The following is a 57,247-nucleotide window of genomic DNA, read 5'->3' on the forward strand; positions in this document are numbered from 1 at the left end:
TGTAGTGTCATAATAAAACTGGACAGCAACTAAGAGGTTATACTAACTTAAAAAAGGAACTTAGTATGACCAAACAGCGTAGCAAATTCACCCGAGAATTCAAACTTGAAGCCATTAGTGCCGTTATTGACGAAAACCGTAAAATCAAAGAAGTGGCCAACTCTCTGAACATTGGTATCTCAACGCTTGATAACTGGGTGCGTAAGTATCGTCAAGAACAGCAGGGTATTGGACCAGTCAAAGGCAATGCTTTAACTGATGAACAAAGAGAACTTCAGCAACTACGTAAGGAGAATAAACGCTTACGGATGGAGCGTGATATATTAAAAAAGGCTTCCGCTCTGCTAGCATTGGACAACCTGAAAGACTATCGCTAATTACTAAGTTATCAGAGCAAGATAAACAAATTAGTAAAAGCCAACTGTGTAACTTACTTGGTATTGTCAGAAGCAGTTACTACTACAGCACTAAGATTAAGCCAATCGATATCGAAGCTATCAAGGTTAAAGCGTTAATTCGCCAGATATTTAATGACTCTAATGGCTCAGCAGGTACGCGCACTATCACAGCTATCTTATGGCATCAACACGGTGTTAGGTTGTCTCGTTATAAAGCAGGTAAGTTTATGAAGCGTATGGGGCTTATCAGCAGACAGCTTAAGCAACCTAAGTACAAACACTGCGATGAGGGTCACAAGATTCATGACAATACCTTAGAGCGCAAATTTAGTCCCATAGCACCTAATCAAGTTTGGACTGGGGATGTGACTTATATCCGTATCAAGGGTGGCTGGTGCTACTTAGCAATCGTTTTGGATTTATATGCTCGGCGCATTGTAGGCTTTGCTGTGTCAGATTCACCTAATAGCTTATTAACTGGATCAGCTTTAAAGATGGCTTATCACACTAGATTAAACCCTGCTGGGGTAATGTTCCACTCCGATCAGGGGAGTCATTATACCAGTCTTGAGTTCTCTATCTATGTGAGTGAGTGCAGTGATATGACTCACAGTATGAGTCGCCGTGGCAATTGTTGGGATAACGCTCCTACTGAGAGATTCTTCAGAAGTTTTAAGACTGAATGGATGCCAAAGGTTGGCTATGAGAATATTAAGGAAGCTAAGTGTGCTATTAATGAGTATATTTGGGGTTATTATCAAACCATCAGACCACATACTTTCAACAATTATCTGACCCCATTAGAGAAAGAGAAACGTTACTTCAATCGAAACCTCTTATCTGTTGTCTAAATTTAGTTGACCACTACATATATTGTTTTGCATGGTGATGTAACGAATATAAGCTTTATCGTAAATATAAACTTGTAGTATCGCGCCATCATGCGTGCCTCCAGAATTGATACGCAATTTGTTCATAATCCAGATAGGCGACTTAAAAGACGACTGCCCCAAAATATTTATAAAACTGCCCAATCCAAGCTATGCCCTGCGGTAAAATCAATCACTTGATGTCTGCCATAGGAAGCCTCAGTAATCATAAACTGAGCATAAGCCCTAGCATTTGCATCTGACACAACAGACCTGCCCGATAAAGTAGCAATGGTGTACCAGCCAGCTTCAGTAATATTTTGGTTTATTAACTTCGTTTCTGTGCTAGTACGAGGGTTAGTTAATGCTTTAATATCTCTACCCACAGCTTCAGCCAGTGATTTGATATTATCTACTAACGACATTTACGCTCCCTTAGCAGTGTTATAATCGCTCACAAAATCATGATCAGGATTGCCCACACCCAAATTAGCGCAACCCTGTTTTTTCTCACTTGCTGTAAAAGTCTGCACAGAATCAACACGCACCCGTTTTGCCAAATCATTAGCAACTGTAGTAGCAAAACTGGCATCATTACCAAGCGCATCACCCAACTCTTTTAGCGTGTCTAGCGCATCTCCCGCCCCTGCCGTCAACTCACCTTTTAAGGCGTTTTTCGCTTCTAAAATGGCATCATGCACTTTGTCAGCAGACCAAACTACAGTGGTTGCACCATCTGTAGCAGTATCATCTATCTGCGCACCATTTGGTGCATTAGCCAGTGTATAAATCTCATTAATTGCAGATACAATATCTGTTTTTGCCGTCGTGCTTAATGATGATAAATCACCATCATTGGCTTTCAGTGCTTTAACATCTGCACCAATGGCGGTAGCAAGGTTAATAATTCTTTGTTCTAAGGTCATGTGCTTGTCCTGTTAATTACTCTGTTAGTTACTGGCTAATGTGTAATGGGCTAAAAAATCAATATCAGGCGGCTGCGAAACCAGCTTGTCATCGCTACCTAAATGTAAATTGTTTGGTGTATCTGTACTAATAAGGTTTTGTGCGCTAATAGAAATAACAGAAGCAGTTAATTTACCATCACTGCCAACAAATAAGGCGTTGGGTGTATCTTTGCTGATTAACTCACTAGGCGGGATTTGTACAGGTGTAAAAATACCCATTTCCACGCTAATATTGGCAATATCATGAGCATACGTAGTAGATGGTGCATGCGTCATTATTGATATTTTGATTTCAGCCACGCCAGCCCCTTAATGAGTTTTATGGTTTAGTGATAGCAGGATGCACAACAATAGTAAAAGTTTGGCTAGATATTCGCTGACCTTGCTTAATAAACAATATATCCAGCTTGTGAGTGCCTGTAGGTAATTTTTCTAAAGTCGGTGATAAAGTAAATCGCCCCTGCTCAATATCATCAATTCTTACTGCCAATGTATCAACCAAGTGGCCCGACGGCCCGCGCATCTCAGACTTAATCTCAATATCTGCAATGCTTAAAGGCTGCTTATCATCATCAAGGTACTGACAAGCTATTGTTAATGTGTCATATTCTTTGATACTCGGCTTACGTGTACTACCAAACATAGATAATCCTCTTTAAAACTCTATTTTAAGGCAGTTATCACTAGCGGTTTTTGGCTGTTCCTACTCCAATTCCTCTGCCAATGCCTCCAAAACTTCCCATTCTTGGCCATCTTTACTATCCGTGTCTGTTAGCAATATACTATCAACAGGTGCATAACTAATACCCTCCATAAAACCAAAGGCAAGCGTGTCTACAATATCAGGGGACTTAATCCCCTTTAGAAGCATGTCTTTTTTACTCATCATTACCCATCGGGCTTTTTCATCAAAGAAGTATGGTAAACGGGTCATCTGCTCTTTAAGATTGGTTTTAATCTGATACATCTTTTGTACTTTTTTACTGATACTAAAACGCCCCATCTCCACAGATTTAGCCATGCTGACGTAAGCATGTGCCCGCTTATTAGAATAATAGCTTTTGAGAATATTATTAAAACAAGGCGCACCCCAGTGTACTTCTTCAAAATATAGCCCATCTGCTTTCATGGTCTGACAAAGCCCCATGCCTGCCCCTAATGGGTCAATAACCACAGTTGCCCCTGGATATTCAGCAACCGTATCATTAAGTTTGGCTTTGAGCGTATTAATATCGGCTCGATTGCTAAATAGTGGTATATCAACAATATGGACAAAACGCTCAATACGGCTTTTATATTCTTTATCTACCACTTGCATCACAGTAATAACACTACTATCACGTCCAACATTACCACCCACATCCATAGTAATAATATAGCCAAAGCGGTCCCCCTCTTTGATAACACACTCTGTCTCAAACATGGCGGTGATATCAGAACGAGTGAGTAGGTACTCCCCTTTTAGCTCTGGAAATTTACCGCGAATACGAATGAGATAACCAGGGTGATCGCGGCTGCCATATTGATAGACAGCTTCAACAATTTTAGATTTACTAACAAGGGGGGATAACTCACCATTAAATTCTAAGGCAATCCATATCCCACCATTTTTATGGCTTAGTTTGTGATGTGTATCAAAGAAAAAGCCAGTATTGGTAGCTGGTTGGCTGGTTAAAACTGCGCGGTTATTCTCATGAGTAAGTGCCCCTATCGCCACTTCCATCACAGCGTCATCAATACCACAGGCTTCGTCCGCCCAGACCATATAATGGTCACCATGTTGTCCTGCAATATTGGTCGGTTGATGTTTTGGAGCTGTTTTAGCAAAGACAAACCAAGTATCTTTAAAGCCCTTGATATAGATTTTTTCTGACAAGACGACAATATAATCAGCCAACCAACTTAATGCCTTGTTATTGCGTAGACGCTGAATACAAATATTAATTTCTTTCCAAACGACGGTACGCAACTGACCAATTTGTGGGGCAGTAAATAGCATTACTGATTCAGGGTAAAAAAGAAGATGCCATAGGGCAATGATACCCGCTGACCTTGATTTGCCGGTACCGTGACCAGATGCCACGGTAGTGCGACTGCCCGGTATCGCAATCGACTCAAATAGTATTTCTTGTTGCCATGTAACCGCTTGCCCTGCTTTAACAGTCATGTCTAAAGCTTCAACGGCAAAGCGAGTAATATCATAGCGATAGCGTTTACAGACCTCCTTCCACTCTGGTAGCGTCATTAAATCATCAAGCATGGCAACACCATTTATTTAGATGCTGAAGGGCATCATAGCGTCATCAAAAGCAATATCCTTTTCATCTTCATTGTTAGCATTATAAGTTTGTGGCTGCTGATTAATGATATAACCACCATGCGCCTTTCGCGCTGCCCAAATTGCCAACAGTATTGCCATGTGACCATTATTTAGTGTCGATGAGTCAAATTCTAACGCTGCACCACGCTCATCAAATTTACGCATTTGTATCACATTGGACGGCTCATAACGTCGCAAATCATCACTGATACTAAGCATATTGGCACGTTGCGCCTCTTTATATGCCATGAGCACCTGATCCATTTGCTCCTTTTCGTTAAACGCCAAACCCCAATGATTAAAAATGCTAGGTGTATCAGTAACTACGGTGGTATTATCTTTGACTTTAACAGGCTCACGCCACTGTGCCGTTTTTTTGATTAATATCTTGCCACTGGCGGTATCGGTCACAGCCAGCACACGTATGGGGTCACCGGCATAAGCAGCAGCGCGAGCATCTATAACAACAGCATTTTTACTACTCATGGCGTATCATCTCCCACTTGAGTTTGAGTGATGATGTGAGTATCAGGGTCAATACTAACCCTTGTCTCTCCTTGTAAGTCAGTATCTTTAATATCTGCCTCAATTACGTATTTACCTAGCACATCGGAAGGAGTTCGATGCCCTGGTAGCGGCTTAAATCCCGGCAATGGCTTACCTCCTCCTGTAGTATTGCCAGAACCACTACCTGCATTTGATGGCAAGCTGCTCTCTGGCTCACCTGTATCTGTCACATTATCCCACTCTGCACCCAGCCCAACTACTATCGGCTCAAGCCCAGTTATATTGCAATCAACTGTAATGATGTGCATATTTTTAAGCCCTGCATCCGCCTTATCTGGATATAAAGAGTTTTCAACAACTCGAAAATTCCATGCATCACGGATAATATGCTCACCAGCAAATCCAATCTCATAAAATACATCAAACTGACGCTTTGCTTCAAATTTAAAGAAGTTAACAAACTGATTGGATATGGCTGATACACTATGAGGGTCGGGGGCAAAAAAAGCGATTTGGCAGCGATAAGCGGCAGGTGTGGTGCGAAACTCAATGACTCGTTGTAATGGGTCAGATGGCACAACACCCGGCATCCATTGTGGTTGCGGGATAAGTTGGTCAAAATCAGGTGGTGTCTCTATGGCACTAATAGCAGTCATCATCACTGGCAAATAAACAGATGTACCAGATTCACTTGTGTCACCAGATGCCTTGTCATTTTGATTTTCTTGTAATGATTTCAGCATGGCTTCAACATCGTCCATCATCGAAGTACGAGCAACCACAATTGCACCTTCCAGTCTGCGTGACTTCCAATCAAACAATGCCTGTGTTGTTGGCTGACACCACTGTCGAAAATCTCTTAACTTTAAACCCCATGCCATTTGTATTGACTCAAGGGGTGTTAACAAACGCTTAGTTTTGCTCATAACACCTCCTTAATGACGGAATAAACGCGGGCGATTGTCTGCCTTCGCATATTCATCATCTGTCTTTTTGATAGAATCTATAGTTTGTAAGTCGTTGTCATCTGTACCCATTGAATCAAAACTATTCCACTCCTCCAGTGCTTTATCAAACGGTACAGATGGACAAATCATTGAGTCAAACACCTCAATCTTTCGCTTTTCAATACGTTGACGACGTTTAGCTTGATTTTCATGTGAGGAAATCAGGGCATCTTGTGCCGCCAATGCCTCACCTTGATAGTGTTGTACTAGCCCTTCAGCTTGTAGCGCGGTCTGTATGCTGTCATATTGACTGGCTATCACTAGATCCAAGGCTTCTTGTAAGATAATTTGCTCAGGCGTTAACTCTTCTGGATTCATAGCATCAAAGCACATAGATTCATCAAACATGCCAGCCCGCAAGCTATCAAACAACCCATGCCCCTTGTTGGTGTTGTAGTTAGGTTGGCGCACATAGTCATAGCCATAAAATCCTGTGACCTCATATAAGCCATTTTTGCCTCGTCTGCGATTGATAGCACTACTAAACCCACCAGCATTTGCCTTATATAGCTTGTGAGCATAGCGACCATCATTAGTATCAATAAACTCATGCTGTGTGGTGACATTACCATCACCATCAGCTGATAACTTGATAGTACGAATGGCTGGCTCAATATTGATAACTGTACCAGTAGTAGGATTGACGTATTTATCAGGGGGATTCATGCCAAAACGAGCACGTATTTCGTGTCCGTTGTATCCATAAAGGTCACCGCTTTCGACTAACTCTTGAGTGGCTGGGGAGTTGATTTGATTAACCATGGAGCGAATATCGAGGTCAGAACGGTCAACACCGTTATATTTACGCCCCCTATCAGCGAGGTTATAGGTAATAATTTTGGTTTTGTTGGACATGAAAAAACCCCTTATAAAGTAGGCACAATATTGATTATGCGCTCAGTGTAAGGGGTTTTTATTGAGTAGAAGCTGGGGTGTTCCTAGTTAGAATGTCTAAAACTTTAAACATCTTTCTCGCTACTACTTTTATCTTCCTCCTTAATTTTTGGGAAAAGCCACTTTGCGACAATTAATATAATACCTAAAATACTTATAGTAGTAGTAGTCATAAAAGCAATTAAAACACTATCTGCAAGATGAAATTCATAAAACTCTGAGAGATCTATTTGATAATATAGCAAATATGACCCTGGGATTGCACTAAAATTCAATTTTAATATATGAAGATTTAAACCTGACAAAAAAACAATAAATCCAACAAAAACAAGCCAATAACAAGTCAACCTAAATATATTATTAGCATATTTTAATCTAAGCTGATTTGTTTTCTTCAAATCTTCTATATCAGTTATTATTTTTTGAATTTCATAGCTTTCTCTTATTTTATCATAAGGTTGAGATAAGTCAGGTTGAGATAAGTTTACATTTCCATCTAGATTAACATCATCATCTATAGTATTTATTTCTAAATTTTCCTGTCTTTGTAGCTTCTCCAAAGTCTCTTCGACTTTTCCTTTAGGTTGACTCTCTAATTCTTGATCCTTATGTTCTGACATTACTACTCCGCTTTCTAGTTATGTAAGCTATTACATACCAACCCTCGGTAATAATCTTCAATTAATTGACGATCTATAATATCAAAGTTTTGTCTATCCCAAGTTATGCTCCATGGAGTATTAGCTTGATGTGTCATCCTTGATAACTGAAATGCTGTTAACCCCCCATATTTCGTCCAAACATAATTTATAACATCTTCCTCCAACTCATCTACACTATCATCAAGTGGATTGGTTGAAATATAATCTGTTACATATCCTGAACCATAATTCATTAAACTCTTATACAAAGGTTTAATTAGCGGACCATAAGTCCAAGCAAAAGTATCCTCATAATATAGTGGCTTACCTAATAAAGCTAAACTAAATCCATTAGCAATATATACAAGTTTTTGTAGTTGCATATTTGTTAACTCTCTATGCTCTTCTTTTGATTTTTTAATAAATTCATTCGCAATATTTTTAGCAGAAGTAGTCATTATCTTACCTTAAATTTATATTTATAACATAAAACACATATTAAATATTACTCAAAAGACTTTACATAAAATCTTCACTATATTTCTAATTACTCTAACTATTTATGATTGAAACGGTATTATATATAAGTATACTATACTATACGTACAGTACTAGCAATTTACTCCGCAAATAGGGATATTTTATAAGCAGAATAGAACAAAGTCTCTCTCCAACAAAAACCCCCAACCATTGCTGATTAGGGGTTTTTATGCTTACTGGTAAACTAAATCCTATCTATCAATCCCAATGAACTCATTCTCTAAGCTTTTAAACACACTACCGTTGGTGTGATTATGGGTTTGGATAACTTCAATGGCACAATCTAAGGCTTTTAAGGCATGTTCAAACTGGCACAATTGCTTTCTAGCAACGCCTACCGCATGATTAATGTCTTCAACTTTAGATAAACCCAGTAAACGTAGGCTGTTTTGGTAGTCTTGGTTGGTACCACCTTTCTGTCTTGCCAGTATCATGTCATAAACAAATGCTACTGCTTCGGGAAGAAGTGGTGTTGGTATATTAACTATCCCACCTGAGTAGCCAAAATGTTCGCCAACCAGGTTATAAACCTTTGATATACTCAAATCACTACCTGCTGATAGTTTGGTGCAGGCTGATACTAAGGTTTTGCGTTGGGTACTGTCTGTTCTAGTTTCTCTGTCTAGAATATCAAGCACCCACTTACGAAATTCTTTGGCTATTTTAGTGCGAGCAAACATTGCTAATAAATGGCAACCTCGTAGGCTGAAAATTCTTACTTTTGCTGTCAATCCCTTAATTTTAGACGAGGTCACTGATTCGATGACCTCGGTCATACCACTTGTAAATTCATCTGAATTAGCATTATAAAGGTTGGTTACAGATTTTGAGCTTTTGTAATCAAGAGCATTTGCAAGCTCACTTGCTGTTAGCCAAATCTGACCATCGTTACGATTTATGGGATTAAGATTTGTTTGGTTAAAAGTTAATGTATTCATAGCGGTTTCCTTAATCTAATTGAAAACCTGCCATCTATACGACCAAATATAGGGTGGCAGGACGTACAGGTTGGTCGACTGGCGAAAACCTAAACCAGCACACCCGCGAAGGTGTCCCATACGCCCCACCATAAGGTAGACATGTTTTTTCGTATAAACTCACAACACAGACACAAAAAAACCGCCTAACAGCGGAGTGTTAGATTTTCTAATTCAGGCGACCAAACCTGACTACAGATTTTGCTGTAGTGCAAATAGTATGCAATAAAAAACCCACTGAGGCAAGTGGGTTTTAACTTATATACTATTTGTAATTTAAACGGGTCTCAACTCTATCACCCAATCTTCACCAAACCTACTAGTCAAATACTGCTCAACTTCATTTTTCATTTTACTATAGAGACTTTCTGTCACTATTATTCCTGATTTTCCTGACAAAGCATACACATTATTACCGTCCAAAGCATCTTTCTGGGTTGTTTTATTTGCCAACAGTACCTCAGCTTTGCCATCATTATTAATATGAGGATTTTTTACCCCTTTGCATAGTTTGAGGTCTAATATCACAACTATGATAAAGTTTTTTGATTTCATTCTTAAAACTCCATGAGTGCTACTTTAACTTCTATATTATTATCGCACAAACTACTTCTTTCGAATCTGCTTAAAAAACTGTTTATCCATTACCAGTGTTTCTGTTTGTATTTTTTCCAAGCCAATTTCATGTTCAATCATTAAATCAAGTAAAGCCATTTGGTTAACTAGAATCAGACTATGACTATCTAATTCATCTGCATATTTTTGTGCATTACGAGTAAAATCACTAGTTGTAATAAAAATACCATGATGATGTTGATTTTTTGGAGGATAACCACCAACAAAATTACGTAACGCACTATTAGAGATATTATTACCCTCTTGATATTGTTTAGCTTGAATATAGTAAGTGTGTTCCTCTCCATCAGCACATTGTTGAGTAACTATACCATCAATCCCACCATCATTAGTTTGCCCAGTATGTTTTGATTTAATAATGCTATTGGGAGTATCACTACTATCATCTTCACGCTTTAACGAAGTTTCAACTACTTTCAAGCAAAGATATTCAAATTGTAATGGTGTTAATTGATATATTTCATGCAATATCATCTCTGGAGTGACTTTAACATGGTCATTTGCTGTAATAACATCCGCATAATTATTCATAAATACTGACGTACGTCGCATAGTCTCTTTAATCAGGTGATTAATTAATGAGTCACCTTCGACGCCATAACTTGCTTTATTTAGTGCTTTTAAAACTCTAAAGCTTTTAGCATCAAATCTATCTAAATTGGCTTCATAGGTAGAAGATGGCACATCAGCATGATGATAATGAAAAAAATTATCTCCCGCCATCCAAAAATATATCTTCCCAAAAGGATCTATCTCTATCAAGTTATCTGGAGTAATAGTTTTATCAAAAGGTATTAAATGAGCGAAAGTCTGACCTACATTAGGCTCAAGCTTAAACACCTCACTTTTTACTGCCCCTATCGCTACTAAACACAATACCAGTAGGTCAGTCAGACTACTATAGCATTCATCAAGCATTTCATCTTCTTCACCATCCGCATAAATAGCAAGCTCAGGATTGATAAAACACATTTCTTTTTGCTTATCAGTAATACTTAATAATTCATCTAGCTTTTTATGAAAAGCATGAGAAGTGATGCCATTACTTCGATTACATAGCTGCTTAACTGTCTGTATGCCTGCGTTGAAGATATCGCCAAATGGGGGCATTGTTGTTTGAGTCATTTAACTTCCATGTTTTAGTTCACTGTTTAATCTTCATAATTCCAAGTACAATAATCGGGCTGCTTTTGCAACTCAGCAATAGCCCTAGGATTGCCCTCTAACGCCTGTTTAGCAAGTTGCCCGCATTGAGACTCTGGTTTATGCACATAATAATCTGCAACATTACTTGAAAATGCAGAAGATAAATTCATATCCCAGTAGAAACGATTACGAGAATACTCATAGCTTCGTCCAGTTTCTGTACGCTCGTCTAATCCTAATGCTTCTCTAATACCCTCAACTTCAGAACGTCTAACATAGCCAGTATCAATCATCCATTCAATACTTGCTTCATCCCCCTTACACATATTACTAACTACATCTTCATGGTAACGATTAAAGTAGTTATCAGGAAGTCTCGCCTCTTTGGCAAGAATTTCCATATTATCACCATAACTTTCATTACCATCATACTTAACATCATCACAAGTTAGTACAGCATAGCTACTTATTGATATTGAAAACAAACCAATCCCAATACCGAGTCTGCCTAATAAAAAATTACTCATACAGCCTCCAACTATTGTTTAGAACAAAAATGTGCGGAAGCAGATTGATAACAGAAATAACTATATTCGTCGTTATCACCTGTACGGTGAAAAAAAGCATCTCTCACATAAGTCTCATAAGGCTCATTATTCAACCACTCTCCACCCTCTTCCTCAACTATCCAGTATTCCTTATCCTTGATTTGATAAATAAGGATATTTGAGCCTGCACCACCAGTATCTGTAGCAATACATGGTGTTCTATACGCCATACCATCCTGATTATTTACGCCATAACAAATAGTCATAGTATCTATCGCAGGTCTTGCATTGGCTGAAAAAATCAAACCAAAAATCAAACTAACCCCAATACCTATCTTGCCCAAGCCCGCCAGTAATCGCATGTGCTAATCCTCTATCAGATACATTTTGATTAATCGTATCACTATTTGCCTGTATAATGATAGGCTTTTGCCCACCACTGTCTAGCCTTTGACTGATTTTAGGCATAGATGGGAACTGTAAAACAGGCGTTTTAGGCATACTTGGTATAGGTTTGCTAATATTATGACTGGCAGGTAAAAACTGATTGCTACTTGTTAAATTACCTAAACTAAAACCTAAACTGCTGCTTGTTGCAGAAGGCTTTACTTTATTTGCAAGGCTTTTATTAATTGTATAGTTTTTATAAATTGACTCTGCTATTTTTGCCCGCTTCGCTTTTTCACCATCTTCATCTGCGGGTCGTTCATAATACTGGGATACAATCGCACCTGCTTGCTTTGCGGTTTTAGCGGTTTTGAGTTTGTAGCCTGCTGCTTTTTCCTTACCCTTACTAAGCTCATAATTAATAAAATCAAGCTGCTCTTCAAATGTTGAATTCCTAATATCTTTACCATATCTATTTTTAAAATCTTGCAGCCTACTATCTCTCCACTGAGCTAACCCATAGGCTTGATAGACTCCATTTTCTTTGTCACCTTTAACTGTATGATTAAACTGGCTCTCCTGTTGTATATTTGCAGCAATACCCGCCGCCTGTGCTTTTGTATAACCCTTATTTATAAAGTAATCCACCACTTGATCTCGTCTTGCACGCTGATCCTGTGGCAATGGCGTGACGGCTTTCTTCTCACCTTTCATTCTTACAATTGTTGGTTTAATTTGTCCTGACATAATTTCTTTTTCGTATTGATCGTTTGGCACAGACAACAATCTGTTATTATTTTGTTTAGTATCAGAATACCAGCCATCTTCTGTAAACATCTGTGCATGCCCATAGTTGTGCTTTGATTTACTATGTGATGGCATACTCAAAACATCACCAATCTGTGGAACATAGTTCTCATCATAGGGAATTATTTCAAACTTACCCTTGTTCCAGTTCATTAGATTTTTTGCAACATCTTTTCCATGTCCACCAGCTTTGAAACCTTGAGCTTGCCACGCATTATTCACATATTCAGCACATCTGCCTGCGTAGGTTGATAAAGCATGGTTCATAGCGTACTGAGCTGCATTTAACGCCTCTTTTGGCGGTTCACCATTCCCACCACCCCCTAACCCTAAGAAATCTTTAGCAGCATTAACCTTATCATCAATCCACGAAGTCATCTTACTACCAATATCACCAAGACGGCTAAAAAATGGTTTAATCCCATCTTCCCAAAACGACCTCATTTTATCTGGCAAATTATATGACGCTAACTTATCGGTCCATTCTTCAATATAAGGCGATGCTGTCTCACCCAACCATTCACCAGCTTCACTACCCAGCCAGCCACCAATGGCAGCACCCACAACCGTACCTACAGGCCCTAATACTGAACCTAATGTACCACCAATCAATGCACCAGCACCAGCACCAACCAATGAACCCACACCAGCAGACTTGCCTGCATGGTCAAGATTGCCCCAGTCCATAGCAAGGTCACCGATACCAAACATAGCTGCCAATGGTCCTAGAAACTTCATTTTAGCAAGTGGCTTTAACAGCTTACCCAATCCTTTACCACCTTTAAGCAGCCCACCGAATAAACCACCAATCAGACCACCACCCAATAATCCACGTCCACCATTCAATAGACTACCTAATAAACCACTACTGCTACCATGATTGCTTTGCAACTGGCGTAAGATTCGCTCTAATAAATCCTCATTTTCACGATTATGTCGCTCTTCAGCTCGAGGCAACGGCTCACGACGCTTCATGGCTTTAAACTTGCTCCATGTCCATTTCGCTGCACGACCTGCCATGCCTGCCCCATGAGCCAAAGGCGATAATAGTTGCCGAGTCTCGTTTATACTGTCTATTAAAGGATCAACACCCTCACTATCAACGCCATGTATATTAACGTTACGTCTAAGTGTATCAAGCAAGCTATCTGACTCTGAGTGACTGCCAGACGTAAACCGACCTCGCTCATCTCGATTAGATGATTGAGCATTACTATTAGATTGATTTGTAGAGGAATTATTCTGAGATGCTGAGTTATGGTTACTTGCAGTACGAGTAGCTCCTCTAAGTGCGCCATTGGTATTGGTATTAGAAGGAGAGGTGTTGTGATTGGTTCTATCCGTATCTCTACTATGCTCTGAACCATGTATAGGTGCTGTACGATTCAACAATCGTCCAGTAGTATTGCGTTGAGCGATACGCTCAGCATTACTTGCGATGCTTGCCAGCCTTGTATTGGCTATCTGATTTTGTGCCTTGAGAATCTGTATGATTTCTTGTGTATCATCATTGACAGCTTTAATTCCTCGCTCTAAACGCTGCGAACCGACAATAAAGCCTTGACTATCATAATTGAGTATTGTTGACATAAAGATGCCTTAATTTAGCGTATGTAGCGTAAATTATGGCATTGCTGAAGGTTTAGACTGGGTGAGTGTTCCTTATAAGCTAAAATGAAAAATATTTTAGACAATAAAAACCCCACAATTAATATCGTCACTCCTCATCAAAATCCACATCATCAATATCATCTGTATTAGTAAAAAAGTCTGGGTCATGCTCCATACGCTCGATACTCTCTAATCTGTTCATCAAGCTGCCATGCAATCTCGCCCGTGCTGCTCGCTCCTCTTCATCAATGCCAGCTAACGCCTCCAATGCCTCCAATCGCCTGTCTTGCTCGGACTGTGAAAAATCTTCAGCAGAGATACCGCAGATTGGGAACTCCATTTCAGCAATCATCTTTTGTGATGCAGTTAGCTTGCTCAGTGTCTGACTTAAAGTATCTGCCATCACCAGCTTTTTAGCGATAACATCCCCATCACCACCCTCTTTATCACAAGATGGTATAAAGTTAAAATCAACTTCTAATATTTCAGTCGCTAATTCTGTGAGTGTATCCTGCAATACTCCCAATCGCCTTAAACGTTTTCGATGAGTTACGATACGCTCTGCTCGTTGCTCAACACTCATAACCAGATTTTCTGCCACTCGTTCAGCTTTTTGTTCTGCCGTTCGATAGACCTCTAAGGCTTGCCCTTCCTCATCTTTATTGTTTTTATGTTCGGCAGATTGGACAGTTTTACCCATACGTTCGACGGTGTTTGATGAGCGTTCGCCTTCCGTTCGCTCTTTCTCCCCCTCTTTTTTGGAATTACTACCTTTTTTCAGGGTGCGTTTTTTAACCCACCCTTCTTTTTTAATGCGATTTGATATTGTCGATTTAGACTTAGGAGCCTCATCACCAAATACATCTTTTAATTGTTCAATAAGTTCAGAGTAAGATATTTTCGGTGTGGTTTCCCATATTAAGCGTGCCGCCGCCCACACATCTTTGGGCAAACTATCATGATTTGCCATCAATCTACCCCTTGTATATTCTCAGCCATAATAGGCTTTGGCAGGGGAAGACTATATTGATAGTGACCATCTATTTCGCTTAATAGCTTATGTCTATCTTGTTTGTCGATACGCTCCTTAATTTGCATCATCTGTGTATCTATTGCTAATTGCTGCCGTGCTTGCTTGACTTCGATATGCTTGATAACCTGCAACAAAGCATTGGCAGCATTAATTGACTCATCAATAGACTGCCCTTCTTTGACACTTTGACACAATACTTTTGCTTGATTGACCAAAGCTTCATGGTCATTCTGGCAAATAGTTTTTAGATGATTAACAACAACTTCTGATAATTCAGATGTCATCAATTCGATTAGATTTTTAGATTGATTAACAACATGATTGACTGTACCTGCCAGCATATCTACTTCTGGCTCAGTTGATAGTCCACAAATATAGTCAAGCGACTGCCCATACAGCTCTTGAAATATCAATAGGTCTAATAATGATAGGTCTTTTTTGCCATTCTCAATTTCGCTGATACGATTGCGATTGTTACTTACCCCCCAAACTGCTCTCATCACATCTGTTTGACTCATGCCAGCATTGCGTCTGGCAGCAGCCAAATTACTACCAATAGTTATCCTAATATCCTGCTTTTGTCTTTGTGTAAATCCTAGTCGCTTACCCATCTCACCCTCTATTGCCTTAGCTACCCATGACCGTTATAATCTCCTTTGTCTTTGGTTGTCAGTCATTTGATAACTAAGTAAAACGCTCATGTTGTCGCATGGGCGTTTTTATTACATCCTGCTTGATTCTATTGCCCCCATATCCCAATTGGTGCATAAGGCTTAATATCTTCTGGTAAAAAAAACATTTCAAGAACGGTCATAAGGTATAAGCCTATGCACAGCAACAGGCCTAAAACAAATGTCGCTATAAATGAACTTGAGGATTTATTTAATTTTTTCATACCTATTTTCACACTTACCTGCCTTTATTTATGAGTTAAAATTAACCACGTTACTATCACAATAGTTACACATATACAGAAAGTCACACCTACTATCCCATCTACACTAAATTCAAAATGACTATCATCTGCACCTTTGTCATTCTTGTTTTCCTTATCTTCTAGTTCATTATCTTCTGAGTATTCATGCTTACATTTTGGACAAATCATACTTCCACTACCTCAATTCCATGCACTGTTTTCATAAGACGTTTTTTAATCTGATAAACATGATTTTTCTTTGTTGCTACACTTTTAACATCCTCTATGATTACTGCTCCTTTACTGTCTTTGTATTTAAAATCAGCTGAATAAGTAATTTTACAATAAGTCTTGCCACCTATCTTTGTGGTTGGGATTAGGTCATATTTTGGTTGTAGCTCTAAATCTGTAATCTTGCCATTCCTTAGTAATGATTTGAGTTCACTATAACGTGTGGCTTCTTTTTTACTGTGGAACTTAATTCCATCGACTACTGTTTCTTCTGCACCATATTTATTAGATTTTTTATTGTCTTTATTTTTACTAAAGACCACTAAACTTGCTCGCCCACCTCTTCTAGCCATTTTTCACCACCCTTATCACCTGGTTATAAACCTCTCGACTCATCTCTTCACTGCTAAAATCCTCATAAATAACTTTGACTTTTTTACATGAGGTAATCTCAGATTTTTTGACAATCTTTTTGTTTACGATGTTGTGTTTCTTGCTCATCAATTAATCCTTGCTCATGATTCCAATACAAATAGCTGCATCTGTTACCCTATCAACTACACCATATACACACTCAGCACCATTAGTTCTTTGCTCTAAAAAATAAGAGATAATACCTCTCATTTCTTTTGCTAATTCAGCATCTGATAGAGATAGCATCTGCTCTATCGTGTATTCTTTATCCATGCTTTAATCCTTGTTTCTTAAAATCTCGTCAAAATGAGACGCTAGTTAATTTGTCTCTCAAAGTGAGAGACAACCCTGAGCAGTGCAACCACCAATGCGATCACTGGCAATATCAAAATACTTACAATCCTGCTCTATTCCGATAAAATCACGCTGCAGCTTTTTTGCTGCCAACCCAGTAGTACCGCTACCCATGCAAAAATCTAAAACTGTATCGCCCCGTGATATCTCATGATTGGTTTCATACCTGCTCCTATATCTGACACACAAAGCATAGTGATAATTGATTTTCATTATCTTTTTGATACCCACGCTTTGACGTAAACACACTTTTACCAAGTTCTTTTTCTACAACTCTGACTCTCTCTCTTTGCTCTCTACCAAAATCATCAAGATTAAAAGCGATGTCTTTAAACCCATCACCACCAGCCAAACAAGGAAAGCATCCAACGCGGTCAAATCCTTTTGAATACAAAGGATTTACCTTGTCACCAAGCTTTTCATAGACATCTCTTTCGTGCCAATCGCAAATCGGCAGCCTGAACATTACCCCCATTTTTTCCAAGTATTTTGGGTAATTGGCTAAAATGATATGTGGAGGATAAAGTTCATCATCTATCGTGTGCTCATAGCGTTTTGCCCTGCCATGGCTCTCTTTTCTACGCATTCCATACCAGACTTCAAACCCATCTCCCTGATTTTTAGCCAACCATGCGCAAAAGTTTTTAGTCACTCTGATTTTTAGATGATTCGTGCAAAATCTGACGTTATCAGACGGAAACCTTTTTCTTTTTCTGCACTCACTCAACACATCACCATCTGACCTAGTGATAATTTCAACGCCATACATACCCTTCATTTTTTCGATATGTTCGTATGTCAAAGGGTGTTCAAATTGTGTGTCGCAAAATAACCCTATGACGCTATCTGAACCAAACTTTTCAATAGCCAATTCAAGACATACTTGGCTGTCCTTGCCGCCGCTTACGGGCACTAAACACTTCACAATCTTGCTCATGATGCTGCCTCCTGCAATTCATCAAACAACCGCTTATAAGCCTCATCGCTACACTCACCAGCGTCTTGATGTTTGTCGATATACTCATAGGTCTCTTTGACAGACATGTTTGGTAGCGGATCAAACCATAATCCGTTAAACATCACTGATGTTCTCGGATCTGCCTTGGCTTGCTGTTGAGTTGGTCGGCTGTGGCTAGGGTGGAATACATCTGGTAAATCACTGCCATAGTCACCATCAGTAGGTCTTTGCCCTACACGCCAGTCCACAATAGTGGCAGATTGTTTGGCTTGGTTGATTTTTTGGTTAGCTGCTGCACGTTGTAACCACTGACGTAACTTACACTTGCGGTTATCGTCGCTGATAATTGGCTTGCCAAGATGTGCCTGCTCTGCGTAGTGAGCTTTAAAATCCCCAACATGAACTGCGTATTGGTCATCGGTTAACTGCATCATCACGCCAGCTCGCATTAACTCACCTCGCATGGTATCTACCGATGGAGGCGACCAATGCTTAATATCATTGCTGTGCTGTTCACGGATTTGTTCAGCCTTGGTTATCTGTGCTGGTGTGTCAGTTGGCTGAGAGTTGGTTTGAGTTTCCAAGTTTTCCACAGGCTCGGTAATTTTTTTCTCGCGCGCATTTTGTGTGTGTGAGTCTTTTACACTTGGTTCTTGGTTTACGGTTCTTGGTTTACGGTTAATGGTTATAGCGTCATTTTTGCCGTTACTCTCGTTACTAGGTTCGTTACGGCTGTCGTTACTCTCGTTACTTGGCGTTACGTTATTTGATGTGGTTGTAATATGTTGCTCATGTAACGACCTAAGCTCGGTAATACCAATAGCACTGTCAATATCAACGCCAACACTATTTAAATCATCTATTAGTTGTTGACGCTCTTGTCTAAACTTACGTTGACGTTCAGCGTTACTCATTGGTGTGTTATCGTTATATAGTTCATTATAGTTTGCGTCACTCTCGTTACTAGGTTCGTTACGGCTGTCGTTACTCTCGTTACCTGCATTATTACTATTGGTGTTACCTTTATCACGATTACCCCATTTATAGTCTTTAAGTATCTTGTCCCAAGATGAGCGCTTAAAGTACTTGCCAACTTTTTTAAACTTATCCTTGAGTACAAAGGCTAAAGCCTTTTTTTCATCTTCACTGCTACAAGATAGGCGGCGCTCTAGCAATGACATATCGCTACCATCAATGGGTTTTTCATTTAGCAGATACATTGAGTAGAGGTCAAAGAAAATGGTCTTTTCAATTCGGGTCATGTATTTAGTTTCATAATCCCAGTCTCGAAGGTTGTGATATACGCTATGCATTACGCCACCCCTTCAACTTGTGTCTGCTTTTTTAGTAGCTTTGCAATATGAGCAATGCCAGCAGGTGTAAATCTGACTTTGGGTGCGATACGGTCACGACCATCACCACCTACAAAACTGCTAATCTTTTGGGTCATAAAACCCTGACTGATACGGTGTTGATAAGCGTAAAGCGCCCCGCTTTGGTCACGATACATAAAACGGCTGGTCTTTGGCTTTTTGTCATCAATACACCAAGCGACAAATTCGTTTTGTCCTATGCCAACAATTTTAGCGGTCTCACGTATGCCCATTTGCCCTTTTGCGTGGGTGATGGTATCCAATGCTTGTGCCTTTGGTTCAACTTCAGCAAGCCTGGCTTGTTGCTGTGCGTTTTGCTCGGCTAAGTCGGCAGCTAATCTCAAAGCTTCTGGCAATGTTTGTGGTACTTGTAACTGTTGTCCCTCTAACTCTTGCCATCGTCTATTAATACGGATACGCACATCTGCACGATAGCCAGTGATTAAATCTAAACACTGTTCGTATGTAAGCAAGAACTGGCGGTGTTGTTGATTGCCTGTGTTTGGGTGGGTGTAATACCCCTCCCCAACTTTGGGGAAGCCCATGGATAGGTAGGTTTGATTGAGGTTGTCTATATCACGGCAAACATGATCGTGTCGTTTTTCGCATAGATCTGCAATCTCACGACTGGTCATACGCATTGCCTTATTGTTGGGTTGCATTATTAATGGATTCATGGTTTAATTTCCTTATCCGATTAAGTTTGATTTAAAGAAACACCTAAACCCCATCTGCTCCAACAGATGGGGTTTTACTATTTATGAATTTCCGTTTTTTCCGTTCACGTTTCGTTCATTTGCATTCATTTTGCGTTCACGCTCTTTTATTTCTATTTGTTTGCAACAATCAATGAATGCCCGTGCCCAATCGCTCATTGGTTCATCATCTTTAGCGATGGTTGCAGTGCATGACTGTTTTAGATGTTGCAATTGTTTATTTCTATGTTCATGCGTCACAATTCTTCCTCCCAAACTTCGCAACCATCATTCGATTTTTCTCAATCAGTTTTTTCTTAACTTTGTTGCTGTAATGCCCACAAGTCAGACCTGTATTTACCGCAGGATTTGCCCCACCGTTGTCTTGTAGCCACTCTTCAACGGCTGAGCTTGTCTGTTGCTTTGGGTAATGGGATGCTGGTCCGTAGTGGATTTCTTGTGTGCTCATTTCATTAACTCAATAAACTTCTGCATTTCTGTGATAACACTGTGAGCCCTCTCAGTCAGCACTGCCATATCATTCTTACAAAGCTCACCATCTGCTTTTCTTGCCAGCAATTCAGCGCAGGTTTCACCCTGAGCTGACATAGCACACATAAACAAATCTGTTAATGTTTCAATACAGCGCTCATTCTCAATTTCACAGTCAGGCAGTTTGATAAATACACCGCCTAGCCGAAATGCTATCGCTTGAGCTATACGGTCATCATTGGTAAATGTCATCATTTTTATAGCTTCATCTAGTCGTAGATGATGACTATCCATATTCGGGTTAACTTTGTTTCGTAGCACTGCTGATGACATACCCATACGTGGTGCTAATGACTCGCAACCACCCGCATAATCATGAGCTGTGCTATAGATTGCATCTTGAATATTCATAGGCATCGTGCGTTACTCCATGATTTGCACGTTTTTTTTAAAATAACTAGCCAATAAGATTTATACATAGATAGTTATAGTTCCTAGGCAGGTTCTTGGTTGTGGGCTTGGAGAGGTGTAATTTCCTCTAATGATTGAGGCATGAAGATATCAGGATAATCCACCTTTATTGCTTTGGGGATTCCACGCTTTTTCCAGTTAAACACTCGTTGATAATCCATTCCGAAGTAACTGGAAATGGCTGAAACACCTCCTAACCTCTCAATAATTTCATTGTCATTCATTAGAACCACCCATAAACAATTTGTTTAATCAATAGTAAACAAAATATTTATACAAGTCAATTTTGTGTTTAACAATTATTGGTAAATCTTTGATTTAATACTCACAAGTCAACAAGGTGTTTAAGTTATGTCAGACAACCATCCAACTATGCAGCGCATTTTTGATCAAACAGGTAAAAGCCCTTCTGAGGTTGCCAGTGATTTGAATACATCACCTCAAAATATTACTAATTGGTCAAAAAGAGGTATATCAAAAGCAGGTGCTATAGAGGCTTCAAAAAAATACAACTTAAGCCTAGATTGGCTATTAACAGGCAAAGGCAAACCAACAGAAGAAAAGCCGTCCATTGCAGATTTGCAGGCTAAGATTAATCAAATACAGAGTGATAATGGACAGGCAGATAACAACATACCAAGCGATACTAATCGTGTTGCTATGACGAATCTAGGTGAAGTGCCTATTATTAGTTGGGTAGCAGCAGGAAGTTGGTCAAATGTAGAACCTGTAACCATGGAGGACGCTTTGGGCTTTGCACCTCGTCCTGCTCATCTATCAAAGAATGGTTTTGCGCTGCGGGTACGTGGACGTAGTATGTTGCCAGAGTTTAAGCCAGAAGAGATTATCTATGTTGAACCTGAAGCAGGATTGTTTACCCTTAAAGATGGTGACTTAATTGTAATTCAAGGCAATGACGACACTGAAGCTACTTTTAAGCAATTGGTAATTGGTGACACATCAGATGATATGTACCTAAAACCATTAAACCCCGACTGGCCAGAACAAAAAATGATACCCATGAGTGAATGTCGCTTGGTGGGTAAAGTGATTGGGAAATATGTGGTTTATTAATTAAGGACAACTTATGAAAAAGCTAGCAATATTAATCAGTTTTACAATCATCTTTACCCCCTTGGCTCATGCCAAGCAAAGAGTAACCTGCAAGGACTTTAAAACCCAAAAAGAAGCACAAGCATGGTATGAGCAGCGTAAACGTGCAGGTCAAAAAGGCTGGAAGGCACTGGATAGAGATAAAGACGGTCAGGCTTGTAATTGCTTGCCCGGTGGGAATGGGACACATTGTCCTAAGAAGAAGTAATAAGAGGGATTATTATGTTAGATAGATTAGTTGTATTTTTTGGTCATGGTATACGTGGAGTACTTTTGGGTACGGCATATCTAATATTTGTTATAGTTCTTGATAGTTTTATACCTGAAAGTACGTCCTCTTTCTTGGGAGAAATTTCAATGGCACCATTTCATACTTTACTCTTGTTTTTAGGTCTGATTGGCTTTCTTAGTTTGACAATTCAATTATGGATAAAAGACTGGGAAAGAGGATATATTCCATCTTGGTATATCACTAAATAGCTCCAGGTTGATGGAAACAAGGACAAAACCATGCAAATAGAAATCAGTACAGCACCGCCACAAATAAAAAACTGGCTGAATAGTGCCAAAAATGGTGAACCCATCATATTTACTGAACAAGGACAAATTGTCGGTCGCATTGCCATTGATGAGCCAACTGACCTACCTAGACGCCAAGCAGGATTATTGGCAGGTGTCAGCCTAGATCCAGCTTTTTTTGAGCCATTAGATGATGATGAGCTGGCTCTTTGGAATGGAGATAGTGAATGACAGGCTATCTACTAGATACCCATGCCTTAATCTGGTGGTGGACAAACCCTAACAAACTATCACAACAAGCATTTGATGCCATATCTAACCCATGCAACATCATATTTGTCAGCTCTGCCAGTATTTGGGAAATGGCAACCAAACATCGTAAAGGTAAGCTGGGCGAAGCTCAAAAAATACTAGATAAATTTTCATCGCTCATGCTGATAAATAACTTCAAGCATCTACCTATCAACTGGCAACATGCCAAGCTATCAGGTGAGCTACCTCAATCACACTCTGACCCATTTGACAGAATGTTAGTTGCTCAAGCTATGTTAGAGAATTTGACATTAATTAGCTGTGATGGGGCTTTAGCAGACTTTGATGTTAGCTTATGTTGGTGAGTTGTTTGGTGGGTATTGTTTGAAAAAATAACACGACACTCATCGTCGCATTATTATTGTAACTGATTCTAATCAAACAAAAAAAGGATTAAACTATGGCAGAAACAACAAATACAGCTCAATTAGCAAATAAGGTATCAAGTGAAATTTTTGAATTCTTAAAATGGAAAACTCATTTTGCAAAAGATTTTAATTTTGATTGCAATAATCCAAATCATAAAAAAACAGAACATCCTTGTGATGTTGTATTCTACTATAAAAATCCTTATACAGACAAAACTATCTACCTAAACACTGATCTTAAAAGCTATAAAAAAAGCAGTATCAATTCTAATAAAGTAAGGAGTGCCTTAAAAAGTCTAGCAATGAGTATTGAATGTGCATTTGTAAGTGAAAAATGGCAAGAACAATTTACCAATGATTGCGATTTTGATATCTATGGCTTATTATTCATTTATAACTATGATGGAAGTTTCTCTCAAAATTCTGAAAAAAATATTTTAAACAATATAGCTACCGATAAGCTGGGTATCACAAAGAATCATCCAATTGCTGTTTTTGATCCAATAACTGTTCAGTATTTGCTTAATGTCATTGATGACTTGAAAGATCAATTGAGAGAGAGAAAATTATTAGATCATACTGCTTATAACTTTTACTACCCAAACCTAGTAACAGCTAAAACGCATAGACTTGACAGTTATCCAGCAACTATAGAAATGATACTATCTCCATTTATGATTGTACAATTTAAAGGTAATCTTTATAATAATTTTGTTGTGTACTATCAAGAGTTAGGGGCATCACCAGAAGAATTTATTTATTTAATTGATACCTTAGCAAACCATCAAATTTTAAGTAGTGATAATATAATACAAGTTGTCCTTAATAAAGTGAATGGGAATAACTGTATAGCACACTTTAATACAGCAAAACGGACTTATGCTGAACTATATGGAATGGAGGTTGATGGTGATATTTTTAGCAATCTTATTGTAAAAACTTTAATAAAGAAATATCAATATTATGATCCACTAGATGAGAGAATTACTGATGAACAAAATTAAAGGTAAACAGTTTTTTAAAACAGATAAAGATATTTACGACCAATTAGTACAAAGAAGTCCTAGTAAGTCCAGTATTCTTTATCATTTAAAACAAAGGGGATTATTATTTTCTCATGATTTAGATAAACAAGAGTTAGCAGAAACTATTAGCCCTTGGTTTACAAGTTATTTTGATCAGAAGTTTATAGTTGATGAGCTCGGAGGAAGTGGATCTTATAGTAAAAATGACTACTCAGAAGTTCTGTTAGATTTTGATAGCCAAGAGATAAAAGAAATATTATCTGATATGAAAAGCGATCTTGGTATAAGCTTTACACAAAGTGGTGAATCATTAGAGGTCTTAAAAAACTACACTAAATCTGACTTCACTAAAAATACTTTATCACAGAATATTGAAAAAACAGCTCAAATAAAACTTGAAAAGACAAAAGATAATAAAATTTTAATTCGAGGCAACTCAGATGAAGAAGCAGATAGAATCATAAACACATTTAAGGAAAAGATAAAGGAGAAACATTCTGATGATTATACTGAGTTTAAAATTGATCTTTCCAATATTAGTGATCCTATAACAAGAACCAACTTTTTATTAAAGCTTAGTCAATCTATAGAGGGTTATGATATATGCGATATGCAATCAGCATCCATCTATAAGATGAATAAACCTGATAGCTTAACTGAAGCTGATGAAGAAACTGTAGGCTTTATTAAAAGAATGGTGCTTAATGGGGGCTCAGTTCATACATCTTCAGAACTTAACAAGTTACTATCTGAAGAATTCTATTTAACAAAAATTGATTGGACAATGAAAGGCAAACTTGCTTCAGATGACAAAATTGACTTATGTGCAGAATTTAATGACTATATAAATTGCAAAGAATTTAGATATGCTTTGAAACGTGTTTATAAAAGTAAAGATAATGGTGAACATAATTCAACTGGTCAACCACCAACATCTATTCATAAACAGAAAATTTTACCCAAAATAGAGTCCTCAGCCAAAAAAATTTATAATGAAATTATAAAGTCACAAATAGATGATAACTCTGATGATAAAAACATGAGTGAACATGAAGACAATTAAATGGTTTAAAGTTGGAATTCCTGTCAATATAAGGGATTTTGCAAATAAATTAAATAACAACCATTTTCAAGAAGGGTTGCCGTCAGGCTTCATTCTAAATAAAGCTACACAAAGAGAAATTACTGGCAAGTTTATAGAAGAGAAGGTCTTTAAAAAGGAGGTTGTAAATCCTCTTGGTGATTCTGAAATAATATCTATTCCAGATTTCAATATTGTAGACTTTAAATTTATTAATATTAATAATAGTTGGTTATTAGAGATACACAATACACCACGTTCAATCAAATCATTTAGCAATAAACTAAGCGTGCTACTTGGAGTTGGATTTTATATAGATAATATCCATTTAGATCTTAAGAAGTTAATTCTTGAAATCGAAAATGATATTAGCAAGTTAAGTGTTACCAAGATAGAAGTTTACAATATTAATATTCAAAATATTGCTCTTGGACAAATGTTAATTACTAGTCCAAACGATGTTAGGCAAACTCTTGATAGTTATTTGATTGATAAGACAGGTTATAAAATTGATTATATTAATGCTAAATTTACTAATCATGAATCTTTTACTGGTAGCTTTGAAGTCAGAAGTAATACTCGAATAGATATTAAAGGCATGCCTGTACAATCTTTTTTGAACGCCTATTTGTCCACCCTTTTTAAACTTATATTTTAAATGTTAAATATCACTTTAATACATGAAGCCAGAAAATTTTCCTGTTTTTTAGATACAAAGTCATAGTTTTTGTTAATTTCACCCTAGTCTAATCTGTCACCTTTATACCCCAAACCGCCCCCACAGGCGGTTTTTTTATGTCTATCAGCCACCGCAAGGTGGTTTTTTTGTGTCTTTAAAACATTATGTTTACTTTTATGTGTAAATAATTAAACATTTTGTTCAAAAATCCCTTGCAACTATTAAACATTTTGTTTAACATAAATCCATCACATCAACACAGGCACAAAAAAGCCCCAACGAATTCTTGGCGGAATTTGGGGCTTTACTCACAAAAGCGAGAGAAAAATTATGACACAGATACTACAAAGATTGCAACTGGGCAATCGTAACACACCAACAGCTTATCGCTTTGGCAGCAGAGAAATCTTAACAGTACATGCTAATGGCGCCGCTGAAATATGCAATCTCACTGGCGAACCAGTCCATGTTATCGGTTGGGACGGTATACGCAACATGGGCTACTGCCCTGCCAAACTACTACGTGGCGAAACTGTAGACCAGTTTTTAGACACGCCATCTGTTGATTTTAAACAGATGGCATTTAGTGTCATTGGCACATTAGCGTTAATGGCATTTTTAGCATCAGCAATGGTGCTAGTTGGCAACATTACTGGCTGTACTAAATTTATCGTACAGCAAGCTGAAAAAGATGTTGCTGTATCAACAGTTTACCCCCGAATCAATAATGAGGAGGGTGGCAAATGAAATCACATATCAACCCTAAATCCTTTAAAAAGCGCAAGCAAGGTAACTACTGTGCTCAAGTAATCATCACATTAGATGATGGGCATCACATCACATATGCAGTACGTACGGTTGACGATCATTTTGACAAAGAAAATATCTATGTGTTTAACAATGGCAAATGGCAGCTTACAAAGCCTGACGAAGCAACGCTACAAGCATTAATAGCTCCGATCATTGCATACGCACGAGTTCTTGGCGACCACTGCAAACGCAAAATGTCTGACAAAAATGGCGACTATTGGCAGCCATATTGCGACTGTCATCTAGCATGTGATGATGACTCATATCACCTACTTAAAATTGGTAACTGCCTTGTTTACGCAAACCAACCGAGGGGCTGGGGAACTCCCTACGAACTGACATACACAAACTTGTCAGATGTGGCAAATAAAGTCGATGCAAAGCCAGTTGATACAGACAATGCCAAGCTTATGCAACGTATCAATAAGCAATTGGCATTTGGTCATCAAAAAGTACAGCGCATGATTGACAGCCGTCCAGTCGGCTACGCTGCAGGTATGACATGGGATATGGTAAATGACCATCGTCATGCTATGAGCAGCAAAGACTATCGAAAATTCAGAAACAGCTTTAGTAAATAATAAGGATCAAACAATGACTGACGAAATGTTAAACAGCCAAGATGATAACTGGCAACAGATGCTAGAAGAGGAAGAGCGCAAAAAGCAAGAAGAAGAAGCACAAGCGCAAGCGGCTTTTCATGACAGTGGCATGGCTTCTGATTTTTATCCAGATTATGACTGCAAATATCATCTTGAATTACAAGCACAACAACTGTCAGGGCTACAGGCTTTACAAAGCACAGCACAGTTGCTTGACCCAACTAATCAAGAATTAATGCAAATGTTTGGAGGTGTGTGATGGCTATCGTAACTATGATTTTAGGCAACTCAGGTGAAGGCAAATCTTACAGCTTAAAACACCTTGACCCTGCCCTATCTGGTGTTATCAACGTCATGAATAAGCCCTTGCCATTTCGTGAAGGTCGGCATATTACCAAAGTGGCAACTGATGACCCATTTGAAATTAATGAATTATTGCCAAAACTTAGAGCACCCATCATCGTCATTGATGACTTTCAATACATCATGGGCAATGAATATATCAAAGGGGCCACACAGCAGTACAAAGGTGATGCTGCATTTCAACGCTACAATCAAATGGCATACAACGCTTGGAGCATCATCAACACTGCTATAACTCAAGTTGATGGTAACAAAAGGGTTTATATATTAGCTCACGTTCAAGAAGAAAATGGGCGCACCAAAATTAAAACCATTGGCAAAATGCTTGACGAAAAGATTGTCTTAGAAGGCATGGTGACTATGGTTTTGCAAACTACTGTCCGTGAAGATGGAAACTTCTTTATGACTCAAAACAATGGGTTTAATACAGTCAAAAGCCCAGAAGGAATGTTTCCGACCGATCTCATTCCCAATGACTTGAACGCTGTCGATGATGCCATCTGCGAATACTACGGTATACCTAAAAATGGCGTAAACCCACAACTCCAAATAGCTTAATTAATTAAAGGACAAAATCATGAATATACAACCTATCGTATTTAACAAAGAAGAAGCATTAAAAGCTGGCGGCAATGGCGGGGCTTTTTTTGAAGGCAACACTGAGCAATTGGTTAAAATCGCTCGTGCTGAATTTGTCACATCTAAGAATACTGGCGGCATTGGTATTGAGTTTGACGTATTCAATAAAGATGGGCAAAAAGGCTACTTTACTCTTTGGTATCAAAGAGCAGATGGTTCTCATATCGAAGGATTTTATCGTACTTTACAAGCAATTATGGGGTTATGTGGTGCAACAACATTAACACCAGTACAAGCAACCATCGAAAAATGGGACTTTAATGCTAATAAAGCACTCCCCACACCTATGATTGTAGCAAATGAATTGATGAATAAATATTTCACTGGGTTATTTATCAATACTTTTGAGCTTTACGATGGTAATAAAAAGAAAAAGATGGAGCTGTATCGACCATTTAATCAAAAACGACAGTCATTGCAAGAACAATATGACCAAGCTCCACCCAAAGAAATAGAGGTTCTAAAAGACCTTATGATTAAAAAGTCATTGGAAATGGAAGCGGAAGTTGATAGTAAATTGGCTCAACCAACTGGCTTTAATAACAACCAAAGGCAGCATCAACAACAGCAGTCAAACAATGTTACTTATCAGCGCACACCACCTAACAACAATATGCCTGTAAATAGCAGTGTGTCACAACCTAATCAAAACCAGATGAATAGTGCTGGCAATCAATCTAATGGCGGTTTTATAAACGATGCTCCAGTAGATGATGATATTCCATTCTGAAGATAAGGTATCAATATGAATGATCAAAAAATAGCATTAGCAATCGAGACATTAATGGCTGACAGTTTGGAGAAAAAGCTAAGTCATCAAGATGAAGTGCAAGTTATTATCAGACGCAATCAAACCGTCATCTGTGATAAAACATTTGTAGCAGAGGACTGGTTTGGTCAGATTGACCTAAAAGAAAAGGACTAAGTTATGAATGATAAGTTACTAAAACAGTTAAGCAAAAAAACACAAGAAGCGATTATTAAAGTTGAAGATATCCTTGCAGACGAGCCACTTGGCTTGTCTCTTGGAGAGCTACAAACCAAAGCTAAGATGTCATCATCTGCGGTTAAAAACACATTAGAAATAATGGATAACGTGGCGTACAAGAATGGCATGTATATTTTATTGGACAATGAAAATGAAACACCTGAAGAGGAAGAAGTTAGTCAAGTTATCTCATCTGAAAAGAAGAAGGTTAAGAGAAATAAACCTTTTACGCCAAACCCAATCAGAGGTTATGAGGTGCAAAAAGGCAAAGCCAAAATATTCCTCGAACGTCGGGCATGTAGTAAGACTTTGACACTCACTATTGAGCATTTAGAAGAGCTAACTAATGCTGTCAAAAAGGCAGAGCGTTATTAAACCCAGCCACGGGGATATGTGGACGTGTCAAGCTATGAGTGATGCGCATAGAAACAACCATAGCAGCGGAGATGGTGAATGCCTTAATGATATGCTCCACACCAGACAAAGCCGTTGGCAACTGACGATATAGTTGCACCTAATAAGGCGGGTTAAGCATAAAAAAACGATGGAGTACCGTCGTTGCAGGACTGGTAATACTGGTCGCCCGTCACCCTATTTGTAAAGAGAGACTGAATTATGGAAGAAGAGACTATCATTAAACCTTTATGTCTTGGTAATGCAATGACAGTTAAAGTAGCTAAAAGTGTGGTAATTCATAAAACTTTGAACTTTAAAACTGGAAGCACAATAACCAAAGATGTTTTTAAAATCATACATGAATCTGAGAATTACTCTTCAAGCCAACCAATCCCAAAACAGGTTTATAACGCCCTGATTGCATGGCAGCAACAGATAGATAAAGAATAAGGACTATAAATTATGAAAGCATGGATATTGGACACCGAAACCACAGGGTTAGTTGACCCGCACATGACAGAACTTGCCTACTCTATCATATATATTGATGAAAATGGCATACGAGTTATACAAGAACCACGCTCAAAGCGGTTTAACCCTTGCAAGCCTATTGCACTAGGCTCAATGGCAACCAGTCATATTACTGATGAAGATGTAGCAAATGAGCCACCACATACAGATTTTAAACTGCCTGCCAGCGTAGGTTATCTAGTTGGCCACAACATCGACTTTGATATGCAGGTTTTACGCAATGCTGGTATCACTCATGCGCCAAAGCTAATCTGCACACAAGCTATGGCACAACGGTTGTTGCCAGAATTGGACAGCCATAAATTGGTTGCCCTACTCTATTACTTTCATCATGATTACGCACACAAGTACGCTAAAAAGGCTCATGCTGCAGTCTGGGATATTGAATTTACAGCCATAGTATTGCAGTCACTCATAAAGTTAGCAAATAGCAATGGTGAAAACATTGTTGATATGGAATCTCTATATCAGTTTAGTGAGATTGCACGTATTCCACTTTATATGCCATTTAAAAAATATAAAGGTAAAACTATTACTGATTTAGCAATCGAGGACCCTAAATACCTGCAATGGGTTGTTAACAACGTAACAAACAATGATTATCTGGTTAAAGCCTGTCAGCAGGCATTATTAAACAAAGGAGAGCCAAAATGATACCTAAAAAGCCTTGGGCACAATATACAGAACAAGAAAAAGAAATCATGCGTACCGCTGTTATGCACGCACCACCTGACGCACCTTTTTCACCAGAGTATGCCGCGGCATACCTTGGCAAGTCGTCAAGTACATTGCAATACATGAGATGCCATCAATCAGACGGCATTAAGTTCAGTAAAGTTGGACGGCATGTACTTTATAAAAAAAAGCACCTCGACGAATATATCAATAATTGCGAGCAACAATGCACAGCATAAATAAAAAGCCAGCGTCAAGCTGGCTTTTTTGATACTCCAAAAGGTATTACTATCCGTTCATCATTGAGTTCTACAAACTATATAGTTCAAAATAAAAAAACATAGAAATCTATTGTTGCTTATTGTTGTTATGGTTTTTTGATACTATTCTGATACTCGAAAAATGTTGTTACATGTTGTTTGTTGTTGTTGTTAATAATTCACTAAACCCTTATTCTTAAAGGGTTTGTGTTGTTAGATGTTGTTTGTTGTTTGTTGTTGTTGCTTAATGTTTTTAAGGCCTGTATGACTCATAATCCGTTGGTCGTAGGTTCAAGTCCTACTGGGCCCACCATATTTGAAAACCCTTACAAGCTAATGTTTGTAAGGGTTTTTTATTACCTGTAACTTTTATATCTCTGTACTAAAAAACAAACATACTTGAAACTGATATAGATACTATCTGTCTGTATACTTTGTATACTGCGACGATTTTTTTGATTAAAACTTTATGAGCGAAATTTAACAGGTTTGATATCACCTGTCGGATTAGGCAAGTTGGGATAATGATGTTCATGTTCTACATCACACGCTTCACCTACCACAGCCCCTGTGTCATCCACAGGTTTATGAATATAGCCAATCCGCTCTTCAGGTGGCAGGTGCTCATGTTCCCAGATCATCACCGCTTGTAAACACGTTTGACGCTGCTCATCGCTAAGTACACGTCCATCTGGCCATTTGCCAATCTCGATTGCCGTACGAAACTTATCGACTATCTCAGGGGTCAAACTGGCCAGTACTTGCTGTTTATCCATATAAATTACCTCACTAAAATTCATTCACCATTTTAATTCTAAAACCATCTATCTTTTATACATCTTCATCTCGATCAAGATTAAACTCTTCAGCATGAGTATTCCAATTAAGTTTAGTGCGACATGCTTTATAAAAGTCAAAACCAGGAGGGTGTAATAAAGTTAACTTATCTGGATGTTTACGAATATGTAATCGCTGTCCATGATCCAAAGGCACACTGGTTTTACCATCAGCACTAACCATTGGTTGGGTACGGTTATCTTTATGGATTTTAATCACAATCTCACTGGTACCACTCACCACAATGGGTCGACTCGATAAAGTATGCGGATGCATGGGTACAAGGCATATTGCATCCATACTTGGATGAATAATAGGACCACCACCTGATAATGCATAGGCAGTTGATCCTGTTGGAGTTGCAACAATCAAGCCATCACTGTGCTGACGATACACATCGAGTCCATCAATTTTCATTTGAAAATCAATCATGTGTACCGACTTTCCTGCATGCAATACCACATCATTCAGTGCCATATCTTCATGTACCACACGCCGTCCATCACGTATCTCACACGTCAATAAAAACCGCTGATCAAGTTGATAATCACCCATCAACACTTGTTGCAGCTTTTGACCCGCTTCATCGGGATTAACATCTGTCAAAAATCCTAACCGCCCTCGATTAACTCCTAATACAGGCACACGATATCTTGCCAATGCATGAGCCGCATGTAATATAGAACCATCACCACCAACAACAATCACCAAATCACATATCTCACCAATCAAGCTGCGCCTAACCACTTGAAGCCGCTCAAGCGACTCAAGATCCACATTGGGTAGATGACCAGTTTCTGAGTCCATAATCAGACTCAAGCCCATCTTATTAATCGTTTGTGCGATCTCATTGATCGTCTGGATAACCGTCTTTTTACGCACACGTCCCATCAAACCAATACGACGAAACGCTGGATTTTTGATATTACAAAATAAGGTGGAATCCGACAGATGCGGAAGTTTAGCAGATTGCAAGGAGTGTTCCATGAGTTAGAAGACTGTATTGAGATTAGTATTTATAAGTAAGAATGCTATATTATAAATATAATATAACAAACTCATCTATATAGTAGCATTAGCAGTAAGATATATATAAAAATAATAACTTTATGATAGACTGGCGGTACAATATAAAGCATAAATATGCTTACAAAGTCTATATTTGGCAAGCCTAGCATAATTTTTAAGAGTATGCAGCTTAATAATTTATAACCGTTTGATTATTGTATTTATAAAATCAATTCCTATAATATTTATTACTGGATAAAAGCATTAATCAGATAGCAGTAGGTTGAGCGTTTAATAAACATTTAATGAATTGCACCTATAATAACCGCCGTTCATACTCTATCCCACTACTATCAAGTATCAAGCTTTTTATTTTTTAATACCAAGTCTTAATCTCAAGCAACATTAAGATAACACGATTTTTACTTAAAAAGGACTCATATTATGGCAAACCCTATTGTCAGCCGTACTGAGCTGAGTGTTGGCGGTCGTGCAATGACAGTCAAAGGCGTGATTCAAAAGACCAGCTTTTTGCTGGGTCTGACCACTGTCGCTGCATTAGGATTTTTCTTTTTTATTTTAACTCAAGGGATGAGTGGCTCTTTTCTTAAAATTGCCACTTTTGGTAGCATGTTTGCTGCCTTAGGCTTAGCCATATTCATCACTTTTAAACCCCAAATGGCAAAAACTTTGGCTGCACCTTATGCTATCCTAGAAGGCATATTTTTAGGGGGTATTTCTACTGTTTTTATGTCCTATGCCCCTAGTATTCCTTTAACTGCATTAAGTGCAACTTTTGTAACTGCTGCCATTATGCTCGGACTATATAGCACAGGCGTCATTAAAGTGACCGAAAAATTTCGCTCTATCATGATGTCAGCGATATTCGCTATTATGCTGATATACATTGTGCAATGGATCATGAGTTTGGCATTTAGCTCAAGCCTTCCCTTCTTATTTGATGGGGGTATCGTTGCCATTGGCTTTAGTTTATTTGTGGTGTGTATCGCTTCTTTTAGTTTACTACTTGACTTTGATAATGTTGAGCGTGGCGTAGCAGCAGGCGTTTCTGAAGATTTTGAATGGTTATTTAGTATTAGTATCTTAGCCTCATTAGTTTGGATGTATATCGAGTTTATGCGTCTATTAAGCTATTTACAAGATTAGTCTTAGCCAAAACTCACTTGATTTTTAACACTATTTAACTCATTCCATAAAAAACCGCCTGAACAACAGGCGGTTTTTTTATGAGTGCTTCCTTATAGAGTACCCTCAACCACAATCATTTGTGCATAACTCAATAGCTCATCCCACCATGCCAAAAGATGTTGTAAAAATTGTTGATAATCCAAATTATCAACACAAATATGATTTTGATTGGCTTTGATATTATTTATTATCTGCTGAAAAGTGCCATTATCAAACCAATTGAGACCACAATAGTCAAATGAGTCTTCCATACCATAAGGTATTTGTAATGGAAATACTTGTTTAAAATAAGGCAAGATAATATCAAAATCATCACTAGGAACAAATATCACATGCTTTCTAGCAATAAAAGGTTGATAATAGTCACCTGATTGTGTTTCTCCCCACATAATAAAGCCAATCTTAGAATGTGGATCATGACTACTTATGACAGTGATTGTTGCATTGATATTCTTAATAGCTTTGGCAATACAATGCTCATGATCTGTTTGTTTGGGATTAAAAAAACGCCAATAAGTCATTTTAGCAAGTGACTCTTCACACTCCGTTTCCTGACAAATCCTAGCAATATTTTGTTGATGATAGGCTTGTATACTCTTTTGTACATTACCTTGATTTTGTTGTAGTAGTTGCTGAGCATATCCTATTGGTAGAGCAAGCTGACTTCTCAGGTTTTTTATTTTTTCTATGTCCATATCTATCCTTTTTTTTATTTTATAGCTAACTATATTTATACCCTTTTTAGCCGCAAAGCATTTAATACCACCAATAGTGAGCTCAGCGACATACCAATAGCCGCAAGCCACGGTGGGACGTAACCTAATGCCGCAGGTATAAGTACCACGGTATTATATCCAAGTGCCCAATATAAATTTTGTTTAATAATATTATGGGCTTTATCTGCTACTCGTTTGGCATCAATAACAGATTGCACTTTTCCATCTAGTATCACACTATCACTTGAGACTTGAGCCAAATCAGCAGCACCCGCTATCGAAGTAGAAATATCTGCTGCCGCTAATACTGGCGCATCATTGATACCATCTCCTACCATCATCACCACCGCACCTTGCTGCTGCAAATCTTGGATATGAGTCACTTTATCTTTAGGAGATAAACCATGATAGGCATGCTCTATACCCAGCTTTTTTGCCACCACAAAAGCCTGCTTGCTAGGATCACCTGTGAGCATTAATGGGGTGATGCCTCTGGCTTTGATATTAGTAATCATCTGTACCATATCCTCACGAATGGCATCATTAAAATAAAAATACGCCACTGGCTGCCAAAGATTACCAGCAGCCTTTTTATGTTCACTATGGTGCTTACTATTTTGTTGCTTATTATCCTCGTCTAGCGTATCTACGACACCAGATAATCGAGACAAAACAATCACACTACTGGCATTATATTGTTGTAAATCGGGCATTTTTAGTGGCGATGTTCGTGATGATTTTTGTGACGATAATGACAGTTTGGTATCCTCTGCCATAATGGATTGATTGACAGACTGATTAACAGGTTGATTGGTCGCGAACGCCATGTGTCCCAAGCGATAGAGCACTCCATCTACCTGTGCTTGAACCCCGCCAGCAGGATATAACTGCAATGCTTGAGTACTGGGTAAATGCAGTTGATAAGCAGCGGTGAGTAGCGCATACGCAATGGGGTGGCGACTACCCACTTCCATGGCAGCAGCAATCGCAAGTAGTGCTTGGGCAGAGGTATCCTTTTTATCATTAGATTGACTCAGTGCCTCTATATGTAACAAATTTGGCTGACCATAAGTCAAAGTACCTGTTTTATCAAAGGCAATGTGAGTCACTTCTGCCAAAGTTTGTAAAGTATGTCCACGAGTTGCCAAAAATCCATAATGTGCAAGACGATTGGTTGCCACAGTCAAGGCAATTGGTGTTGCCAGTGATAACGCACAAGGACAGGTAGCAACCAATACCGCAACCGTTGCCCATATTGCTTGACTGATGTCATTGGGATCATAAAGACACCAACCCACAAATACCACTATAGAAAACACCAATACACGGGCAACAAACCAACGTGCCCACTTATCTGCCTTTTGCGCAATTTTTGGTTTTTCACTCATGGCACGATTCATCAAACGATCAATCAAACCAATTTGACTGTCTTTAGGTAGAGCTGTTACCAACATCACAAAAGGCTGACTGTCATTTTGCGAGCCACCAATCACGGCATCACCACACTGCTTAACAATCAGATCACTCTCTCCTGTTAGTAAGCTTTGCGACACAGTTGCAGACTGGCTACACAGCACCCCATCTGCTGGTACATCACTGCCTGCTTCTACTAAAATTACATCACCAATTTGTAAAGCCTGTGCGGTGATACTTTTAATATGTGTACTGCTGTTTGTCTCTGCTGGTTTATTTTTTTCTACTTCTACCTCTATACCATCACCATCTAAATTATCTGCATACTGAGCCAAATTTGCTAGTTGCTGTAAAAAATGTTGCTGGTCAGCCACACTATCACTGCTATTTTCTTGATCATTATCATTAGTAGTTGCTTCCAAACTCACTTCAAAGTTTGCTACTTGCAAATAGCGAACTGCCATACTAGCAAGCTGTGTATCAGTGCTGAGTCTTTTGACCAAAGTTGGTTCTAACACCACCAGATCATTTGCCATATTTGCCGCTTTTAAACGTGCATTATGCTCTATATAACGACCTGCCAATAAAAAGAAGATAAACATGCTAACTGAGTCATAATAGGTCTCACCTTGACCAGAAATAGTAGCAAACAAACTGGCAAAAAAAGTAACCGTCAATGCAATACTAACAGGCACATCCATATTGACCTGTCGTGCTTTTATCGCTGCCCAGGCAGACAAATAAAAGGGCAAGCCTGAATAAAAAAACACAGGCACACTGACAAACAATGAGACCCAACGTAAAAAATCACGTTGCGCCACTAACATGCCACGATATTCACCAAAATACATGCCAACAGCAAACATCATTGCTTGCATTGCTCCCAAAGCAGCAATACCCAAGCGGATCAGCATTTGTTTATTATGCCGTGCCAACATCGCCTCATGTGTATCTTGGCGATAGGGTTTGGCATCATAACCAATCTGATTGATGGTCAATAAAATCTGACTAATAGGTAATTTTTGCTCATCCCAAATTACCCGCATTCGCTGATTGGTCAAATTCACTTGACACTGCTCCACACCCTCAAGCTCATATAAGCGAGTTTCAATCAACCACGTACAGGCTGCACAGCGTAAGTTATTCACCGATAATTCAGCAACAGACAATCCATCTTGAAGATAGACAAACTGCGCCTTTATTTCAGCATGATCATAAGCTTCAAGCTGTGTCATCTGAGCTGGCAAGCTTGCCGTACGATTGATTTCTGTACGATCAAGATAATACTGCTCCAGCCCCGCCTCTACAATACTTTCAGCAGCAAGCTGACAGCCCAAACAGCACATTTCTCGAGTTTCGCCTAGTATCTGCGCATAAAATGGAGGTGTTGGTACAGGATCACCACAGTGAAAACAATAGCCTGCATCAGGAACGACCAAATGCTCAAATAGAGCATTTGCGGTATTAGGATTATTTGTATGATTTGTCATTGATTTGCACAGTCACGTCGCATTATAAAGTTACAAAAGTTATGCCATAAATAAAATCGGCAAAATATTGTAACAGTTTTTACATAACCAACTTTTGCTATTATTGTTCATCTTTTACAACTATCTGTCAGTAAGCTATCAATATTGATGACAGCAAAAAACTATTAACCACTATTTACCATGCAATTATTGAAAAAGCTGCATTTTTACGTCATCATTAGCTAGTTTTAGTCAATTTGGTAACCATCTGTGCAAGTTCAAACGAATCATCTTTCTGTTTTAAAACCTAAGCCACCGTCTCACAACACTCAAAAAGGTTTTGTGATTGGATTTATATTTTTAATTATCCTCATCGTGGCACTAATCCTAATCACATTGTATGTACTCAAACTAGACTCTACCATTACCTCAAAGTTTGAAGGTAAGCGCTGGAATATTCCTGCCAAAGTGTTCTCTCAACCCTTAGAGTTATATCAAGGGGCAGAAGTAACTGACGCAGATTTACAATCTTGGCTAGAGTTACTTAATTATCGTAGCAATAAACAATATGAACGCACAGGCACATATAATAAAGCAGGTAATGACTATTACATTCATACTCGTGGCTTTAAATACAGTGCAAATGATATTGATGAAGAACAAGTTATTAAGCTTCAGCTCAAAAATGGCAAGATTACAACCATTCAAAGCACAAAACCCAATAAAGTGGGTATTGTACGTTTAGAGCCTGTCACCATTGGAGGCATTTATCCTGATAATAATGAAGACCGTCTGGTTGTCTCTATAGATGACGTACCCCCTACCCTCATTGAAGCTTTAATTGCCACCGAAGATCGTGGCTTTTATGAGCATAAAGGCATCTCTTTACGGGGCATTGCACGCGCAATTTATAATAATTTTTCAGGTAAATCCATGCAGGGTGGTTCTACCATTACCCAACAGCTTATCAAAAACTTTTATCTCAACTCCGAGCGTAGCTTAAAGCGTAAAGCCAATGAAGCAGTCATGGCCCTGCTACTTGAATTACATTACGACAAACGTGAAATTCTACAGACCTATCTTAATGAAATTAACTTAGGACAAAATGGCAACCGCTCCATTAATGGCTTTGGTTTAGCTGCACAGTTTTACTTTAACCAACCCCTAAAAGAACTGCGTCTAGATCAGCAAGCAATGCTCGTCGGACTTGCTAAAGGACCAACTCAATATAATCCCAGACGCAACCCTGAACTTGCATTAGAGCGTCGCAATACCGTACTACACAACTTATTAGTCACAGGCAAAATTGACCAGCAAACTTATGAACAAGCCATTGCTGAACCCCTTGATGTAATTGAAAAAGCAAGTGTGGGTAAAAGCCGTTTCCCTGATTTCTTAGACATAGTAAAACGGGAGCTAAATACCGTTTATCATCAAGATGATCTCAAAAATGAAGGCTTACGCATATTTAGTACCTTAAACCCAATCTCTCAATTAGCCGCAGACAAAGCTGTTGAAGATAGACTGGCACAACTACGAAAAACCAGTAGTAAAACCAAAGACTTACAAGCTGCTTTGGTAAGTGCAAATCCTGATACAGGTGAATTGGTCGCTGTTGTGGGTAGTGGTAGTGAATTTACTGGATTTAACAGGGCAATTGATGCCAAACGTCAAGTCGGTTCATTATTAAAACCTGTCATTTATATGACTGCATTAGAAAAAGGCAAATACAACCTTGCCAGCCCTGTCGATGATTCTCCAGTTACTATCCGCTTAGCTGATAATACGAATTGGACACCAAAAAACTACGATGGACGTGATCATGGCTATGTGCCTTTGACCCAAGCGTTGGCAAAATCTTATAACCAAGCGGCTGTCAATACAGGCATGGCCTATGGTGTGGGCACCTTTGTCAATCAATTACATCGTCTTGGTATCAAAGAAAAAATCCCAACTTATCCCTCTATCTTTTTGGGATCAGTCGATTTAAGTCCAATGGATATGCTTGGCGTTTATCAGGTTTTTGCCTCTGGTGGCTTCCACACCTCAATCCACAGTATCCGTAGTGTCATCGATAATCGAGGCACAATTTTGCAGCGTACAGGACTCAATACCAAAGCTGCCATACCCGCTGATGTCAACTATTTAACCAACTATGCCTTACAACAAGTGGTTGAAAATGGTACAGCAAAAAAAGCAAAATCATTGGGTGCAGATCTAAATTTAGCAGGTAAAACGGGTACAACCAACGATTATCGGGATGCATGGTTTGCTGGCTATAGTGGTAACTATGTTAGCGTCGTTTGGGTTGGTCGAGATGATAATAAGCCCATTGGTCTAAGTGGTGGTAGCGGTGCGCTGCCTGTTTGGATAGACTATATGAAACGCTTAAAACTTGCAGCCGTTGCCCCTGCCCAGCCAAGCACCATCGAATGGTTATGGCTTGAAAATGGCACAGGTAAGTTATCACAAGAAGGTTGTGAAAATGCGGTTTATGTGCCTGTATTAACCTCAGCCACACCGCAAGATGCCAGTGAGTGTTCTATACGCCGCTATGAAGAAGAAGTACAACGGCAACAATTAGAATGGTTACGAGAACATCAACTCGCACCACAATCAGATGAAGAAGTGGTTGTAGAAGACAGTGAGAGTACAGATGACACATCCAATTCTACTGATGACAATAGCGATAATAGCAACAATAGAAGTGACACTTGGTTTGATAAAGCATTAGAATGGTTTTAAAGTTCTGTGTTGAATCTATTTTGCACAATAAACCATGAATATAAAAAGTAACTTACCTTATATAAGGCAAGTTGATTAATTATGCAACAATCACCTTTAGAGCACAAATCAATGACAATAGATTCAGCCAAAATCAATAAAATCAGACTGAATATATCTTCTCGCACACTATTTGGCTTCAATATCAGCGCGAATGCACCAATGGTTACCGCTTTGCTGTCATCCATTTTGCTTTGTGCTTGTCAAAGTGCACCAACCACAACCAAAGTTATTACCCATCCTCAAACTCCAACGCAACAATCTACTTCAACGACTGTTTATATCCCTACCCAATCTGACACGGTGCATACTGAATCAACAAATGCAGAGCCGATTCAGACTCAAAGCAATGAAAGTAGACAAGCCGCTTCAACCCAACAAACAGAGACTACTGTAATAGAAGATTGGACAGATGACCAATCTGATCAGTCACCTGTGGTGATCCCACCTGCTGATGAGACATCAACTGAAAACACTACTACACCTGTACCCGCTATACCACCATCTGCTTCTGAACCCGACTCAGCAGTGGTTATCATCATACCGCCAAAACCTGATCCTGAAGAAACTCGAAGAATATTATTACAGCGGGCAAGGCAAAATTCACAAGCCAATAATGCCAGTTCTACTCCCCTACTCAACAATGGTGATAACTTGCCTGCCTTTCGCCAGCTTATGGATAATGGCATCTCACAACTAAAAACCAATCAACTCAGTGCCGCTGAAAACTCTTTTACTCGGGCTCAAAGACTCGCACCACAATCCTCAGCGGTGTATTTTTATCTTGGTCAAGTGGCGCTCAAAAAAAACCAACCACGTAAAGCTGAAGCAGTAGCACGCCGTGGTTTGACAGTGGCACAGTCTGCACAGCGTCGTCAGGCATTGTGGCAAGTTATTTTATTGGCAGGACAAAAACAAAATAATCCAAATGTGGTGCAAGAAGCACAAAACGCTTTGCGATAAATTGAGATAAACATAATCTTATATGCTAGCCCTTATCTTTAACCAGTCATAGTTTATAAATTTAGCTTCATTTTTAAAGGAATTATCATGCCTTGGCAACAATTACACCTACAATGTCAAAAACCACAAGTTGATCTAGCAGAAAGTCTACTTTTAGAAGAAGGTGCTTTGTCAATCGTATTAGAAGATGCTGGCGATCAACCCTTATTTGAACCCATGCCAGGACAATCACCCTTGTGGGATGAAGTGATATTAACGGCCATCTTTAGTGCAGATATGGCACAAGCCATTGAAAATATAGCACAAGAAATTGCCACACAAACCAATGCCAGCCGTGTGTGGAGCTCTCAAGTCAGTGATAAAGACTGGGAGAGAGAATGGATGAGCCACTACCATCCAATTGAATGTGCTAATGATTTATGGATTGTACCTAACTGGATACAACCACCAAACCCCCAAGCAACCAATATCATCATGGACCCAGGACTGGCATTTGGTACTGGCTATCATGCCACTACCCGCTTATGTTTAGACTGGCTTACCGAACAACAGCTAAAAAATAAAATTGTCATAGATTATGGCTGTGGCTCAGGCATCTTAGGGATTGCCGCTTTATTATTGGGAGCAAAACATGTCTATGCCGTTGATATAGACCCACAAGCCGTATTGGCAACTAACCAAAATGCTGAGCGTAATAATGTGCATAAACAGTTAACGGCATTTTTACCTGATGAGTTTAATGAGTATCGACAACAACAGCAGCTAGATAAAGTAGATATCATCACTGCTAATATTTTGGCAAAACCACTGATGCAGCTTGCTCCTTACTTTGCTACCTTAATTAAACCACAAGGGCAAATTGTCTTAGCAGGACTTATTGAGCCTCAACTTGATGAAGTGAAACAAGCCTTTGCTACATGGTTTGATTTACCTAACTCCCATAGCTTCAAAGATGCAGAGGATAGTCACTGGCATCGCTTATCAGGTTTATTAACAGACTAGCAACCTTTAGTAACATCTGTTAATATGGTACATATATTAAAAACTTTGTTATACTTCTTAAAACATTTGATAGATTATTAAAATTTTTGTATGCATCACATGATACTTGCTTAAAAACAGTGTATTGTAAAGCATTTATTTTTCAAAAATTCTAAATAAAAACCATAATATAACAGTAATAAAAAGCGACAAAATTTAAAAAAATTACTTTAACAAAACTGGATGTTATGAACAATAAAAGTAACCATAACATCAATATTTTAAAAATCGCCGAACTTGTACTAATATAGCTTTACTACCCATGCTTTTCCTACCATAATCCATAGTATGTGTAGGGATTTTATGGCAATTATGTTATTATATGGTTTTTATGATTAATTTACTTATCTATTAAAAATAGTAGGCACGTATGGATAATTTAATTAAAATACAATGTCCACATTGTCAGGCTATTTATAAATATCCTGTCAAACAGCTTAATGCTGGCATTCATTCAGCTCGCTGTGCACGTTGCCAAAACTCATTTCCTATTCAACAAAACTTACTTGCTGCGCAACCTAAGCCAGCGATCTCAACGAATACATCTGCAAAACCCACACCCAAATCTACAAAAACACAGGCAAAAAAAATCAAGCCCATCGCTGATGTTTCTACTGCCCTAAAGGCAAACCTTGCCTCTCAAACCTTTGTTCACCAAGAAGACAATGCCTCTTCTGTCGCCATTATTGCCTACGGTGACGATGATGATAGCGATTGGTTAGAAAATCTATTTAATGAACCAAAAAAACCAAAAAAACAGCAGCGACCAAACAATATTGCTCGCTCAAAGACGACCACAAAATCTGCAAAACCTGTAACATCTACAAAGTCTGTAAAAGCAGATATTAAATCCCCTATTGCTATGAAGCAACAGACCAAGCAGCCAACTTCCACAAAACCAGTGTCTGTAAAAGAGGATGAAAACTCAAAACAAAATGAAATCTGGCCATCAGATTTTATTGAAAATCTATACCACAAAGTCAAAAAAAATCAAGATGTAATAGAAAGTGCCAATAAGAAAAAGGATTCAGTAACTACTAATAATACAGAGGCACTACCAAATGCTATGGATGCCAGTACATATATTAGCAATAATAATGATGATAATAATACTGCATCCAATTCACCCGCAGCTATTAATACAAAAAATACCAATAGGGCTCAAGCAGATAGTACTAAAGTAAGTAATAACTCAGGACAAAAACAGCCCATAACAAAAAAGCAAACAATAAACAGCCAAGCAATAAACAGCCAAAACACAAGTAGCCAAGCACCCCTATTGGCTGCTAGTGCAGCAACTCATACTCATACAACAAAAGATAGTATCGCGCCTTATTCTGCACCAAAAAGTACCGCTCAAAGCCATACTACAAAAAAACCTGCCACATTATTCAACACGTCACCAAAAGCAATCAAAGATGAGTATATGCAAGCAACTACTCCTAGCATGCAACAAATCAATACCCACCGCTCGATTTATGTCTCTTTATTTTGGACATTTGGCTGTCTGGCGCTTTTGCTATTATTGCTGGCTCAATACGTTATTTTTAATCTAGACAACCTCATTAAAAATCCAAATAGTCAAAAAAAGCTTGCCGTTTTTTGTCATACCGTCTCTTGCTCACTACCCAGTGCTGAGCTACAAAATATTATGATAACTCATAAGACCCTACGTGCCAGTAAGGTTATGAAGGGTAAAACAGATATTTTGGCATCTTTAGTCAATAACAGCGACCAAGAACAACTCTATCCAAATTTGCATGTGCGTCTGTATCAAGACCAAACGCTTTTAGGAGAGTTTATCGCCACACCACAAGATTATCTAACGGTATCTCAACGAATATTAGGTCGTAAACAAGTGAAGCTTTTTATGCTTCGCGTTGATATACCACGCAATAAAATTACCGAAGTTGATATTACGCCATTATATTAAAACAAGGTATGACTACAATATAAAATCATCGTACTCAACTTTATTGTTTACATTCACATTGTTTACATCCATTCGTAACAACTGGCTTGACGCAAGGATTTATCCATGTCACAACCATTATCTGACCTACAATTAAACTCCCCCTCTCCCTCCAATACCAATAAACCACTACGCATCTATGTTGAGCATGCCGTGCGACAATATTTTGCTGAGCTTGAAGGCGAACAGCCGCATGACTTGTATGAATTGGTATTACAAGAAGTCGAAAAACCCTTATTAGCAGTGGTATTAGAAAATACTCGAGGTAATCAAAGTAAAACTGCTCAAATATTAGGCTTAAATCGTGGTACATTGCGTAAGAAAATGCAAAATTATGGCTTAATATAAACTGCCATCAGCAATGATACATGACTGACTGCTAAATCGTTAACACTTGGATTCACATATTAAGAAGCTGTATTCACAACCCATAATGGTAGATTTTTGCCTAAAATAGACGTACTACGGCGTTAAATTTTGGGTTAAATAGAGTGACTATTCGCCCCAAAATTTGCCTTGTATTACGCAATTTTAGTTTAAAACTCCCCTGATTTTGGATTATGAATACAGGTTCTAAAAAAATCAAATAATTAGGAATTATGATCCTAAAGCTTATTTTTTTATTGATTTTGCTTTATCATGTTGCCGCTGCAAACAAAGCCTAACAACAAAGCTTTTTTTCACTGCACATTTTATTATTTCATTACTTAACTGAACGGAAATATCTATTATGACAGCTAAGCCCTTTGCCTTACTTTCTGTTTCTGATAAAACAGATATTGTTTCATTTGCCCAAGGTTTGATTGCCGTAGGGTTTGATTTGCTATCGACAGGTGGCACTTATCGTCTGCTCCAAGAGCAAGGGGTAGAAGTTACTGAAGTTGCCAACTATACTGGCTTTCCAGAGATGATGGATGGTCGAGTCAAAACACTGCATCCAAAAATTCATGGCGGTATTTTGGGTCGTGCCAATCAAGACGAATCAGTGATGGCAGAACATGATATTCGTGCCATTGATTTGGTGGTAGTGAACTTATATCCATTTGCACAAACCATTGCCAAAGAAAATGTCACATTGGCAGATGCCATCGAAAATATTGATATTGGTGGCCCTACCATGGTACGCTCAGCTGCCAAAAACCATGCTCGAGTTGGTATTGTTACCAGCCCCAAAGATTATGACCAAGTATTGGCAGAGCTCAAAGATACAGGCTCACTTAGCAATCAAACACGTTTTGATTTGGCAGTAAAAGCCTTTGAGCACACTGCACAATATGATGGTATGATTGCTTCATTCTTGGGCAGCCGCCTAAATACTGATAACAGTAACAATGATGATAACGTAGATGCTAAGGCTGGTGATATTTTCCCACGCACATTTAATCTACAAATGCGTAAAGCACAAGACTTGCGTTATGGTGAAAATCCACATCAGCAAGCGGCATTCTATGTCGAAAATCACCCTATTCATACCCCACAAAGCTCGATTGCCACGGCAAAACAGCATCAAGGTAAAGAGTTATCTTATAACAACATTGCTGATACCGATGCGGCTCTTGAGTGCGTCAAATCATTTAGTCAGCCTGCCTGCGTCATTGTCAAACATGCTAATCCTTGTGGTGTCGCAATTGACGTCAACCAAGTGGCTGCTTATCAAACTGCCTTTAGTACTGATGCTGAATCTTCATTCGGCGGGATAATTGCCTTTAACCGCCCATTAACTGTCGCGGCTGCACAAGCAATTATTGATAATCAATTTGCCGAAGTAATTATTGCCCCAAGCTTAGAAGATGGTGTGCTTGAGATTACTGCTCGTAAGAAAAATGTGCGTGTTTTGACTTGTGGCGAACTGCCTGATCCTAAACAGCGTCAAGCACAGTTTGACTTTAAACGTGTCAACGGTGGTTTACTGGTTCAAAACCAAGACTTGGCACTTATTGGCGTTGATGACTTACAAGTGGTCACCAAGCTTGCACCAACCGATGCACAGCTAGAAGACTTGCTGTTTACATGGACAGTAGCAAAATACGTCAAATCAAATGCCATCGTATATGGTAAAGACAAACGTACCATTGGCGTGGGTGCAGGTCAAATGAGCCGTGTTAACTCGGCTCGTATTGCTGCAATTAAAGCAGAACATGCAGGGCTAGCAACTCAAGGTGCAGTCATGGCATCTGACGCCTTCTTCCCATTCCGTGATGGTATCGATAATGCTGCTAGTGTTGGTATCAAAGCCATTATTCAACCAGGTGGGTCTATTCGTGATGAAGAAACCATAGCCGCTGCTAACGAGCACGGTATTGCCATGGTATTTACGGGTATGCGCCATTTCCGTCATTAATAAACAGCCATTAATAATCAATACTGTCACATCAGTACAAAAAATCGCCCTTATCAATTTTTGATAAGAGCGATTTTTTATTTTTGTCATCACATGAAACAAATGATTTTATAATAGACAGAACAGACTACGATACTAGTATCATATGTCATGTGTCATGCTTTTATTTTAGCACCTGATTTAGCCATGCACCAATATGCTGTATCTGTGGCATACAAACCTGATGCGCCATTGGATAGGTTGAAAAGTCCACCTGATAGTTTTTATTTTTTAATAAGGCAGCGGCACGTTGTCCCAAAACCACAGGGACGACAGGATCTTGCGTCCCATGATCGATCTTAATAGGAAGTTGCTGATTGGCAGTAGCAAACTGTACTTGATTTTCAGTAGCAAAATAAGTGGAGAGTGCCAGTAAACCTGCTAATGGTTTTGAATAACTTAATGCCGTATGATACGCCACTGCCCCACCTTGAGAAAATCCTGCAATGACAATATGTTCAGGATTCACACCGCGCTCTATCTCACGCGTGATTAAATCAACGATTCGCTGTGATGATATTTTAATCTGTTCTACATCTACCTTACGCTCAATACTCATCTCTTTGATGTCATACCATGCAGGCATCACCATACCGCCATTGATGGTGACAGGTATTTGCGGTGCATGTGGAAATACAAAGCGTATCCCAAGCTGATTATCTAAACCTAACTGCGGTACAACAGGCTCAAAATCATGCCCACTCGCACCCAAACCATGTAGCCAAATAACGGCTCTATCAATATTGTTGTTATTCGGGTTATGCTCAACGGTTACACAGTCTAAATATTGGGTCATTATTTTCTCCATTAATTATAGAAATATTTTTTTGTCTAAATGACAGATATTGCTAAATTCACTTAGGACTGACGCAATATAAAAATATCGCTGTCATCTTAATACTTTATAGTTTATTAATTAGTGAAAGTTTAACAGTCCCTATTATTGCATGTTTTATCATCAATAATACTTTTACTCTATAATAGTTAAGTACTATAGCCAAAATAACAACAAATAATGGCGGATTCGCCTCATAAGTGCAACCAAAAAATAAGCATAAATATAATATGATAAATTCTATCTTATCCCTCTTATCCCTACCCCATGACCTATCACTGCATCTACCCTTTCATCTGTCAGTTTGGTTAATGCTTGCCCTGTTTACTGTAGGCATAATTGCCTTTATCATCTCAACCGTCTCAGGCGGTGGTGGTGCACTGTTATTAATTCCCATTGTAACATTTCTTATTGGTGCGCCCGCTGCGCCGCCAGTGATTAACTTAGGTACATTCATTGGGCGACCAGTACGTTTATATCTGTTTTGGCAAGATATAAAGTGGCAACTGGTGTTATATTATGTACCCAGCGCCTTAATTGGGGCAACACTAGCAGGGCTGCTATTTAGTCGTCTAAATGCACATTGGATTCAGCTTATTGTTGGTATTTTTTTGCTCTCAACAGTACTGCAATACCGTTTTGGTAAGGTTGATAAGACATTTGATATACCATTAAAGGGGTTTATAGCGCTTGGATTTTTGGTTGCCTTTATTAGCACCTTGGTCGGCGGACTAGGGCCGGTGATGAATCCTTTTTATATGAATGCAGGACTGCAAAAAGAAGACTTGGTTGCCACCAAAACTGCCAATGCCTTTTTTGTGGGTATCGCTCAGCTAGGTAGTTATACCTTTTTTGGTATTCTCACCCCCACATTATGGCTCTATGGGTTGATTTTGGGACTAGGTGCAGTGGTGGGTAACATCATTGGTAAACGCTGCTTATCTTATATGAGCGCACGCCAATTTCGTTTTGCGCTGATATTATTGATGATGATGAGTGGTATTGTGATGATTGCTAATAACTGGCAGTTTATTTTTACGTAGATTGATTTTCTGCAACATGCTACACAAACTGATGCCACACAACAACGAATTTTATGACCACTGAATTACTGCCTAACACTTCATGACTTTTTCATCAAATTAGCATCGGGTGGTGGCACAAATTTATGCTAGGATAAAGGACACATTGACCCAAAAATAAAGATGAATAGCAAGATGAACAATTATCAGATGAATAATAACCAAGCACATATTTTATTAGTTGAAGATGACCCTGCCATTGCCGCCTCCCTTAAAATTACCTTTAAGCGTGAAGGCTGGCAAGTAAGCTGGCTGGATAATGCCAGTGCAGTATTACCTTTATTAAAACAATACCATCAAGATGACTCTAATAATAATGGTATAAACAATGGCGATAAACCTCAAGGACTATCAGCAATTATTTTAGATGTTGGTCTACCTGACGGTGATGGACTCAGCCTATGTCAACAAATTCGCCACAGTGACAGCATTGGCAATCTAAATACACTGCCAATTATCTTTTTAACTGCCCGCAGTGAGGAAGTTGACCGCATATTAGGGCTTGAAGTGGGTGGTGATGATTACTGCCCCAAGCCATTTAGTCCGCGTGAATTAGTCGCTCGCCTCAAAGCCATTTGGCGACGCCAACAATTAAGCCAATCTCAAGCTACAGAAGAATCAGTAGCCTTGCTGTCTGCCTCTAATACAAACGAAACCCCAGACGCATTGACTGCTCAAGTATTTAATTTGGCATCAGGCGCATGGTTGTATGAGCCAAAAAATTATCGCTTATTTTGGCAACAGCAAAAACTCAATCTTAGTAATACCGAGCGCAAGCTATTATTGGCATTTTTGCAAGCTCCAAACCGGGTGTTTAGCCGTGAACAGCTATTAACTGCCATTAGTGACTATCCAGACCATAGGCTTGCCCGCACCATTGACAGTCATATCAAGTCCATTCGCAAACAGCTTGCCGACATTGACCCATCGATAGAAGTTATCCATACTCACCGTGGTATTGGCTATGGACTCTGCCCTGCATGAGCAATTCTGATGATAAGAGCACAATTGAAGATGATTGGCAACAAAATCAACCAAACCACAATCGCCAACCACCACCTGTAGTCAAAGCGAATAACTGGTATGCTAAGCTGCACCCTTTTGGTAAATCATCTCAACCCACCCAAGCTAAACAGATGAATAGCCAGCCACTAAATCTAAGCTTATTTTTTCGCATTTGGCTGGCTGTTGCCATTATTATCATCATCTCAGGTACTGTGGTGTTTATACAACTGTTTGATTACGTGCGCCCCGTCACCCAACAAGTGCTAGAAGATACCTTAGTAGATACTGCCAAACTGTTAGCCATTAACCTAGAACAGCCAATGGCGACAGGAGAAATTTATGATGCCAACTATCAAGCATCACTAGACAAAGCCTTTGCTGACCCTGCCCTACCCACAGCACGTTCTTATAACAGTCGCTATATTAACTACCAAGAGTTGGATACTTTAAGCACTTGGTACCAACAAAAGACCCACAGCAGCTTTCGAGTATATATCACCGATGCCACTGGCAAAGTCATTTATGACTCTCTAACAGATGCTAACAATGCTGAAGCGGAAAACTATTACAAATGGAATGATGTCTATCTTACGCTCAATGGTCAATATGGCGCACGCACAACTCGAAAAGACCCTGAAGATTCTGCCACCTCGATGATGTATGTTGCCCAGCCCATCAAAAATAATAACGGTCATATTATTGGGGTGGTCAGCGTGGGCAAACCCATGGCGACCATTTTGCCTTATTTAGATGCCACTCGACAGCGTATGCTCACCACCTGCCTATTTATTAGTTTGTTGGCATTGCTATTGGCAGGGCTAGTGGCATGGTGGCTGCAACAAAGCATGCAGTTAGTGACCCGTTATACACAATCACTGGCAGAAGATGAAAAAAAACCCTATTTTTATCTGGGACGTGAGCTCAATGAATTGACAGACACCATCGAGAATATGAAACATCGCCTAGAGAATCGTGCCTACGTCACTGACTATGTGCACACCCTAACCCATGAGCTAAAAAGCCCATTAACGGCAATTCGTGCATGTGGTGAGTTATTAGAAGATGAGGGATTAGATAGTGATGATAGACTGATGCTCAGTCAAACCATATCTGAGCAAAGCCTGAAACTACAACATCTTATTGATAGATTACTATTACTGGCAAAAATTGAACAACCCACGTTTAAGCTCAATATTGAAAAAATTGACTTAATCGCACTACTACAAACCCTCATAGCACACAATGAAAGCAAAAGTCTTAATCACAATATCCCCATTACATTGCACAATGACTATCCATCTGTAGAAGATAACCAATCACCTCTATATATATTGGCAGATAAATTTTGGCTTGCTCAAGCCCTACAAAATATCTTGGATAATGCGCTATATTTTGCCCACTCTAGCGTGGTTATTGACATAGAGAATATGTCTGATTTTGATATGACAAATAAACCTCAGAAACAAGTCATTATCTCGATATTTAATGATGGTGATACCATTCCAGAATATGCGTTAAGTAAGGTTTTTGAACGCTATTTTAGCTTATCACACCAACATATTCCTGCCCATTCAAGCCTGCCCTCAGGTAAAAAAGGTACAGGACTGGGTATGACATTGGTCAAGCAAGTCATCGAACGGCATACAGGCTCAGTCAGCATTGCCAATATAGATAATAATAATATTGATATTACAACTGATGGCAACTGCGATAACTCCCTCCAAAAATATAGCACGGCGACAGGCTCTGGTGTCTTAGTCACCGTGCGCTTGCCATCATTATGACATTAACATATTCTTGCTTGAGCGTTAACTTAACTTATTAATTAACAGTCTTATGTATCTTATGGCTAAGCCTTAGTATTTGATGGATTGGCTTGGCTGTCTTTCCAACGTGCATATCTTTTCAAGTCACGCTCTGCCATTCTTAAACATAAGGCAATCATGATTGCATCATCAATATAACCAATAACTGGAATAAAATCTGGAATAAAATCAATGGGATTAATCACATATAACAGCCCAACCACCACCGCTGCAATGGTGGTATAAGGCACAACTCGATAATTTCCCAAATAGTAATCTTTAATCAAACCTAATAACAAAGTCACATCTTTAAGAAAGCGGGATAAATCATTGCTATCTTTGAGTTTCTTTTGTAACTTATCTTCCTCATTCAACAAATATTTTATCTTATCTTGATTACGGCGACCTTCATCTTGAGTATTGTACGTTTTGTCATTACCAGATGAGACATTATCATTTTGTGAAATCATCATAAAAAACTCCTTCATTAAAGTTTATCTAAATTTAACTGCTGAAATGTCTAAAAATATGGCATTACTATAACAACTATTGTGTGTATCTCTAAATAAGTTAAGCGTAACTTTTGCTTAAAATTTGTAAGATCATGCTGAGTTACAAAGCTGTTTCATGGTGTTAGGTATCCTCTTCACACTGCTACTTTCATGGCTAATTTCATTGCTGCAATATGAATCATATTTACCACAATCAACACAACTTTATACCAATATTAAAAATAATATTTTAATATAAGTTACTGTTATTAATGAAGAAATTATTACAATTAATGAGTATAAATCAGTAGCAGAATGTTATAAATTAGCAGATAATTAAAAATGTTTTTTTAATTACGGATTTAAATCATAAGTCCAAAATAGCCTATAAAAGTATGCGGTTAATATAAGGAATATTGTTAATGAGTTTACAACAAGTCATTCAAAAACTAGAAGACCTCTACCCTCATCAACCAGAATTTATCCAAGCGGTTAAAGAAGTCGCTATTACTATTGAAGATATTTATGACAATAACACCAATTATAATACTTATAAAATTTTTGAACGACTTACCGAACCTGATCGTATTATTAGCTTTCGAGTCAACTGGGAAGATGATGCAGGTAATATCCAAGTAAATCGTGGCTGGCGTGTGCAGTTTAGCAATGCGCTAGGACCTTATAAAGGTGGCTTACGCTTTCACCCCACTGTCAATGAATCTGTCCTTAAATTTTTAGGCTTTGAACAAATTTTCAAAAATGCACTCACAGGTTTGCCAATGGGCGGCGCTAAAGGTGGCTCTGACTTTGACCCTAAAGGTAAGTCTGACAATGAAATCCGCCGTTTTTGTTATGCCTTTATCCGTGAATTATATCAATACATCGGCAAAGATTTAGATGTTCCCGCAGGTGACATTGGCGTTGGTGGTAGAGAAGTCAGCTATATGTTTGCCATGTACAAAAACCTTACTCATGAATACAGTGGAGTACTTACAGGTAAAGGCGTAGGCTTTGGTGGTAGTCTAATTCGTACGGAAGCCACAGGTTATGGCGCTGTATATTTCTTAGAAAATATGTTGGCAGTAAATAACGATAACTTACAAGGCAAAAAAGTACTGGTCTCTGGTGCAGGCAATGTCTCTTTGCATGCTGCTGAAAAAGCCATCATGCTCGGTGCAACCGTACTCACAGTATCAGACTCTAAAGGTACATTGCATGATGCCCAAGGCTTTGATCAACAAAAAATTGACTGGCTAAAAGAGCAAAAAGCCTGCCATAAACCACTGGCAGAGTATATAGAAAAATTCGGTGGTGAATGGTTAGAAGGACAAAAACCGTGGCAGTTTAAAGCGGATATTGCCTTGCCTTGTGCCACTCAAAATGAGGTCGATGCGACAAATGCTCAACAAATGGTCGATAATAGCATTAAATATGTGGTGGAAGGGGCAAATATGCCACTCACTGCTGAAGCAATTGACGTCATCCGTGAACATCACGTTCACTATGCTCCCGGTAAAGCAGCAAATGCTGGTGGTGTGGCGGTATCTGGACTAGAAATGTCACAAAACTCAGTACGTCAATACCGCAGTTTTGAAGAACTTGATGAGCAGCTTAAATGTATCATGAGAAATATTCATGATGATGCCGCCAGTGCCGCTCAGCAATATGCTAAAGGTGATGAGCCTTGTGTGGATTATATGACAGGTGCCAATATCGCTGGCTTTAAGCGTGCTGCTGATGCGCTAGTTGCCTATGGTGTGCTAAATTAAGATTGTTTCAATAATTCAATAATAGTCACCTACTTATTTACCTATCCGTTCAACTATCCAATAGCAAAAGATACCTACAATATTTTGTAGGTATCTTTTTTTATTTTAATAGCCTCCACAACTTACTAATATAACTTAAAATATCTTTATTGATGATACTGTTTACAAGAAATATTATATCTTCCAAAACTTAAACTATAGCCATAAGAATTACCATGAATAACTTGATTATCTTTGCAAGTATAATCTGCTTTATAAGTATAATCTTCACCCCTTGAAGGATATTGAATTGAGAATGTACAGCCTTCTTTAGGAACTTTTATTAAAAAACCGTCTCTTGGGCAGGTATTATCTGGTAGAATCTTTCCAAAATTCTTATAGTCTAGCTTATTAGTATTCCCACTACTATCACTATCACCACCACAACCTGCTAATACAGCTGCTAACCCTAGTATAGACACTCCTAAAAGTTTATTCATCTCTATTCCTTAAACAAATTAATTTAGATAATTTCTTATTAAAATCAAAATCTTAAATAATTTTATAAAGTATTGTCTAAACTGTAAATATTTCTTTAATAAAAATATAAAATTCATAAAAAAATAAGTATAAACTATTATACTTTTACTTCTTTTTTATTAATATTTTATTAATTATCTTCCATTACTTCATAAATATGATACGTAAGCTGTGCCACTGGCTGTAACTCAGAGGTGAACTGATAGAAACGTATGTCATAGCTGCCTACCTGCCAACCATCATAAGGAAGAAAGCTAACCCAGTTTTGGTTGCTATCTGCGACAATATCTTTCTTTTCAAATAACAATACTTGTCCTGTCTCATTATTTACCCACTTTACAAAAACATAAGGAGAAGCAGGTACTTGTCCTCGTGTATCTAAATGAGCATAAATTTTGGCATGTTTATTAATTTTAGTGGTATCGATAGAAGTTGCTGGCATGATGGCATCAAATGATAATCTCACTTCACCGACCAAGGGCTGATTATCATTTTTTTTATATAACTCCTCCACTGCGCGCTCTGCAAAGCGGCGTTTATCAGCAATAACGCTACTGGCATCTTTACTCATAAACTTATCAATGTACTGACCTAATACAAAATCAGGCATGTCATTGATAAGAGCCTTCGCTTGTTCTTCTGTATACTCATTAATACTTGCTTGTGGTTGGTGATTATCAATTAGTTTATCAGGGTCGGCTTGATTTACGGATATGGATAAGTCAGATGAGTTTTGAGGGTTATCTTGACTAGAATCATCATTAATAATTGGGTTATCAAGTTTGCTCGACTGCTGGTTTTGCATCACTGCTTGTTGTTTTGCCTGTAGTAATCTATCCATTTGTTGCTTGGTCATGGCGATATAGGTGACTAAGCAACCAAGTAAAAAGGCTATAGTAATAGTGGCTATCGTAGTAATTTTTTGCATTATATATTTACAGTAATTGTTAAAATCGGAATAATAAAAAAGAAGCATAAATATAATTTATACTTCTTTTAAAAAAGTTTGATATTTTAATACTAATTTAGGATTTGCAAAGAACTGTTGCTTTATTTTTACCTATTGACAGATTAATAGTTTTTGCTTCAATATTTAATCCACCTTGTGACCCTTTAACCTTATCTCCTATACAGGTATAAGTCAATGCAGTGCCATTTTGAAGATTTGGATGAGCAAATTTACATCCAGATTTTGTTGCATATACTTCGCTTTTTTCAGCATTAATAGTACAAGCATTATCTGTTGCTTTATTATACAATTTAACAATACTTCCACCTTCTGATGGTTTAGTAGGCTCAGTCTGTTCTGATGTTTCTTTTTTCTTATCTACATCATTATTGTGACCACTACTATCACTATCTCCACCACCACAACCTGCTAAAGCCAATGCCATCCCTAATACAGACATTCCTAATAATTTATGCATTCTCATTCCTTATGATTAACAAATTGATTTTGATAAAAAATTTAGCACGGATGTTAAGTGTATAAATATTTTATAAACTTGTAAAGTCTTATCTCATAAAAATCAGAAATCTCTTTGCTTCTCTAAAATTATAAAGACGCAAGACTACTTATTGATGTTAGCTTCATTTGCATGATGATGTTCACGCAGTTTTTGTCGTAATACTTTACCAACATTTGATTTGGGTAATTCATCAATAAACTCAATGTATCTTGGACATTTATATCCTGTCAAATTTTCTAACGCAAATTCTCGAATAGAAGATTCACTTACCGTATCATCTTCACGTATGATAAATAATTTTAGAGATTCACCTTGACGCTCATCAGGAACGCCAATTAAAGCACAATCTACAATTCCAGGACACTCTGACATCACCGCTTCCACTTCATTAGGAAATACATTAAAGCCCGAAACCAATACCATGTCTTTTTTACGATCAAGTAAGGTTATATAACCCCGCTCATCCATACTCACAATGTCGCCACTTTTAAAATAACCATCATGAGTAAACACATCAACATTATCATGATTTAAATATCCTGAAGTAACATTTGGCCCTTTAATACACAGCTCGCCTGCTTCTCCATAACCTACAGGATTGTCATTTTCATCACGAATAGTCACATCCACACTAGGTAAAGGCAGTCCTATTGTCCCATTATAATTGGTATCTGTGACTATATTCGCTGTACCCACAGCGACACCTTCAGTCATGCCCCAACCTTCAATCATGGGACAACCCGTGACTTCAAGCCATTCCCTAGCTGTTTTTTCATTTGCTGCCATACCACCTGCTTGAGTGACCGTCAATCTAGAAAAATCTAGGTTTTTAAAGTCAGGTTGTTTAAGTAATCCATTAAATAAAGTATTGACACCCGGAAAAAAATGAAAAGGTTGTTTGGATAATGTTTTAATAAAACCAGGCA

General features: G+C 38.5%; 69 protein-coding genes and 1 pseudogene (1 of these 70 cut by a window edge). 31 read left to right on the top strand and 39 right to left on the bottom strand.

The features are described from left to right. Positions 1-65 precede the first annotated feature (65 nt). Both FHK89_RS03570 and FHK89_RS03575 read left to right on the top strand, forming a co-directional pair. Positions 66-377: a transposase gene (locus FHK89_RS03570; protein WP_230656861.1), complete on the top strand. Its 312-nt coding sequence runs from the start codon at positions 66-68 to the stop codon at positions 375-377. A 29-nt stretch (positions 378-406) separates the two neighbouring features. Next, positions 407-1,249: an IS3 family transposase gene (locus tag FHK89_RS03575; RefSeq protein ID WP_329958684.1), complete on the top strand. Its 843-nt coding sequence runs from the start codon at positions 407-409 to the stop codon at positions 1,247-1,249. A 167-nt stretch (positions 1,250-1,416) separates the two neighbouring features. On the opposite strand, the gene FHK89_RS03580 is transcribed toward FHK89_RS03575, so the two are convergent. The 29 genes from FHK89_RS03580 to FHK89_RS03720 all read right to left on the bottom strand — a co-directional run bounded on the left by FHK89_RS03580 (position 1,417) and on the right by FHK89_RS03720 (position 21,417). Beyond that, on the bottom strand, positions 1,417-1,692 hold the full coding sequence (locus tag FHK89_RS03580; RefSeq protein ID WP_230656863.1) for a hypothetical protein: 276 nt from the start codon (positions 1,690-1,692) through the stop codon (positions 1,417-1,419). Further along, a complete protein-coding gene (locus FHK89_RS03585) occupies positions 1,693-2,193 on the bottom strand; it encodes a hypothetical protein (RefSeq protein WP_230656865.1) in 501 nt (166 codons plus the stop codon). 24 nt (positions 2,194-2,217) lie between these two features. Continuing rightward, positions 2,218-2,535, bottom strand: a complete 318-nt coding sequence (locus tag FHK89_RS03590; protein ID WP_230656868.1) for a hypothetical protein — start codon at positions 2,533-2,535, stop codon at positions 2,218-2,220. Between the two features lie 19 nt (positions 2,536-2,554). Beyond that, on the bottom strand, positions 2,555-2,878 hold the full coding sequence (locus FHK89_RS03595; protein ID WP_230656870.1) for a phage baseplate upper protein: 324 nt from the start codon (positions 2,876-2,878) through the stop codon (positions 2,555-2,557). A 60-nt stretch (positions 2,879-2,938) separates the two neighbouring features. Continuing rightward, a complete protein-coding gene (locus FHK89_RS03600; protein ID WP_230656872.1) occupies positions 2,939-4,495 on the bottom strand; it encodes a hypothetical protein in 1,557 nt (518 codons plus the stop codon). A 15-nt stretch (positions 4,496-4,510) separates the two neighbouring features. Continuing rightward, positions 4,511-5,041 carry a hypothetical protein gene (locus FHK89_RS03605; RefSeq protein ID WP_230656874.1) on the bottom strand — a complete coding sequence of 177 codons (531 nt, stop codon included), beginning with the start codon at positions 5,039-5,041 and terminating at the stop codon, positions 4,511-4,513. After that, on the bottom strand, positions 5,038-5,988 hold the full coding sequence (locus FHK89_RS03610; RefSeq protein ID WP_230656876.1) for a hypothetical protein: 951 nt from the start codon (positions 5,986-5,988) through the stop codon (positions 5,038-5,040). Before FHK89_RS03610 ends, FHK89_RS03605 begins: the two co-directional genes overlap by 4 nt. Before the next feature lie 9 nt (positions 5,989-5,997). Continuing rightward, a complete protein-coding gene (locus FHK89_RS03615; protein ID WP_230656878.1) occupies positions 5,998-6,924 on the bottom strand; it encodes a hypothetical protein in 927 nt (308 codons plus the stop codon). Positions 6,925-7,028: 104 nt separating this feature from the next. Beyond that, positions 7,029-7,583 (bottom strand): hypothetical protein, encoded by a 555-nt coding sequence (locus FHK89_RS03620; RefSeq protein ID WP_230656880.1) that lies wholly within the window; start codon positions 7,581-7,583, stop codon positions 7,029-7,031. Positions 7,584-7,597: 14 nt separating this feature from the next. Then, positions 7,598-8,062 carry a Panacea domain-containing protein gene (locus tag FHK89_RS03625; RefSeq protein WP_230656882.1) on the bottom strand — a complete coding sequence of 155 codons (465 nt, stop codon included), beginning with the start codon at positions 8,060-8,062 and terminating at the stop codon, positions 7,598-7,600. A gap of 273 nt (positions 8,063-8,335) precedes the next feature. Continuing rightward, positions 8,336-9,082 (bottom strand): BRO-N domain-containing protein, encoded by a 747-nt coding sequence (locus FHK89_RS03630; protein WP_230656884.1) that lies wholly within the window; start codon positions 9,080-9,082, stop codon positions 8,336-8,338. 315 nt (positions 9,083-9,397) lie between these two features. Beyond that, the gene (locus tag FHK89_RS03635) at positions 9,398-9,676 is read right to left on the bottom strand and encodes a hypothetical protein (protein WP_230656888.1); all 279 of its coding nucleotides are present in this window, start codon (positions 9,674-9,676) and stop codon (positions 9,398-9,400) included. Between the two features lie 51 nt (positions 9,677-9,727). Beyond that, entirely contained in the window at positions 9,728-10,882 is a 1,155-nt protein-coding gene (locus FHK89_RS03640) for a restriction endonuclease (protein ID WP_230656890.1), read from the bottom strand. A 26-nt stretch (positions 10,883-10,908) separates the two neighbouring features. Then, positions 10,909-11,388, bottom strand: coding sequence for a hypothetical protein (locus FHK89_RS03645; RefSeq protein ID WP_230656892.1), 480 nt, complete (start codon positions 11,386-11,388; stop codon positions 10,909-10,911). Between the two features lie 53 nt (positions 11,389-11,441). Then, a complete protein-coding gene (locus FHK89_RS03650; protein WP_230656894.1) occupies positions 11,442-11,813 on the bottom strand; it encodes a hypothetical protein in 372 nt (123 codons plus the stop codon). After that, the gene (locus FHK89_RS03655) at positions 11,770-14,235 is read right to left on the bottom strand and encodes a phage tail tip lysozyme (RefSeq protein WP_230656896.1); all 2,466 of its coding nucleotides are present in this window, start codon (positions 14,233-14,235) and stop codon (positions 11,770-11,772) included. The genes FHK89_RS03650 and FHK89_RS03655 overlap by 44 nt, the downstream gene beginning before the upstream one ends. 127 nt (positions 14,236-14,362) lie before the next feature. Next, on the bottom strand, positions 14,363-15,226 hold the full coding sequence (locus FHK89_RS03660; RefSeq protein WP_230656898.1) for a hypothetical protein: 864 nt from the start codon (positions 15,224-15,226) through the stop codon (positions 14,363-14,365). Next, positions 15,226-15,900, bottom strand: a complete 675-nt coding sequence (locus tag FHK89_RS03665; RefSeq protein ID WP_230656900.1) for a helix-turn-helix domain-containing protein — start codon at positions 15,898-15,900, stop codon at positions 15,226-15,228. The genes FHK89_RS03660 and FHK89_RS03665 overlap by 1 nt, the downstream gene beginning before the upstream one ends. 490 nt (positions 15,901-16,390) lie before the next feature. Continuing rightward, positions 16,391-16,789, bottom strand: a complete 399-nt coding sequence (locus FHK89_RS03670; protein ID WP_230656903.1) for a DUF1064 domain-containing protein — start codon at positions 16,787-16,789, stop codon at positions 16,391-16,393. Then, on the bottom strand, positions 16,782-16,937 hold the full coding sequence (locus tag FHK89_RS03675; RefSeq protein ID WP_230656906.1) for a hypothetical protein: 156 nt from the start codon (positions 16,935-16,937) through the stop codon (positions 16,782-16,784). Before FHK89_RS03675 ends, FHK89_RS03670 begins: the two co-directional genes overlap by 8 nt. Positions 16,938-16,940: 3 nt before the next feature. After that, positions 16,941-17,123, bottom strand: a complete 183-nt coding sequence (locus FHK89_RS03680) for a hypothetical protein (protein ID WP_230656908.1) — start codon at positions 17,121-17,123, stop codon at positions 16,941-16,943. Positions 17,124-17,180: 57 nt separating this feature from the next. Beyond that, complete coding sequence (locus tag FHK89_RS14880) at positions 17,181-17,417, bottom strand: DNA methyltransferase (RefSeq protein WP_268992920.1); 237 nt, start codon at positions 17,415-17,417, stop codon at positions 17,181-17,183. Next, positions 17,377-18,141 carry a phosphoadenosine phosphosulfate reductase domain-containing protein gene (locus FHK89_RS03690; protein WP_230656912.1) on the bottom strand — a complete coding sequence of 255 codons (765 nt, stop codon included), beginning with the start codon at positions 18,139-18,141 and terminating at the stop codon, positions 17,377-17,379. Before FHK89_RS03690 ends, FHK89_RS14880 begins: the two co-directional genes overlap by 41 nt. Then, positions 18,138-19,475 carry a DUF1376 domain-containing protein gene (locus FHK89_RS03695; protein ID WP_268992921.1) on the bottom strand — a complete coding sequence of 446 codons (1,338 nt, stop codon included), beginning with the start codon at positions 19,473-19,475 and terminating at the stop codon, positions 18,138-18,140. The genes FHK89_RS03690 and FHK89_RS03695 overlap by 4 nt, the downstream gene beginning before the upstream one ends. Continuing rightward, positions 19,475-20,212 carry a phage antirepressor KilAC domain-containing protein gene (locus FHK89_RS03700; protein WP_230656916.1) on the bottom strand — a complete coding sequence of 246 codons (738 nt, stop codon included), beginning with the start codon at positions 20,210-20,212 and terminating at the stop codon, positions 19,475-19,477. Before FHK89_RS03700 ends, FHK89_RS03695 begins: the two co-directional genes overlap by 1 nt. An 81-nt stretch (positions 20,213-20,293) precedes the next feature. After that, a complete protein-coding gene (locus FHK89_RS03705; protein ID WP_230656918.1) occupies positions 20,294-20,491 on the bottom strand; it encodes a hypothetical protein in 198 nt (65 codons plus the stop codon). Continuing rightward, entirely contained in the window at positions 20,481-20,699 is a 219-nt protein-coding gene (locus FHK89_RS03710) for a hypothetical protein (protein WP_230656921.1), read from the bottom strand. Before FHK89_RS03710 ends, FHK89_RS03705 begins: the two co-directional genes overlap by 11 nt. Further along, positions 20,696-21,139: a phage regulatory CII family protein gene (locus FHK89_RS03715; protein WP_230656924.1), complete on the bottom strand. Its 444-nt coding sequence runs from the start codon at positions 21,137-21,139 to the stop codon at positions 20,696-20,698. Before FHK89_RS03715 ends, FHK89_RS03710 begins: the two co-directional genes overlap by 4 nt. 77 nt (positions 21,140-21,216) lie before the next feature. After that, on the bottom strand, positions 21,217-21,417 hold the full coding sequence (locus FHK89_RS03720) for a hypothetical protein (RefSeq protein ID WP_230656927.1): 201 nt from the start codon (positions 21,415-21,417) through the stop codon (positions 21,217-21,219). A gap of 127 nt (positions 21,418-21,544) precedes the next feature. Here FHK89_RS03720 and FHK89_RS03725 point away from each other — a divergent pair, with 127 nt between their 5' ends. From FHK89_RS03725 to FHK89_RS03810, 18 genes are all read left to right on the top strand, one after another. Continuing rightward, positions 21,545-22,267 (top strand): S24 family peptidase, encoded by a 723-nt coding sequence (locus FHK89_RS03725; protein ID WP_230656929.1) that lies wholly within the window; start codon positions 21,545-21,547, stop codon positions 22,265-22,267. 13 nt (positions 22,268-22,280) lie between these two features. Next, a complete protein-coding gene (locus FHK89_RS03730) occupies positions 22,281-22,514 on the top strand; it encodes an excalibur calcium-binding domain-containing protein (RefSeq protein ID WP_230656931.1) in 234 nt (77 codons plus the stop codon). 14 nt (positions 22,515-22,528) lie between these two features. Further along, a complete protein-coding gene (locus FHK89_RS03735; protein ID WP_230656933.1) occupies positions 22,529-22,786 on the top strand; it encodes a hypothetical protein in 258 nt (85 codons plus the stop codon). A 30-nt stretch (positions 22,787-22,816) separates the two neighbouring features. Then, positions 22,817-23,056 carry a hypothetical protein gene (locus FHK89_RS03740; RefSeq protein WP_230656935.1) on the top strand — a complete coding sequence of 80 codons (240 nt, stop codon included), beginning with the start codon at positions 22,817-22,819 and terminating at the stop codon, positions 23,054-23,056. Next, entirely contained in the window at positions 23,053-23,442 is a 390-nt protein-coding gene (locus FHK89_RS03745) for a type II toxin-antitoxin system VapC family toxin (RefSeq protein WP_230656939.1), read from the top strand. The genes FHK89_RS03740 and FHK89_RS03745 overlap by 4 nt, the downstream gene beginning before the upstream one ends. A 95-nt stretch (positions 23,443-23,537) precedes the next feature. Further along, positions 23,538-24,509 carry a hypothetical protein gene (locus FHK89_RS03750; protein WP_230656941.1) on the top strand — a complete coding sequence of 324 codons (972 nt, stop codon included), beginning with the start codon at positions 23,538-23,540 and terminating at the stop codon, positions 24,507-24,509. Continuing rightward, complete coding sequence (locus FHK89_RS03755; protein ID WP_230656943.1) at positions 24,496-25,593, top strand: hypothetical protein; 1,098 nt, start codon at positions 24,496-24,498, stop codon at positions 25,591-25,593. Before FHK89_RS03750 ends, FHK89_RS03755 begins: the two co-directional genes overlap by 14 nt. Then, complete coding sequence (locus FHK89_RS03760; RefSeq protein ID WP_230656945.1) at positions 25,580-26,269, top strand: hypothetical protein; 690 nt, start codon at positions 25,580-25,582, stop codon at positions 26,267-26,269. The genes FHK89_RS03755 and FHK89_RS03760 overlap by 14 nt, the downstream gene beginning before the upstream one ends. Positions 26,270-26,620: 351 nt before the next feature. After that, positions 26,621-27,037 carry a hypothetical protein gene (locus FHK89_RS03765; RefSeq protein ID WP_230656947.1) on the top strand — a complete coding sequence of 139 codons (417 nt, stop codon included), beginning with the start codon at positions 26,621-26,623 and terminating at the stop codon, positions 27,035-27,037. Beyond that, entirely contained in the window at positions 27,034-27,681 is a 648-nt protein-coding gene (locus tag FHK89_RS03770) for a hypothetical protein (RefSeq protein ID WP_230656949.1), read from the top strand. The genes FHK89_RS03765 and FHK89_RS03770 overlap by 4 nt, the downstream gene beginning before the upstream one ends. Before the next feature lie 13 nt (positions 27,682-27,694). Next, a complete protein-coding gene (locus tag FHK89_RS03775; protein ID WP_230656951.1) occupies positions 27,695-27,961 on the top strand; it encodes a hypothetical protein in 267 nt (88 codons plus the stop codon). Next, complete coding sequence (locus tag FHK89_RS03780) at positions 27,961-28,623, top strand: ATP-binding protein (RefSeq protein WP_230656952.1); 663 nt, start codon at positions 27,961-27,963, stop codon at positions 28,621-28,623. The genes FHK89_RS03775 and FHK89_RS03780 overlap by 1 nt, the downstream gene beginning before the upstream one ends. A 19-nt stretch (positions 28,624-28,642) precedes the next feature. Further along, a complete protein-coding gene (locus FHK89_RS03785; RefSeq protein ID WP_230656954.1) occupies positions 28,643-29,434 on the top strand; it encodes a hypothetical protein in 792 nt (263 codons plus the stop codon). A gap of 15 nt (positions 29,435-29,449) precedes the next feature. After that, positions 29,450-29,629, top strand: coding sequence for a hypothetical protein (locus tag FHK89_RS03790; protein ID WP_230656956.1), 180 nt, complete (start codon positions 29,450-29,452; stop codon positions 29,627-29,629). A gap of 3 nt (positions 29,630-29,632) precedes the next feature. Continuing rightward, positions 29,633-30,067 carry a hypothetical protein gene (locus FHK89_RS03795; protein WP_230656958.1) on the top strand — a complete coding sequence of 145 codons (435 nt, stop codon included), beginning with the start codon at positions 29,633-29,635 and terminating at the stop codon, positions 30,065-30,067. A gap of 240 nt (positions 30,068-30,307) precedes the next feature. After that, positions 30,308-30,538, top strand: coding sequence for a hypothetical protein (locus FHK89_RS03800; protein ID WP_230656960.1), 231 nt, complete (start codon positions 30,308-30,310; stop codon positions 30,536-30,538). Between the two features lie 12 nt (positions 30,539-30,550). Next, entirely contained in the window at positions 30,551-31,273 is a 723-nt protein-coding gene (locus tag FHK89_RS03805; RefSeq protein WP_230656962.1) for a 3'-5' exonuclease, read from the top strand. After that, positions 31,270-31,533 (top strand): helix-turn-helix domain-containing protein, encoded by a 264-nt coding sequence (locus FHK89_RS03810; protein ID WP_230656964.1) that lies wholly within the window; start codon positions 31,270-31,272, stop codon positions 31,531-31,533. Before FHK89_RS03805 ends, FHK89_RS03810 begins: the two co-directional genes overlap by 4 nt. Before the next feature lie 488 nt (positions 31,534-32,021). Here the strand turns inward: FHK89_RS03810 and FHK89_RS03815 are convergent, their stop codons facing one another. Together FHK89_RS03815 and FHK89_RS03820 are read right to left on the bottom strand one after the other, a co-directional pair. Next, the gene (locus FHK89_RS03815; RefSeq protein WP_230656966.1) at positions 32,022-32,330 is read right to left on the bottom strand and encodes a YeaC family protein; all 309 of its coding nucleotides are present in this window, start codon (positions 32,328-32,330) and stop codon (positions 32,022-32,024) included. A gap of 55 nt (positions 32,331-32,385) precedes the next feature. Further along, entirely contained in the window at positions 32,386-33,378 is a 993-nt protein-coding gene (locus FHK89_RS03820) for an NAD(+) kinase (protein WP_268992922.1), read from the bottom strand. Positions 33,379-33,843: 465 nt separating this feature from the next. On the opposite strand from FHK89_RS03820, the gene FHK89_RS03825 reads away from it, so the two are divergent. Beyond that, positions 33,844-34,566: a Bax inhibitor-1/YccA family protein gene (locus FHK89_RS03825; protein WP_230656969.1), complete on the top strand. Its 723-nt coding sequence runs from the start codon at positions 33,844-33,846 to the stop codon at positions 34,564-34,566. A gap of 92 nt (positions 34,567-34,658) precedes the next feature. Here the strand turns inward: FHK89_RS03825 and FHK89_RS03830 are convergent, their stop codons facing one another. Then, entirely contained in the window at positions 34,659-35,303 is a 645-nt protein-coding gene (locus FHK89_RS03830; RefSeq protein WP_230656971.1) for a hypothetical protein, read from the bottom strand. Positions 35,304-35,338: 35 nt separating this feature from the next. After that, the gene (locus FHK89_RS03835) at positions 35,339-38,227 is read right to left on the bottom strand and encodes a heavy metal translocating P-type ATPase (RefSeq protein ID WP_230656973.1); all 2,889 of its coding nucleotides are present in this window, start codon (positions 38,225-38,227) and stop codon (positions 35,339-35,341) included. Positions 38,228-38,476: 249 nt separating this feature from the next. Between FHK89_RS03835 and mrcB the strand changes: the two genes are divergently transcribed. The 6 genes from mrcB to purH all read left to right on the top strand — a co-directional run bounded on the left by mrcB (position 38,477) and on the right by purH (position 47,307). Next, entirely contained in the window at positions 38,477-40,951 is a 2,475-nt protein-coding gene (mrcB, locus tag FHK89_RS03840) for a penicillin-binding protein 1B (RefSeq protein ID WP_230656974.1), read from the top strand. 81 nt (positions 40,952-41,032) lie between these two features. Then, a complete protein-coding gene (locus tag FHK89_RS03845; RefSeq protein WP_230656975.1) occupies positions 41,033-41,953 on the top strand; it encodes a tetratricopeptide repeat protein in 921 nt (306 codons plus the stop codon). Positions 41,954-42,040: 87 nt separating this feature from the next. Then, positions 42,041-42,955, top strand: a complete 915-nt coding sequence (gene prmA / locus FHK89_RS03850) for a 50S ribosomal protein L11 methyltransferase (RefSeq protein WP_230656978.1) — start codon at positions 42,041-42,043, stop codon at positions 42,953-42,955. A gap of 409 nt (positions 42,956-43,364) precedes the next feature. Then, positions 43,365-44,927 carry a DUF3426 domain-containing protein gene (locus tag FHK89_RS03855; protein ID WP_230656980.1) on the top strand — a complete coding sequence of 521 codons (1,563 nt, stop codon included), beginning with the start codon at positions 43,365-43,367 and terminating at the stop codon, positions 44,925-44,927. Positions 44,928-45,032: 105 nt separating this feature from the next. Beyond that, positions 45,033-45,314, top strand: a complete 282-nt coding sequence (gene fis, locus FHK89_RS03860; protein ID WP_230656982.1) for a DNA-binding transcriptional regulator Fis — start codon at positions 45,033-45,035, stop codon at positions 45,312-45,314. Positions 45,315-45,696: 382 nt separating this feature from the next. Then, the gene (purH, locus tag FHK89_RS03865; protein ID WP_230656984.1) at positions 45,697-47,307 is read left to right on the top strand and encodes a bifunctional phosphoribosylaminoimidazolecarboxamide formyltransferase/IMP cyclohydrolase; all 1,611 of its coding nucleotides are present in this window, start codon (positions 45,697-45,699) and stop codon (positions 47,305-47,307) included. A gap of 163 nt (positions 47,308-47,470) precedes the next feature. Here purH and FHK89_RS03870 read toward each other — a convergent pair whose 3' ends face one another. Further along, on the bottom strand, positions 47,471-48,142 hold the full coding sequence (locus FHK89_RS03870; protein WP_230656986.1) for an alpha/beta hydrolase: 672 nt from the start codon (positions 48,140-48,142) through the stop codon (positions 47,471-47,473). A 269-nt stretch (positions 48,143-48,411) separates the two neighbouring features. On the opposite strand from FHK89_RS03870, the gene FHK89_RS03875 reads away from it, so the two are divergent. From FHK89_RS03875 to creC, 3 genes are all read left to right on the top strand, one after another. Next, complete coding sequence (locus FHK89_RS03875) at positions 48,412-49,224, top strand: sulfite exporter TauE/SafE family protein (RefSeq protein WP_230656988.1); 813 nt, start codon at positions 48,412-48,414, stop codon at positions 49,222-49,224. A 174-nt stretch (positions 49,225-49,398) separates the two neighbouring features. After that, positions 49,399-50,247 carry a response regulator gene (locus FHK89_RS03880; protein ID WP_329958683.1) on the top strand — a complete coding sequence of 283 codons (849 nt, stop codon included), beginning with the start codon at positions 49,399-49,401 and terminating at the stop codon, positions 50,245-50,247. Further along, complete coding sequence (gene creC / locus FHK89_RS03885; protein ID WP_230656992.1) at positions 50,244-52,052, top strand: two-component system sensor histidine kinase CreC; 1,809 nt, start codon at positions 50,244-50,246, stop codon at positions 52,050-52,052. The genes FHK89_RS03880 and creC overlap by 4 nt, the downstream gene beginning before the upstream one ends. Before the next feature lie 149 nt (positions 52,053-52,201). Here the strand turns inward: creC and FHK89_RS03890 are convergent. Further along, a pseudogene (locus tag FHK89_RS03890) lies at positions 52,202-52,309 on the bottom strand (YkvA family protein); the annotation flags it as partial. Positions 52,310-52,986: 677 nt separating this feature from the next. Here FHK89_RS03890 and gdhA point away from each other — a divergent pair. Continuing rightward, positions 52,987-54,333 (top strand): NADP-specific glutamate dehydrogenase, encoded by a 1,347-nt coding sequence (gene gdhA / locus FHK89_RS03895; protein ID WP_230656996.1) that lies wholly within the window; start codon positions 52,987-52,989, stop codon positions 54,331-54,333. Between the two features lie 146 nt (positions 54,334-54,479). Here gdhA and FHK89_RS03900 read toward each other — a convergent pair whose 3' ends face one another. From FHK89_RS03900 to FHK89_RS03915, 4 genes are all read right to left on the bottom strand, one after another. Further along, positions 54,480-54,812 carry a hypothetical protein gene (locus FHK89_RS03900; protein ID WP_230656998.1) on the bottom strand — a complete coding sequence of 111 codons (333 nt, stop codon included), beginning with the start codon at positions 54,810-54,812 and terminating at the stop codon, positions 54,480-54,482. Positions 54,813-54,982: 170 nt separating this feature from the next. Continuing rightward, entirely contained in the window at positions 54,983-55,780 is a 798-nt protein-coding gene (locus tag FHK89_RS03905; protein WP_230657000.1) for a hypothetical protein, read from the bottom strand. A 97-nt stretch (positions 55,781-55,877) separates the two neighbouring features. Next, the gene (locus tag FHK89_RS03910; RefSeq protein WP_230657002.1) at positions 55,878-56,279 is read right to left on the bottom strand and encodes a hypothetical protein; all 402 of its coding nucleotides are present in this window, start codon (positions 56,277-56,279) and stop codon (positions 55,878-55,880) included. Between the two features lie 144 nt (positions 56,280-56,423). Continuing rightward, positions 56,424-57,247, bottom strand: the 3' portion of a protein-coding gene (locus tag FHK89_RS03915; RefSeq protein ID WP_230657004.1) for an AMP-binding protein. The gene runs 874 nt beyond the window's last position; 824 of the gene's 1,698 nt are visible here — the last part of the coding sequence; its start codon lies beyond the right edge, outside the window — the gene reads right to left on this strand; it ends in the stop codon at positions 56,424-56,426.

It is taken from the genome of Psychrobacter sp. I-STPA10, assembly GCF_021012795.1.
In the GTDB taxonomy this organism is placed as follows: Bacteria; Pseudomonadota; Gammaproteobacteria; order Pseudomonadales; family Moraxellaceae; genus Psychrobacter.

Bases quoted from the DNA above. Each gene is read 5' to 3' on its own strand.
- fis (WP_230656982.1), top strand. From the start codon at position 45,033: ATGTCACAACCATTATCTGACCTACAATTAAACTCCCCCTCTCCCTCC.
- FHK89_RS03805 (WP_230656962.1), top strand. From the start codon at position 30,551: ATGAAAGCATGGATATTGGACACCGAAACCACAGGGTTAGTTGACCCG.
- FHK89_RS03675 (WP_230656906.1), bottom strand. From the start codon at position 16,937: ATGAGCAAGAAACACAACATCGTAAACAAAAAGATTGTCAAAAAATCT.
- FHK89_RS03745 (WP_230656939.1), top strand. From the start codon at position 23,053: ATGACAGGCTATCTACTAGATACCCATGCCTTAATCTGGTGGTGGACA.
- FHK89_RS03770 (WP_230656949.1), top strand. From the start codon at position 27,034: ATGAAATCACATATCAACCCTAAATCCTTTAAAAAGCGCAAGCAAGGT.
- FHK89_RS03655 (WP_230656896.1), bottom strand. From the start codon at position 14,235: ATGTCAACAATACTCAATTATGATAGTCAAGGCTTTATTGTCGGTTCG.
- FHK89_RS03570 (WP_230656861.1), top strand. From the start codon at position 66: ATGACCAAACAGCGTAGCAAATTCACCCGAGAATTCAAACTTGAAGCC.
- FHK89_RS03715 (WP_230656924.1), bottom strand. From the start codon at position 21,139: ATGCCTATGAATATTCAAGATGCAATCTATAGCACAGCTCATGATTAT.
- FHK89_RS03835 (WP_230656973.1), bottom strand. From the start codon at position 38,227: ATGACAAATCATACAAATAATCCTAATACCGCAAATGCTCTATTTGAG.
- gdhA (WP_230656996.1), top strand. From the start codon at position 52,987: ATGAGTTTACAACAAGTCATTCAAAAACTAGAAGACCTCTACCCTCAT.
- FHK89_RS03750 (WP_230656941.1), top strand. From the start codon at position 23,538: ATGGCAGAAACAACAAATACAGCTCAATTAGCAAATAAGGTATCAAGT.
- FHK89_RS03880 (WP_329958683.1), top strand. From the start codon at position 49,399: ATGAACAATTATCAGATGAATAATAACCAAGCACATATTTTATTAGTT.
- FHK89_RS03900 (WP_230656998.1), bottom strand. From the start codon at position 54,812: ATGAATAAACTTTTAGGAGTGTCTATACTAGGGTTAGCAGCTGTATTA.
- FHK89_RS03720 (WP_230656927.1), bottom strand. From the start codon at position 21,417: ATGAATGACAATGAAATTATTGAGAGGTTAGGAGGTGTTTCAGCCATT.
- FHK89_RS03680 (WP_230656908.1), bottom strand. From the start codon at position 17,123: ATGGATAAAGAATACACGATAGAGCAGATGCTATCTCTATCAGATGCT.
- FHK89_RS03800 (WP_230656960.1), top strand. From the start codon at position 30,308: ATGGAAGAAGAGACTATCATTAAACCTTTATGTCTTGGTAATGCAATG.
- FHK89_RS03830 (WP_230656971.1), bottom strand. From the start codon at position 35,303: ATGGACATAGAAAAAATAAAAAACCTGAGAAGTCAGCTTGCTCTACCA.
- FHK89_RS03620 (WP_230656880.1), bottom strand. From the start codon at position 7,583: ATGTCAGAACATAAGGATCAAGAATTAGAGAGTCAACCTAAAGGAAAA.
- FHK89_RS03580 (WP_230656863.1), bottom strand. From the start codon at position 1,692: ATGTCGTTAGTAGATAATATCAAATCACTGGCTGAAGCTGTGGGTAGA.
- FHK89_RS03605 (WP_230656874.1), bottom strand. From the start codon at position 5,041: ATGAGTAGTAAAAATGCTGTTGTTATAGATGCTCGCGCTGCTGCTTAT.
- FHK89_RS03615 (WP_230656878.1), bottom strand. From the start codon at position 6,924: ATGTCCAACAAAACCAAAATTATTACCTATAACCTCGCTGATAGGGGG.
- FHK89_RS03875 (WP_230656988.1), top strand. From the start codon at position 48,412: ATGATAAATTCTATCTTATCCCTCTTATCCCTACCCCATGACCTATCA.
- FHK89_RS03815 (WP_230656966.1), bottom strand. From the start codon at position 32,330: ATGGATAAACAGCAAGTACTGGCCAGTTTGACCCCTGAGATAGTCGAT.
- FHK89_RS03595 (WP_230656870.1), bottom strand. From the start codon at position 2,878: ATGTTTGGTAGTACACGTAAGCCGAGTATCAAAGAATATGACACATTA.
- FHK89_RS03690 (WP_230656912.1), bottom strand. From the start codon at position 18,141: ATGAGCAAGATTGTGAAGTGTTTAGTGCCCGTAAGCGGCGGCAAGGAC.
- FHK89_RS03635 (WP_230656888.1), bottom strand. From the start codon at position 9,676: ATGAAATCAAAAAACTTTATCATAGTTGTGATATTAGACCTCAAACTA.
- FHK89_RS14880 (WP_268992920.1), bottom strand. From the start codon at position 17,417: ATGAAAATCAATTATCACTATGCTTTGTGTGTCAGATATAGGAGCAGG.
- FHK89_RS03610 (WP_230656876.1), bottom strand. From the start codon at position 5,988: ATGAGCAAAACTAAGCGTTTGTTAACACCCCTTGAGTCAATACAAATG.
- FHK89_RS03730 (WP_230656931.1), top strand. From the start codon at position 22,281: ATGAAAAAGCTAGCAATATTAATCAGTTTTACAATCATCTTTACCCCC.
- FHK89_RS03910 (WP_230657002.1), bottom strand. From the start codon at position 56,279: ATGCATAAATTATTAGGAATGTCTGTATTAGGGATGGCATTGGCTTTA.
- FHK89_RS03585 (WP_230656865.1), bottom strand. From the start codon at position 2,193: ATGACCTTAGAACAAAGAATTATTAACCTTGCTACCGCCATTGGTGCA.
- FHK89_RS03790 (WP_230656956.1), top strand. From the start codon at position 29,450: ATGAATGATCAAAAAATAGCATTAGCAATCGAGACATTAATGGCTGAC.
- FHK89_RS03640 (WP_230656890.1), bottom strand. From the start codon at position 10,882: ATGACTCAAACAACAATGCCCCCATTTGGCGATATCTTCAACGCAGGC.
- prmA (WP_230656978.1), top strand. From the start codon at position 42,041: ATGCCTTGGCAACAATTACACCTACAATGTCAAAAACCACAAGTTGAT.
- FHK89_RS03630 (WP_230656884.1), bottom strand. From the start codon at position 9,082: ATGAATACATTAACTTTTAACCAAACAAATCTTAATCCCATAAATCGT.
- FHK89_RS03740 (WP_230656935.1), top strand. From the start codon at position 22,817: ATGCAAATAGAAATCAGTACAGCACCGCCACAAATAAAAAACTGGCTG.
- creC (WP_230656992.1), top strand. From the start codon at position 50,244: ATGAGCAATTCTGATGATAAGAGCACAATTGAAGATGATTGGCAACAA.
- FHK89_RS03665 (WP_230656900.1), bottom strand. From the start codon at position 15,900: ATGGGTAAGCGACTAGGATTTACACAAAGACAAAAGCAGGATATTAGG.
- FHK89_RS03825 (WP_230656969.1), top strand. From the start codon at position 33,844: ATGGCAAACCCTATTGTCAGCCGTACTGAGCTGAGTGTTGGCGGTCGT.
- FHK89_RS03660 (WP_230656898.1), bottom strand. From the start codon at position 15,226: ATGGCAAATCATGATAGTTTGCCCAAAGATGTGTGGGCGGCGGCACGC.
- purH (WP_230656984.1), top strand. From the start codon at position 45,697: ATGACAGCTAAGCCCTTTGCCTTACTTTCTGTTTCTGATAAAACAGAT.
- FHK89_RS03780 (WP_230656952.1), top strand. From the start codon at position 27,961: ATGGCTATCGTAACTATGATTTTAGGCAACTCAGGTGAAGGCAAATCT.
- FHK89_RS03735 (WP_230656933.1), top strand. From the start codon at position 22,529: ATGTTAGATAGATTAGTTGTATTTTTTGGTCATGGTATACGTGGAGTA.
- FHK89_RS03810 (WP_230656964.1), top strand. From the start codon at position 31,270: ATGATACCTAAAAAGCCTTGGGCACAATATACAGAACAAGAAAAAGAA.
- FHK89_RS03795 (WP_230656958.1), top strand. From the start codon at position 29,633: ATGAATGATAAGTTACTAAAACAGTTAAGCAAAAAAACACAAGAAGCG.
- FHK89_RS03600 (WP_230656872.1), bottom strand. From the start codon at position 4,495: ATGCTTGATGATTTAATGACGCTACCAGAGTGGAAGGAGGTCTGTAAA.
- FHK89_RS03625 (WP_230656882.1), bottom strand. From the start codon at position 8,062: ATGACTACTTCTGCTAAAAATATTGCGAATGAATTTATTAAAAAATCA.
- FHK89_RS03820 (WP_268992922.1), bottom strand. From the start codon at position 33,378: ATGGAACACTCCTTGCAATCTGCTAAACTTCCGCATCTGTCGGATTCC.
- FHK89_RS03845 (WP_230656975.1), top strand. From the start codon at position 41,033: ATGCAACAATCACCTTTAGAGCACAAATCAATGACAATAGATTCAGCC.
- FHK89_RS03695 (WP_268992921.1), bottom strand. From the start codon at position 19,475: ATGCATAGCGTATATCACAACCTTCGAGACTGGGATTATGAAACTAAA.
- FHK89_RS03785 (WP_230656954.1), top strand. From the start codon at position 28,643: ATGAATATACAACCTATCGTATTTAACAAAGAAGAAGCATTAAAAGCT.
- FHK89_RS03710 (WP_230656921.1), bottom strand. From the start codon at position 20,699: ATGAGCACACAAGAAATCCACTACGGACCAGCATCCCATTACCCAAAG.
- FHK89_RS03670 (WP_230656903.1), bottom strand. From the start codon at position 16,789: ATGGCTAGAAGAGGTGGGCGAGCAAGTTTAGTGGTCTTTAGTAAAAAT.
- FHK89_RS03765 (WP_230656947.1), top strand. From the start codon at position 26,621: ATGACACAGATACTACAAAGATTGCAACTGGGCAATCGTAACACACCA.
- FHK89_RS03905 (WP_230657000.1), bottom strand. From the start codon at position 55,780: ATGCAAAAAATTACTACGATAGCCACTATTACTATAGCCTTTTTACTT.
- FHK89_RS03870 (WP_230656986.1), bottom strand. From the start codon at position 48,142: ATGACCCAATATTTAGACTGTGTAACCGTTGAGCATAACCCGAATAAC.
- FHK89_RS03725 (WP_230656929.1), top strand. From the start codon at position 21,545: ATGTCAGACAACCATCCAACTATGCAGCGCATTTTTGATCAAACAGGT.
- FHK89_RS03700 (WP_230656916.1), bottom strand. From the start codon at position 20,212: ATGAATCCATTAATAATGCAACCCAACAATAAGGCAATGCGTATGACC.
- FHK89_RS03855 (WP_230656980.1), top strand. From the start codon at position 43,365: ATGGATAATTTAATTAAAATACAATGTCCACATTGTCAGGCTATTTAT.
- FHK89_RS03760 (WP_230656945.1), top strand. From the start codon at position 25,580: ATGAAGACAATTAAATGGTTTAAAGTTGGAATTCCTGTCAATATAAGG.
- FHK89_RS03775 (WP_230656951.1), top strand. From the start codon at position 27,695: ATGACTGACGAAATGTTAAACAGCCAAGATGATAACTGGCAACAGATG.
- FHK89_RS03650 (WP_230656894.1), bottom strand. From the start codon at position 11,813: ATGCGATTACTGGCGGGCTTGGGCAAGATAGGTATTGGGGTTAGTTTG.
- FHK89_RS03755 (WP_230656943.1), top strand. From the start codon at position 24,496: ATGAACAAAATTAAAGGTAAACAGTTTTTTAAAACAGATAAAGATATT.